The 56,874-nt window shown below is 66.4% G+C and carries 52 protein-coding genes and 4 tRNA genes (2 of these 56 cut by a window edge); 26 read left to right on the top strand and 30 right to left on the bottom strand.

Features of this window, described 5'->3' with window-relative positions; all coding sequences use genetic code 11:
* Both MXA07_RS11230 and MXA07_RS11225 read left to right on the top strand, forming a co-directional pair.
* A protein-coding gene (locus MXA07_RS11230) for a tRNA sulfurtransferase (protein WP_247728689.1) crosses the window boundary here: on the top strand, positions 1–668 show its 3' portion. Its footprint begins 511 nt before the window's first position; the window shows 668 of its 1,179 coding nt (coding positions 512–1,179); the start codon falls outside the window, past its left edge; it ends in the stop codon at positions 666–668.
* A 129-nt stretch (positions 669–797) separates the two neighbouring features.
* Positions 798–1,406 carry a DUF5804 family protein gene (locus MXA07_RS11225; RefSeq protein WP_247728688.1) on the top strand — a complete coding sequence of 203 codons (609 nt, stop codon included), beginning with the start codon at positions 798–800 and terminating at the stop codon, positions 1,404–1,406.
* 50 nt (positions 1,407–1,456) lie between these two features.
* Here the strand turns inward: MXA07_RS11225 and MXA07_RS11220 are convergent, their stop codons facing one another.
* Positions 1,457–3,124 (bottom strand): gamma-glutamyltransferase family protein, encoded by a 1,668-nt coding sequence (locus MXA07_RS11220; protein WP_247728687.1) that lies wholly within the window; start codon positions 3,122–3,124, stop codon positions 1,457–1,459.
* 125 nt (positions 3,125–3,249) lie between these two features.
* Here MXA07_RS11220 and dinB point away from each other — a divergent pair, with 125 nt between their 5' ends.
* Together dinB and MXA07_RS11210 are read left to right on the top strand one after the other, a co-directional pair.
* Complete coding sequence (gene dinB, locus MXA07_RS11215; protein WP_247728686.1) at positions 3,250–4,998, top strand: DNA polymerase IV; 1,749 nt, start codon at positions 3,250–3,252, stop codon at positions 4,996–4,998.
* Positions 4,999–5,136: 138 nt separating this feature from the next.
* Positions 5,137–6,333 carry a J domain-containing protein gene (locus tag MXA07_RS11210; protein ID WP_247728685.1) on the top strand — a complete coding sequence of 399 codons (1,197 nt, stop codon included), beginning with the start codon at positions 5,137–5,139 and terminating at the stop codon, positions 6,331–6,333.
* Here MXA07_RS11210 and MXA07_RS11205 read toward each other — a convergent pair whose 3' ends face one another.
* The 4 genes from MXA07_RS11205 to MXA07_RS11190 all read right to left on the bottom strand — a co-directional run bounded on the left by MXA07_RS11205 (position 6,334) and on the right by MXA07_RS11190 (position 10,117).
* Positions 6,334–6,966 carry a uracil-DNA glycosylase family protein gene (locus tag MXA07_RS11205; protein WP_247728684.1) on the bottom strand — a complete coding sequence of 211 codons (633 nt, stop codon included), beginning with the start codon at positions 6,964–6,966 and terminating at the stop codon, positions 6,334–6,336. It lies immediately after the preceding gene.
* A 48-nt stretch (positions 6,967–7,014) separates the two neighbouring features.
* Positions 7,015–7,599 carry an AsnC family transcriptional regulator gene (locus tag MXA07_RS11200; protein WP_247728683.1) on the bottom strand — a complete coding sequence of 195 codons (585 nt, stop codon included), beginning with the start codon at positions 7,597–7,599 and terminating at the stop codon, positions 7,015–7,017.
* A 335-nt stretch (positions 7,600–7,934) separates the two neighbouring features.
* Positions 7,935–8,786, bottom strand: coding sequence for a COX15/CtaA family protein (locus tag MXA07_RS11195; protein WP_247728682.1), 852 nt, complete (start codon positions 8,784–8,786; stop codon positions 7,935–7,937).
* Between the two features lie 248 nt (positions 8,787–9,034).
* The gene (locus MXA07_RS11190) at positions 9,035–10,117 is read right to left on the bottom strand and encodes a glutamate--cysteine ligase (RefSeq protein WP_247728681.1); all 1,083 of its coding nucleotides are present in this window, start codon (positions 10,115–10,117) and stop codon (positions 9,035–9,037) included.
* Between the two features lie 135 nt (positions 10,118–10,252).
* On the opposite strand from MXA07_RS11190, the gene MXA07_RS11185 reads away from it, so the two are divergent.
* On the top strand, positions 10,253–11,731 hold the full coding sequence (locus tag MXA07_RS11185) for a CoA-acylating methylmalonate-semialdehyde dehydrogenase (protein ID WP_247728680.1): 1,479 nt from the start codon (positions 10,253–10,255) through the stop codon (positions 11,729–11,731).
* Positions 11,732–11,830: 99 nt separating this feature from the next.
* Here MXA07_RS11185 and MXA07_RS11180 read toward each other — a convergent pair whose 3' ends face one another.
* The 3 genes from MXA07_RS11180 to MXA07_RS11170 all read right to left on the bottom strand — a co-directional run bounded on the left by MXA07_RS11180 (position 11,831) and on the right by MXA07_RS11170 (position 14,594).
* A complete protein-coding gene (locus MXA07_RS11180) occupies positions 11,831–12,469 on the bottom strand; it encodes a fibrillarin-like rRNA/tRNA 2'-O-methyltransferase (protein ID WP_247728679.1) in 639 nt (212 codons plus the stop codon).
* Complete coding sequence (locus MXA07_RS11175) at positions 12,462–13,361, bottom strand: NOP5/NOP56 family protein (protein WP_247728678.1); 900 nt, start codon at positions 13,359–13,361, stop codon at positions 12,462–12,464. The genes MXA07_RS11180 and MXA07_RS11175 overlap by 8 nt, the downstream gene beginning before the upstream one ends.
* A gap of 108 nt (positions 13,362–13,469) precedes the next feature.
* The gene (locus MXA07_RS11170) at positions 13,470–14,594 is read right to left on the bottom strand and encodes a DUF63 family protein (RefSeq protein ID WP_247728677.1); all 1,125 of its coding nucleotides are present in this window, start codon (positions 14,592–14,594) and stop codon (positions 13,470–13,472) included.
* 253 nt (positions 14,595–14,847) lie between these two features.
* Between MXA07_RS11170 and MXA07_RS11165 the strand changes: the two genes are divergently transcribed.
* Together MXA07_RS11165 and MXA07_RS11160 are read left to right on the top strand one after the other, a co-directional pair.
* Positions 14,848–16,218, top strand: a complete 1,371-nt coding sequence (locus tag MXA07_RS11165) for a hypothetical protein (protein WP_247728676.1) — start codon at positions 14,848–14,850, stop codon at positions 16,216–16,218.
* Positions 16,219–16,268: 50 nt separating this feature from the next.
* Entirely contained in the window at positions 16,269–17,552 is a 1,284-nt protein-coding gene (locus MXA07_RS11160; RefSeq protein ID WP_247728675.1) for a redoxin domain-containing protein, read from the top strand.
* Positions 17,553–17,724: 172 nt separating this feature from the next.
* Here the strand turns inward: MXA07_RS11160 and MXA07_RS11155 are convergent, their stop codons facing one another.
* Entirely contained in the window at positions 17,725–18,528 is an 804-nt protein-coding gene (locus MXA07_RS11155; RefSeq protein WP_247728674.1) for an inositol monophosphatase family protein, read from the bottom strand.
* Positions 18,529–18,747: 219 nt separating this feature from the next.
* Positions 18,748–18,830, bottom strand: a tRNA-Leu gene (locus tag MXA07_RS11150).
* A 386-nt stretch (positions 18,831–19,216) separates the two neighbouring features.
* Here MXA07_RS11150 and MXA07_RS11145 point away from each other — a divergent pair.
* The 3 genes from MXA07_RS11145 (at position 19,217) to MXA07_RS11135 (ending at position 22,693) form a co-directional block, all read left to right on the top strand.
* Positions 19,217–19,699, top strand: a complete 483-nt coding sequence (locus tag MXA07_RS11145) for a DUF309 domain-containing protein (protein WP_247728673.1) — start codon at positions 19,217–19,219, stop codon at positions 19,697–19,699.
* Between the two features lie 115 nt (positions 19,700–19,814).
* Positions 19,815–21,812 (top strand): AAA family ATPase, encoded by a 1,998-nt coding sequence (locus MXA07_RS11140; protein ID WP_247728672.1) that lies wholly within the window; start codon positions 19,815–19,817, stop codon positions 21,810–21,812.
* Between the two features lie 119 nt (positions 21,813–21,931).
* Complete coding sequence (locus MXA07_RS11135) at positions 21,932–22,693, top strand: ribonuclease H-like domain-containing protein (RefSeq protein WP_247728671.1); 762 nt, start codon at positions 21,932–21,934, stop codon at positions 22,691–22,693.
* 115 nt (positions 22,694–22,808) lie between these two features.
* Here MXA07_RS11135 and MXA07_RS11130 read toward each other — a convergent pair whose 3' ends face one another.
* Positions 22,809–23,087, bottom strand: a complete 279-nt coding sequence (locus tag MXA07_RS11130; RefSeq protein ID WP_247728670.1) for a HalOD1 output domain-containing protein — start codon at positions 23,085–23,087, stop codon at positions 22,809–22,811.
* Between the two features lie 413 nt (positions 23,088–23,500).
* Positions 23,501–23,881 (bottom strand): hypothetical protein, encoded by a 381-nt coding sequence (locus MXA07_RS11125; RefSeq protein ID WP_247728669.1) that lies wholly within the window; start codon positions 23,879–23,881, stop codon positions 23,501–23,503.
* Positions 23,882–24,052: 171 nt separating this feature from the next.
* Between MXA07_RS11125 and mct the strand changes: the two genes are divergently transcribed.
* The 7 genes from mct (at position 24,053) to MXA07_RS11090 (ending at position 29,158) form a co-directional block, all read left to right on the top strand.
* Positions 24,053–25,231 carry a succinyl-CoA:mesaconate CoA-transferase gene (gene mct / locus MXA07_RS11120; RefSeq protein WP_247728668.1) on the top strand — a complete coding sequence of 393 codons (1,179 nt, stop codon included), beginning with the start codon at positions 24,053–24,055 and terminating at the stop codon, positions 25,229–25,231.
* Between the two features lie 97 nt (positions 25,232–25,328).
* Positions 25,329–25,649: a DUF5785 family protein gene (locus MXA07_RS11115; RefSeq protein WP_247728667.1), complete on the top strand. Its 321-nt coding sequence runs from the start codon at positions 25,329–25,331 to the stop codon at positions 25,647–25,649.
* 123 nt (positions 25,650–25,772) lie between these two features.
* Entirely contained in the window at positions 25,773–26,543 is a 771-nt protein-coding gene (locus tag MXA07_RS11110) for a GTP cyclohydrolase III (protein ID WP_247728666.1), read from the top strand.
* Positions 26,544–26,671: 128 nt separating this feature from the next.
* Positions 26,672–27,244: a CBS domain-containing protein gene (locus tag MXA07_RS11105; protein WP_247728665.1), complete on the top strand. Its 573-nt coding sequence runs from the start codon at positions 26,672–26,674 to the stop codon at positions 27,242–27,244.
* Positions 27,245–27,377: 133 nt separating this feature from the next.
* Positions 27,378–28,589 (top strand): phosphoglycerate kinase, encoded by a 1,212-nt coding sequence (locus tag MXA07_RS11100; RefSeq protein ID WP_247728664.1) that lies wholly within the window; start codon positions 27,378–27,380, stop codon positions 28,587–28,589.
* Positions 28,564–29,070, top strand: a complete 507-nt coding sequence (locus tag MXA07_RS11095) for a GNAT family N-acetyltransferase (protein WP_247728663.1) — start codon at positions 28,564–28,566, stop codon at positions 29,068–29,070. The genes MXA07_RS11100 and MXA07_RS11095 overlap by 26 nt, the downstream gene beginning before the upstream one ends.
* Positions 29,071–29,084: 14 nt before the next feature.
* Positions 29,085–29,158 (top strand) — tRNA-Thr (locus tag MXA07_RS11090).
* A gap of 130 nt (positions 29,159–29,288) precedes the next feature.
* Here MXA07_RS11090 and MXA07_RS11085 read toward each other — a convergent pair.
* The 6 genes from MXA07_RS11085 to MXA07_RS11060 all read right to left on the bottom strand — a co-directional run bounded on the left by MXA07_RS11085 (position 29,289) and on the right by MXA07_RS11060 (position 34,397).
* The gene (locus tag MXA07_RS11085; RefSeq protein ID WP_247731746.1) at positions 29,289–29,969 is read right to left on the bottom strand and encodes a metal-dependent transcriptional regulator; all 681 of its coding nucleotides are present in this window, start codon (positions 29,967–29,969) and stop codon (positions 29,289–29,291) included.
* 83 nt (positions 29,970–30,052) lie between these two features.
* Positions 30,053–31,138, bottom strand: coding sequence for a metal ABC transporter permease (locus MXA07_RS11080; RefSeq protein WP_425492154.1), 1,086 nt, complete (start codon positions 31,136–31,138; stop codon positions 30,053–30,055).
* Positions 31,135–32,043: a metal ABC transporter ATP-binding protein gene (locus MXA07_RS11075; protein WP_247728662.1), complete on the bottom strand. Its 909-nt coding sequence runs from the start codon at positions 32,041–32,043 to the stop codon at positions 31,135–31,137. The genes MXA07_RS11080 and MXA07_RS11075 overlap by 4 nt, the downstream gene beginning before the upstream one ends.
* The gene (locus MXA07_RS11070) at positions 32,040–33,104 is read right to left on the bottom strand and encodes a metal ABC transporter substrate-binding protein (RefSeq protein WP_247728661.1); all 1,065 of its coding nucleotides are present in this window, start codon (positions 33,102–33,104) and stop codon (positions 32,040–32,042) included. Before MXA07_RS11070 ends, MXA07_RS11075 begins: the two co-directional genes overlap by 4 nt.
* 439 nt (positions 33,105–33,543) lie before the next feature.
* Positions 33,544–33,625, bottom strand: a tRNA-Ser gene (locus MXA07_RS11065).
* A 46-nt stretch (positions 33,626–33,671) separates the two neighbouring features.
* Positions 33,672–34,397 (bottom strand): hypothetical protein, encoded by a 726-nt coding sequence (locus MXA07_RS11060; RefSeq protein WP_247728660.1) that lies wholly within the window; start codon positions 34,395–34,397, stop codon positions 33,672–33,674.
* A gap of 114 nt (positions 34,398–34,511) precedes the next feature.
* Between MXA07_RS11060 and MXA07_RS11055 the strand changes: the two genes are divergently transcribed.
* Entirely contained in the window at positions 34,512–34,733 is a 222-nt protein-coding gene (locus MXA07_RS11055; RefSeq protein ID WP_247728659.1) for a hypothetical protein, read from the top strand.
* A 41-nt stretch (positions 34,734–34,774) separates the two neighbouring features.
* Here the strand turns inward: MXA07_RS11055 and MXA07_RS11050 are convergent, their stop codons facing one another.
* From MXA07_RS11050 to MXA07_RS11040, 3 genes are all read right to left on the bottom strand, one after another.
* Positions 34,775–35,401 carry a uracil-DNA glycosylase gene (locus MXA07_RS11050; RefSeq protein ID WP_247728658.1) on the bottom strand — a complete coding sequence of 209 codons (627 nt, stop codon included), beginning with the start codon at positions 35,399–35,401 and terminating at the stop codon, positions 34,775–34,777.
* A gap of 86 nt (positions 35,402–35,487) precedes the next feature.
* Positions 35,488–35,709: a DUF7976 family protein gene (locus tag MXA07_RS11045; protein ID WP_247728657.1), complete on the bottom strand. Its 222-nt coding sequence runs from the start codon at positions 35,707–35,709 to the stop codon at positions 35,488–35,490.
* 2 nt (positions 35,710–35,711) lie between these two features.
* Positions 35,712–36,788 carry an Mrp/NBP35 family ATP-binding protein gene (locus MXA07_RS11040; RefSeq protein ID WP_247728656.1) on the bottom strand — a complete coding sequence of 359 codons (1,077 nt, stop codon included), beginning with the start codon at positions 36,786–36,788 and terminating at the stop codon, positions 35,712–35,714.
* 153 nt (positions 36,789–36,941) lie between these two features.
* Between MXA07_RS11040 and MXA07_RS11035 the strand changes: the two genes are divergently transcribed.
* The 3 genes from MXA07_RS11035 (at position 36,942) to MXA07_RS11025 (ending at position 40,840) form a co-directional block, all read left to right on the top strand.
* Entirely contained in the window at positions 36,942–37,802 is an 861-nt protein-coding gene (locus MXA07_RS11035) for an eIF2B alpha/beta/delta subunit family protein (protein ID WP_247728655.1), read from the top strand.
* 179 nt (positions 37,803–37,981) lie between these two features.
* Complete coding sequence (locus tag MXA07_RS11030) at positions 37,982–39,355, top strand: TIGR00341 family protein (protein ID WP_247728654.1); 1,374 nt, start codon at positions 37,982–37,984, stop codon at positions 39,353–39,355.
* Between the two features lie 342 nt (positions 39,356–39,697).
* Positions 39,698–40,840, top strand: a complete 1,143-nt coding sequence (locus tag MXA07_RS11025; protein ID WP_282102519.1) for a Gfo/Idh/MocA family protein — start codon at positions 39,698–39,700, stop codon at positions 40,838–40,840.
* Positions 40,841–41,275: 435 nt separating this feature from the next.
* Here MXA07_RS11025 and psmB read toward each other — a convergent pair whose 3' ends face one another.
* Positions 41,276–42,001: an archaeal proteasome endopeptidase complex subunit beta gene (gene psmB / locus MXA07_RS11020; protein ID WP_247728653.1), complete on the bottom strand. Its 726-nt coding sequence runs from the start codon at positions 41,999–42,001 to the stop codon at positions 41,276–41,278.
* 308 nt (positions 42,002–42,309) lie between these two features.
* Positions 42,310–42,477: a hypothetical protein gene (locus tag MXA07_RS11015; RefSeq protein WP_247728652.1), complete on the bottom strand. Its 168-nt coding sequence runs from the start codon at positions 42,475–42,477 to the stop codon at positions 42,310–42,312.
* Between the two features lie 374 nt (positions 42,478–42,851).
* Here MXA07_RS11015 and MXA07_RS11010 point away from each other — a divergent pair, with 374 nt between their 5' ends.
* Positions 42,852–43,208, top strand: coding sequence for a DUF555 domain-containing protein (locus tag MXA07_RS11010; protein ID WP_247731743.1), 357 nt, complete (start codon positions 42,852–42,854; stop codon positions 43,206–43,208).
* Positions 43,209–43,473: 265 nt separating this feature from the next.
* The gene (locus MXA07_RS11005; RefSeq protein WP_247728651.1) at positions 43,474–44,013 is read left to right on the top strand and encodes a CBS domain-containing protein; all 540 of its coding nucleotides are present in this window, start codon (positions 43,474–43,476) and stop codon (positions 44,011–44,013) included.
* A 484-nt stretch (positions 44,014–44,497) separates the two neighbouring features.
* Here MXA07_RS11005 and MXA07_RS11000 read toward each other — a convergent pair whose 3' ends face one another.
* From MXA07_RS11000 to MXA07_RS10990, 3 genes are all read right to left on the bottom strand, one after another.
* Complete coding sequence (locus MXA07_RS11000; RefSeq protein WP_247728650.1) at positions 44,498–44,920, bottom strand: CBS domain-containing protein; 423 nt, start codon at positions 44,918–44,920, stop codon at positions 44,498–44,500.
* 91 nt (positions 44,921–45,011) lie between these two features.
* On the bottom strand, positions 45,012–45,566 hold the full coding sequence (locus MXA07_RS10995; protein WP_247728649.1) for a DoxX family protein: 555 nt from the start codon (positions 45,564–45,566) through the stop codon (positions 45,012–45,014).
* A 132-nt stretch (positions 45,567–45,698) separates the two neighbouring features.
* The gene (locus MXA07_RS10990; protein WP_425492217.1) at positions 45,699–46,499 is read right to left on the bottom strand and encodes a formate/nitrite transporter family protein; all 801 of its coding nucleotides are present in this window, start codon (positions 46,497–46,499) and stop codon (positions 45,699–45,701) included.
* A gap of 305 nt (positions 46,500–46,804) precedes the next feature.
* On the opposite strand from MXA07_RS10990, the gene gltB reads away from it, so the two are divergent.
* Positions 46,805–51,493 carry a glutamate synthase large subunit gene (gltB, locus tag MXA07_RS10985; RefSeq protein ID WP_247728647.1) on the top strand — a complete coding sequence of 1,563 codons (4,689 nt, stop codon included), beginning with the start codon at positions 46,805–46,807 and terminating at the stop codon, positions 51,491–51,493.
* 181 nt (positions 51,494–51,674) lie between these two features.
* Here gltB and MXA07_RS18350 read toward each other — a convergent pair whose 3' ends face one another.
* Positions 51,675–51,971: a DUF7964 domain-containing protein gene (locus tag MXA07_RS18350; RefSeq protein WP_484496856.1), complete on the bottom strand. Its 297-nt coding sequence runs from the start codon at positions 51,969–51,971 to the stop codon at positions 51,675–51,677.
* Positions 51,972–52,349: 378 nt separating this feature from the next.
* Between MXA07_RS18350 and MXA07_RS10975 the strand changes: the two genes are divergently transcribed.
* Entirely contained in the window at positions 52,350–55,352 is a 3,003-nt protein-coding gene (locus MXA07_RS10975; RefSeq protein WP_247728645.1) for a PAS domain S-box protein, read from the top strand.
* Between the two features lie 222 nt (positions 55,353–55,574).
* Here the strand turns inward: MXA07_RS10975 and MXA07_RS10970 are convergent.
* From MXA07_RS10970 to MXA07_RS10960, 3 genes are all read right to left on the bottom strand, one after another.
* A tRNA-Val gene (locus MXA07_RS10970) sits at positions 55,575–55,649 on the bottom strand.
* A 57-nt stretch (positions 55,650–55,706) separates the two neighbouring features.
* Complete coding sequence (locus MXA07_RS10965; RefSeq protein WP_247728644.1) at positions 55,707–56,243, bottom strand: cob(I)yrinic acid a,c-diamide adenosyltransferase; 537 nt, start codon at positions 56,241–56,243, stop codon at positions 55,707–55,709.
* A 66-nt stretch (positions 56,244–56,309) separates the two neighbouring features.
* Entirely contained in the window at positions 56,310–56,513 is a 204-nt protein-coding gene (locus MXA07_RS10960; RefSeq protein ID WP_247728643.1) for a winged helix-turn-helix transcriptional regulator, read from the bottom strand.
* Between the two features lie 263 nt (positions 56,514–56,776).
* On the opposite strand from MXA07_RS10960, the gene MXA07_RS10955 reads away from it, so the two are divergent.
* Positions 56,777–56,874, top strand: partial view of a DUF7838 family putative zinc beta-ribbon protein gene (locus tag MXA07_RS10955; protein ID WP_247728642.1) — the 5' portion only. Its footprint extends 67 nt past the window's final position; 98 of the gene's 165 nt are visible here — the first part of the coding sequence; it begins with the start codon at positions 56,777–56,779; its stop codon lies beyond the right edge, outside the window.

Raw genomic sequence — 56,874 nt, 5'->3', positions numbered from 1 at the left:
ACTCGGTGTCTGGACCCGGCGGACTCCCGTACGGCTCCCAGGCGCCGATGGTCGCGCTGGTCAGCGGCGGGATCGACTCGCCCGTCGCCGCCTACGAGATCATGCGACGCGGGAGTCCGATCGTCCCGGTGTACGTGGATCTGGGCGACTTCGGCGGCCCCGATCACGAGGCGCGCGCGTTCGAAACGCTACGCTCCCTGTGGCGCTACGCTCCGGACGCCGAGCGCGCGGTGTATCGCGTCCCCGGCGGCGAGACGGTTTCACTGCTGGCCGAGACGATGGAGGAAGGGCGAATGCTCTCGCTCCGGCGCTTCTTCTACCGGGTGGCCGAGCACCTCGCGGAGCGCGTCGACGCGGCGGGCATCGTCACCGGCGAAGCGCTCGGCCAGAAGTCGAGTCAGACCGCGCGGAACCTCGCCGTTACCTCGCGCGCGACGACGCTGCCGATCCACCGGCCGCTGCTCTCGTGGGACAAACAGGACATCGTGGCCCGAGCGCGCGAGATCGACACCTTCGACGATTCGACGATCCCCGCCGGTTGCAACCGGATCGCCCCCGATCGCGTCGAGACGAACGGGCGCATCGAGCGCCTGCGCGAGGTCGAACCCGACGACCTCTTCGAGCGCGCGGCAGACGCCGCCGCGAACGCGGAGCAACTTTCGCTCTGATCGACCCGTAGCCGGGCCCGTCCGCCCGCTCTCATGGGCCGACGGCGATCCGTCGAGCACTCGACTGCCGCCGTATCCGGCCCGGCGACAGTCGAAACGGCCAATAGTCCGAGGCACCAAGTCGAGGTCGTGACCCGGGTGTGCCTCGTCGGCGACGAGGACGTCACGCTTCGCTACGAACTCCTCTCCCGGGAGACCTCGCGCGAGGCGCTCTCGACGTACGACCTCAGCCAGCCGTTCGAGAACTCGATCGCGCTGGAGACGGTTAGCCTGGGCGCCGCGATGGCGCTGTGTAACGACCTGCAGTGGTACGTCGTACGGTTCGTCGAGAGCGTCCTGGTCCGGGAGCCGAGCGTCAGCGAGCGCGAGTGGCTCTCGCATCGACTCGCGCAGGCGATCCGGTCCGACGAACTCCATCCCGACGAGACGGACGAGTATCTCAAGATCTACGGCCTCGAGACCGCAGAGGATCGCGCGACGGCGAACGAACCGCCCGCCGGGGTGGACCCGGCCCTGGCAGCCGCGTCCGGGTCGGGATCGGCGGAGGCGACCGGCGACGGCGACCGAGCCGAATCACAGGGCGCCACGGCGGATTCAGCGCCGACCCGGGAGGGGCCGCCTCGCCTCGTCGAACCGCTCTACGTCCGGCGGACTGACGGCGAGATTCCGGAGTACGATCTGCGCGACGTCTCCGACACGGTGGTCGTGCGCCTCACCGAGGACGAGTACGCGCCCTGAGGCGTGGCGGATACGGAGATGTATCGGTTCGAAATAGAACGTGGACTATCTCAGTAGCCCTGGGCCTGACCGTCCTTGCGCGGCTCCGAGGCGCCCGCGAGCGATCCGTCCGCCCGACGGACGAGCTGTGCGCCGCCGAACTGGACCGGCGGGAGGACGCGCACGTCGTGGCCGCGCCGGGCGAGGGCCGCCGCGTTGGGCAGGCGTTCCTCGACGCCCAGCGAGCCGTCTTCGCGCACGCGCCATCGCGGCGCGTCGAGTGCCTCCTGTAGCCCCATCCCGTAATCAATCACGTTCGAGAGCACCTGGACGTGACCCTGCGGTTGCATGTAGCCGCCCATGACGCCGAACGCGGCCCAGTCGTCCTCGTCGAACTTCGCCATGGCCGGGACGAGCGTGTGGAACGGGCGCTTGCCCGGTTCGAGGCTGTTGGGGTGGTTCGGATCGAGCGAGAACGACGCGCCGCGGTTCTGCAGGGCGATCCCCGTCTCGCCGGCGACGAGGCCGCTGCCGAAGCCGGCGAAGCGGGAGTTGATGAACGAGACGAGGTTGCCGGCCTCGTCGCCGACGGTGAGCAACACCGTGTCCGCGTCCTCGGCGTTGGCGTTCGGGACGCCGATGGCCGGATCGGCGATCGGCGCCTCGCCGATTTCCCGTGCGCGCTCGCGGGCGTAGGACTTCGACCCGAGCGGCGGAATCTCCTCGTAGTCGGGGTCGGTGACGTAGTGGTGGCCGTCGACGAATGCGAGTTTCGTCGCCTCCGCGAAGGCGTGGACTCGGTCGGCCGACTCGTAGGGGTGCTCGCCAGCCCCGATCTCCTCGGCGATGTTGAGCGCTTCGAGCGCGATCAACCCCTGGTTGTTGGGCGGCAGTTCGAACACCTCCGCGCCGTTGTACGTCGTGCTGATCGGTTCGAGGAACTCCGGTTGGAACGACGCGAGGTCCTCGACCGCCAGGTGGCCACCCTTCGACTGCACCTCGTCGGCGATCGCCTCGGCGATCTCGCCCTCGTAGACGACATCGGCACCCCGTTCTGCGATCGCCTCGAGGGAGGCGCCGAGCCGATCGAGCGCGACCGTCTGGCCGGGATCGGGCGCCTCGCCGTCGAAGAGGTACGCCTCGCGGGCGTGCTCGTCCGTGAACAGCGACTCGGCCGATCGCCAGTACGCGGAGACGACCTCGGAGACCGGGTAGCCCTCGGTCGCGTACTCGATCGCGGGCTGGAGGACGTCCGCGAGCGTCAGTCGGCCCAGTTTCCGAACCGTCGCCTCCCAGCCCCGCGCGGTTCCGGGGACGGTGACGGCGTGGGGGCCGAGAAACGGCATCTCGAGCGAATCGGGATCGGCCGCCGCGTCGACGGCGTATCCGCGATTGGCCGGGTAGTACGACGACCGCTCGTCGGGATCGGCCCGCTCGAGCCCGTCGCGAACGGCGTCGATCGTGGCGTCCGCGGGCGCGCCGCCGCAGGATCGTATGGCGCCGACCTCGCCGTCGGCGGTTCGGTACAGCGCGAAGACGTCCCCCCCGAGGCCCGTGGACGTCGGTTCGACGACGTTGAGCGCGGCGGCCGTCGCGACCGCGGCGTCGAACGCGTTGCCGCCGTCTCGAAGGATTTCGATCCCGGCCTCGGCGGCGAGCGGTTGGCTCGTCGCGACGAGTCCGCGGTTCGCCCTGACGGTCGATCGGCGAGAGGTGAATCGATCCAGGTCGTACTCCATTGCACGTCCGTCGCGTTCGGATCGTCAAAAGTGTGGGTATCACGGCCAGATGCACGGGTTTCCAAACTCGACCTGACCGATCGCCGGACACAACGTTTTCGGTCGTCGATACCAATCGATCGACAATGGGTACGGATCCGCAGTTGCCGGGCGTCGACCCCGACCCGGAAGCGGTGGATCCGATCGTCCTGCACGTCGACGCGGACTGTTTCTACGCCGCCTGCGAACGCCTTCGCGATCCGGAGCTCCGTGGCGAGCCTCTCGTCGTCGGGATGGGCTACGAAGCCGGCGAGGACGTCGGCGCCGTCGCGACGGCGAGCTACGAGGCCCGAGAGTACGGGGTCGAGAGCGCGATGGCCATCTCGCAGGCCCTCGAGGCGCTCCCGCGACGGGCAGCGGCCGAAGCGGCCGGCGAATCGACCGAGGGGACGGGCTACTACCGGCCGGTCGACATGTCGTACTACGAATCTGTGAGCGAGGACGTCCGCGAAATCCTCCACGATTCGGCCGACGTGGTGAGGGAGGTGAGTATCGACGAAGCGTACCTGGACGTCACCGAGCGGACCGACTGGTCGGTCGTGGCGGGCTTCGCCAGGCACGTCAAACAGCGCATCCGCCGCGAGGTCGGCATTCCGGTGAGCATCGGCGTCGCGCCGACGATGAGCGCCGCCAAGATCGCCAGCGACTTCGACAAGCCCGACGGTCTCACCGTCGTCGAACCGGCCGAGGTCCGGACGTTCCTCGCACCGCTCGACGTCTCCGAAATCCACGGCGTCGGCCCGGTGACCGCCCGGGAGCTTCGCGAGATGGGCCTCGAAACGGCCGGCGACGTCGCGGCGGCGGACGTCGACGACCTGATCGAGGCGTTCGGGGAGCGCGGCCGCGAGTTCTACGAGTACGCGCGCGGCGAGGACGACCGGCGGGTCACCCCGCGCGGACTGCCCAAGAGCTTCTCGCGCGAGTCGGCCGTCGGCGACCCCGTCACCGACTGGGAGCGAAAGCGCGACCTGCTCGTCCCGCTCGCCGAATCCGTCGCGGATCGGGCGACCCGCGAAGGCGCCCTCTATCGCACCGTCGGCGTGAAGGCGGTCACGCCGCCGTACGACGTGAACACGCGCGAACGGTCGCTCCCGGGACCGGTCGACGATCCGGACCTCGTCGTCGAGATCGCCCTCGACCTCTTCGAGGAGTTCGAAGAGGAGCGCGTCCGCAAACTCGGCGTCCGCCTGGCCAACCTCGAGTTTACCGGCAACGAACAGACGGACCTGGGCGGCTGGGACGCGCCGGACGAAGACGCAACGGATCTGGGAACTCCCTCTGCCGACGGTGCCTCCGGGCCGTCGGACGGAACCGAACCCCCGGGGCGACCGAACGCCCGTTCGAGCGACGAGCGGCAGGCGACGGTGAACACCCTGACGGACTACGGCGAGCAGACCGGCGATACGGCCGGATCCGACGATCGAACCGGGGACGAGGATCGTTCCGTGCCCCTCACCGACTGGGCGGCGGCCGGTTCGCCCGGCGGATCGAACGGTGTGACCGTCGAGACGGCCAGCGGCCCGGAATCGGTCGACCCGGCGTCAGACCCGGAACCCGTCGATTCGGCCACCGACCCGGCAGCCGTCGGCCGGTCGACGAACCGACCGTCGGAGCCGGCGGAGACGCCGTCGCTCGAGGCGTTCGTCCCGTCGGACCGGACGGATGGCGAGGGCTCGGCGAACGGGACCGGCGGGACCGATTGCGCCGACCCGACCGCCGACGATCCGATCGTCGAGACGACCGACTCGACCGCCGCCGGGACGACCGACGGGTCCGGACCGCCGCCCGGATTCACCGGCCAGGCGACCCTCTCGCAGTTCGCCGGTCGCGACTGAGACCGTCCGGTCCGTCGGCCGAAACGCTCTTTCGGGTACCGTCCGGAGTGTCAAGCGACCGTCCACTCCGAACAGCAGAATTATACGCCCCCCAACTAGAGTGCCTGACGAAGAACGCCCACGAATCGATCGCCTACCATGACCGAGGACTTCTACGATCTTCTCGACGTATCGCCCGACGCCAGCCAGGACGAGATCAAGGCCGCGTTCCGCGAACAGGTCCGCATCTACCACCCGGATCTGAACGACGACGAGCGCGCACAGGCCCAGTTCACTGCGCTCAAGACGGCCTACGACGTACTCGGCGACCCGGTCGAGCGCCGGGCGTACGATCGGCTGGGCCACACCGATTACGTCGCCAAACGCACGTCCGGATTGCCGTCGCCGGAGAAGTGGATGACGGACGACGATCGCGCCGAGCGCGACGGTGACGATCGCGAACCCCGCATCAGCGACGATCACTCGGGCGTCAGCACGGCGACCGACTCCTGGAGCTCCGTCTCGACGTCGAAGAGCGGGTCGTCGACGGGGCGCGGCTCGGCCCGCACTCGATCGACCGTCGCCGGTTCGACCGGCTCCGGGACCAGCGGCGGCGTTGCCCCCGGGTCCCGTGCCGAGCGCACCGCGGGCGCACCCGGCGGCCTCGGGGCTCGCCTCCGGTCGAGCGCGCTCGTCCAGTGGTGGCGCTCGCAGAACTTCGCCCTGCCGCTGCTCTGGCTCGCGACGATCGTCTACCTGGTCGGTCTCGCACAGTACACGCGAAGCAATCTCGACGTCTTTCGCGGGCTGTTCGAGTCGATTACGAGCGCCGGCGGCGACCTCGCCGCGCTACAGGATGCGGTGACGGCCCAGTCGAGTGCGCTGGTCTCGGGCTTTGCGACCGTCAATTCGGCCGCGGTTCTGTCACCCCCGGTCGAGACCGGCACGTGGTACGCCGTCATCGCCGGCGCGAACGCGCTCGTCGTCTTCGCGTTGCTCGCCGTTCGCGTCGTCGTCCGCGAAACTCTCTTCGGACCGGTGTCGATCAACGAGACGATCGCGCTGGCCCTCTCGCTGGGGGGCTCGGCGCTGCTCGTCGGCGGCCCGCTGCTCGCCGGTGCGCTCTTGCTCCCCCTCCTGTACGGCGTCGTGATCCATCGCTCGCACCACATTCCCGGCTGGTCGCCGTCGTACGCGTACCTGCTCGCCGTCGCGACGCCGATCGGCGCGCTGCTGGCCGGCTGGGTCGGGTCGACGTCGCTCCCGATGGAACTGCTCGCGATCGTCGTCCTCCCGGTCATCGGCGCCCTCGGGCTTCCGATCCGCTTCGCCGTGAGACGGCGATTCGGTGTCTGATCAGCCGACCCGCGTCGCGACCCCTTTCGTCTGGCGGTAGTCGCGACCGAGGATCGCCTCGAGTCGGTCGACGGCCTGCTCGAAGGCCGCGTCGTCCCACGCGGCCGGATCCGAGAGCGGAACGACCAGAAAGCCGCGACCGCGCACCTCGGTCGCGTGGCGGGCTGCCGGATCGCTCGGCAGGCGGTCGCGGCGGGTGGTGTATGAGCGAAGCACGCGATCGATCGCTCGCTCGCCGACGGGGAGCAGGACGTGGGCGTTGACCGCGCGGAGTTCGGCGTCGAAGAACCGTTCTAACCGGTCGTAGTTCGCCGGTGCCGGCGACTCGTTCCGTGGCGGCGTGACCATGTGGATGTAGCTCAGAAAGCAGTCGTTCACGGTGGGTCGGTCGGCCGGTCCGCCGAGCAGGTCCACGGATCGAAGCAGTCGTCCGACGGCGCGGCCCGCGCCGGTTTCGGTGAAGGGAACGCCGGTTCCGGTGCCGCCGTGGATCCCGGGATGGTCCCCGATCACGTGGAAATCGCCGCTCGGGTCGCCGTATCCCGGAACGGCCGGGAGGTCGCCATCGTCGCTTTCGTCGAACGGCGGACGCATCCCGAACGGGTTACTCGTTCGGTCTAAAACGGATTGCACAGCGGATGCAGGTACTCGGCGAACAAAATCGTCGCGATCGACGGCGACTCAGGACGGCGTCGCCAGCTGACGCTCTTCGAACCGGTCCCGACAGGATTCGTCGCAGAAGTGATGGAGGTCGCCGTCGATTCGAACGGAGAGCCCGTCCTCCGTGACGTCGTCGGCGCACATCTCGCACTTGAGCGTGAGCGCGCCCTCCGAGATGGCCGGATCCCAGGCGCGATCCTGGAGGAGGTGGACGCGGTAGCTCTCGATCTGTTCCGCGTCGAGCGCTTCGAGGAGGGCGGGGCCGACGCGTTCGCTGCGGAGCGAGCCGACCGCGAGGACGCGGGCGTCCGTCGTCGTAAAGACGTGTTCGATCCCGTCGACGGCGACCAGTCGTTCGGTCAGCGAGTCGACCGGCGTCGCACACAGTTCGATGTCGATGAGCAGTTCGACACCGTCGGTGAAACTGGATCGATCGAGATCGATCGTGAAGCGTTCGATGACGTCGAGTTCCGTCAGTCGGTTGATTCGATCGGAGACCGTCGGAGCGGAGACGTCGACCTGTTCTGCGATGTCGTTGTAAGGGCGGCGGGCATCCTCGAGGAGGAGGCTGAGGATTGCGAGGTCCGTTTCGTCCAGTGTACGCATGATCGTATCTTCTCCCGCCACTACTTTAGATTTTACGATAAACGTTATAACAGTAAAAGACGTTTTCAGCATCTCTCCCGTCTGAATTTGGCTGTTTCCGACGGAAAGCTCTCCTGGTGGGTACGAGACGACACAGTGCGCGGTCGCCGGGTTCGGTGCGACACAAGCCGCGGATACCGCGGGTCGCGGCTCGCAGGATGGTTGGCTCCTCCGGGGTCCTCTGTACCGATCACCTTCTCGAGTTCGCGACGACCGTGGCCCCGACAGCGTCGGCGCTCGTCGAATCCGTACCGCCGGAACGGCGACCACCGCCGGGAGGGAACGGAAAGTGTCGGTCAGCTATCCGGCTTCGCAATCACCGACCGCGCGTCGAAGACGGCTGCTGCGAGGAGGAGTGAAACGCCGACGGAGGTAAGCAGGTAGAGGAGATCGATCCGGGGATCGAACGCCATCACCGTCTCTCGGCTCAGGTAGACGACCAGCAGTGCCAGGACGGGCGCCAGCGAGAGGGCTCGTGCCCGCGCGCCCGAGAGCCGCGCCACCCCGAGGATGCCGGCCAGCAGGCTGGCGAAGACGAGGCCCAGCGAGACGGCGTCGCGGACGGTGTGCATCACGGGCGTGTAGGACTCGATGACGATCGGACTGAAGACGATCTGGACGGGAACGAGTATGGCGGCGAGAACGAGCGATATCGGGAGCAGTCGGGCGTCGAGCCGATCGAGCCAGCTGTAGATCGTCGCGACGGCGAAACAGACGAAGATGACGATCGCCGTCCAGAAGTGAAGGTTGAGGACCGTCATGTCGTAACTGAGGACCGTCTCCCGGCCGAGTAGCACCTGGATCGGCGTCAGGACCATCCCGAGGATCGCCGCCCAGGCGATTCGTCGGGGATACCGGCCGATCCAGGCCAGGAGCGCCGAGCCGACGATGAAGAACCCGGCGACGCCCGCGACGAGGCGGTGGAACCACTCGAAGAAGCTCGGGAATCCAGCCGGGAACAGGTTCAGCAGGCCGCCGTCGCAGAGCGGCCAGTTGGCGTCACAGGCCAGGCCGGCACCGGCGGCACGCGTCGCGACGCCCAGGAGGATGGTTCCGGTGACGAGCACGAGCGTGGTCGCGAGCAGGTGTGGGACGCTGATCCGAGACCGAACCCGTCGCAACGACTGGTGAGCGGTGGAAGACGACACGGGTATGGTTCGGGGTTGGCCGCCGGCGCATTTGAATGGTCCGAGTCATCCCCAGCCCGTGGGAAGCGGCGTGAAGGAGTGGAGAGTCGTCGCCGAGCCGACCACGGTGGATCGACCACGGACCTGGTCCGCCACCGAAATCACGCGGGTGGACGTCGTGGGGTTCGTCCGGGCGGTCAGCAGTTGCGGTTTGGTTCGAACCGGTCGCCCGTCAGGTCGCGTCCGTCGCAGGGGCGAACCGTCGGCGGTCACTCGAGTCGCAACGCGTCACAGAGCGCGTCGGGCCCCGCATCGTCGAGGAGTCGGCGCTGACGCGCCGCGCCACTCTCTCGTTCGTACACCGACCGGATGCCGTCGATCCCGAATCGATCGGACTCCCGGCGGACGATCTCGCCGAGGTCGACCGTCCCCTCGCCGGATCGATCGATGAACGAGGCCTCGTGGCCGTGGCGGATCGCGCGCCACTTGTTCTCGTCGAGCAGTTCCCGACGGAGGTCGCCAGCCGTCGCGGATTCGCCGTCATCGTAGCGCTCGGCCAGGTCGGTGACGAGGGCCTCGGTGTACTCGACGAACGCGTCGACGACGACCGGGTCCGCCTGGCCGTCCGGCGCCCGAATCTCGACGCTGCCGTGGCCCGTGTGGGGTCGCACGTCGTACCAGAGCTCGCCGCGGTCGTCGATCGCACCACTCTCGACCATTCGGCGTTCGAACCGGTCGAAGGCCGCAAAATCGTCGAAGGCGGTGGGCATCCCGGTGTTGGGCAGCCCCTCGAAGATCTTCGCTCGCGCGGAGGCGAGGCCGGTGTCGAACCCGTTCCAGAACGGCGAGTTCGCCGACAGCGCGAGCATCACCGGGACGTACCAGCGAAGCTCGTTCGCGATCCAGATCGCTTTGTCGGCGTCGTCGACGCCGACGTGGACGTGCAGCCCCGCCGTCGTGTTTCGGTGCTGTGGATACTGGATGCGATCGAGCTGTGACCGATACCGGGGTTTCTCGGCGTGTTCGAGTTCGCGCCAGCGCGCCAGCGGGTGCAGGCCGGCGCCGGCGATCCCGAACCCGTGCTCCCGAGCGTACGAGACGAGCGCCTCGCGGACGTCGCGCAGGACGTCGCTCGCGCGCCCGGGACGGTCGATCAGCGGCGTCTGCGTCTCGACGACGCACTTGAACAGCTCGTGATCGAGCCGGCCCTCGAGGAGGTCGGGGGGCGTCGATTCGTACACCAGTTCGTCCGACCCGGCCGTCGGGTGGCCCGACTCGTCGACGACGTAGAACTCCTCTTCGATACCGAGCGTCCCCTGCCGATCGAACGCCGAAGCCGACCCACGATCCATTGGCGGTACATTGCCGGTGGGTCCCTATATAGGGTTTGGACTCGGCAGTCTCGGCGCCGTCGCACTTCAATTTATCGCGGCCGGAACGGCGTCCATCCAGAATCGTTATTGAGCCACGCTGTGTCCTGCGTACACGTGACAGACCACGAAACGATCGCCGGCGACACCGTCACCCACTACGTCGACGGCGAGTGGACGGACGGCGCCGGCGGCGACGGGATGGACGTCGTCGATCCCGCGACCGGCGAGACGCTGGCAGCCGTCGAGTTCGCGACGGCGGACGACGTCGACGAGGCGGTCCGAAACGGCCGGGAGGCGTTCGAGTCGTGGCGCCGCCGGCCGATCGAAGACCGCATCCAGCCGCTGTTCGAACTCAAGGGACTGCTCGAGGATCGGATCGACGAAATCGCTCGCACGCTCGTCCGCGAGCACGGCAAGACGATGGACGAGGCGCGGGGTGAACTCCGGCGGGGAATCGAGAACGTCGAAGTGGCCTGCGGCATGCCGTCGCTCATGCAGGCGGGTCACGTCGAGCACGCGGCCCCGGGGATCGACGAAACCGCCGTGCGAAAGCCGCTCGGGGTCTTCGCGGCGGTCACGCCGTTTAACTTCCCGGGCATGATTCCGCTGTGGTTCCTGCCCTACGCGGTCGCCTCCGGCAACGCCTTCATCCTCAAACCGAGCGAGCGAGATCCGCTCACCGCCGCGACACTGTTCGAACTGATCGACGAGGCGGGCTTCCCGGACGGCGTCGTCCAGCTGGTCAACGGGAGCGTCGACACCGTCGACGCGATGCTCGACCACGACGGAATCGAGGGGATCTCCTTCGTTGGGAGCACCCCGGTCGCGAAGACGATCTACGAGCGCGCCGCCGCCAACGGCAAGCGCGTCCAGGCCCAGGGCGGCGCGAAGAACCACGTGATCGTCTCGGAGACGGCGGATCTCGACTTCGCGGCCGAGAAGACGGTCTCCTCGGCGATGGCCTGCAGCGGCGAACGCTGTCTCGCGAACGACGTCGTCTGCGTCGAATCGAGCGTCTACGAGGAGTTCGTCGAGCGCGTCGTCGACGTCGCCTCGGCCCAGACCGTCGGCTCCGGTCTCGAACCGGGGACCGACATCGGCCCGCTCATCACCGGAGAGCACGAACAGCGGGTCCGCAACTACGTCGAAACCGGCGTTCAGGAGGGCGCCGAACTCGTCCTCGACGGGCGCGACGTCACCGTGGACGGCTACGCGGACGGCAACTTCCTTGGGCCGTGTATCTTCAGAGACGTCACCGCCGACATGGTGATCGCGAGGGAGGAGATCTTCGGCCCGGTTCTCGGAGTAATGCCCGTTTCCGACGTCGAGGAAGGGATCGAGGTCATGAACGGAAGCCGGTTCGGCAACGCCGCGAGCCTCTTTACCGGGAGCGGGGCGGAAGCCCAGCAGTTCCGACGCGAGGGCGAACCGGGAAACCTCGCGGTCAACGCGGGGACGGCGGCGCCGATGGCCTTCTTCCACTTCGGCGGCCGAAACGACTCGTTCTTCGGCGACCTCCACGCCCAGGCCGAGGACGTGGTCCGGTTCTACACCGACGAAACGGTCTACATCGAGCGGTGGCCGGACGCCTGACGGATCGGTGGGAAAGCTCCGACTCGCCACGAACGCTCTCGACAGGAAATCTGGATTCGACGAACGTGCGATTAGACCGTCGTCGTATCGCCGTGGCGCTCACTTCCGCGTCGCCACGACGCCCAGGTGATCCGTGTGGTACTCGTCGAGCCGGCCGGTTTCGAGCACGTCGTAGGCGCTCGCCAGTTCGTCGAGGACGTCGTCGAACACGGACTCCGGATCCGCGGTGACGTCCTCGCTGCGGGCTTTCACCGACAGGAGGAGCCTGCCGTCGTCCGCGAGAAACCGACGGTTCTCGACGGCGACGCGCGCCTGGCCCCGGGTCGCGACGTCCTGGACGAGCAGGTCGAGGTCGGACTCGACGACGTGGGCGTACGTCGCCGGTTTGCGGGCGTCCGCGAGGATGGGGAAGAGCCGCGGTCTGCTCTCGGCGACGTCGAGCAGGTCGCGGGCGGGTCGCGGGGCGAACTCGATCGCGTACGTCGGCCCAGCGACGTCGGCGACGTGGCTCACCGTCGTGCCGCTGGCCGCGCCGAGATAGAGCACCCGGTCGGATTCACCGCCCGAGAACCCGGTGTCGAACCCGAGTTCGAGCATCGCGGCGAGTTTCGACCGGTCGGGATCCCACGCTCGCCACGAGCCGTCGGTCGGTTCGTCGCCGACCGGCTCGCCCTCGGTCGCGAGCCAGTCGCGACCGTCGATCGATCGGCGTTCGACCCCGACAGGTAGCTCATCCATCGGTCTCACCCTGGCTGGATGATTCGGCGGCACCTGCTCCGTCGTCGGTCGCGTCGGTACGCGCCTGGATCGTCTCGATTCGTTCGGCGAGTTCCGCTTCCAGCTCGGGACGGCGGTCGCCGCTGTAGTGGTCGATCCGGGCGGCGATCGAGAGCTTGCCGGCGAGCGCGCGGGCAGCGGAGCCCCGTTCGGCGGGATCAGTACCGCGTACCGCCTCGTGGGTGTAGATGACGCCGTGTTTCGGTGAGGTCGCCCGGCCCCGGAGGTGCGCGAAGAGGGCGTCCTCGGCGCCGAGCACCTGGACGGTTCCGCTGGGTTTCTTCGCGAGCGATTCCAGGCCGCCGGCCAGCGAGACGAGTCGCGCGGCGAGGACGGGTCCGGCCAGCGCGGACAGGTTCGGCGCGACCGCGGGCGCGGTTCGTTCGATCGTCGTTTCGAGCGCGTCGGCCTCGTCGTCGAGGTCGACGACGCGCTCGGCCAGCGATCGGATCGAGCGGTCGGAAACGTCGGTTTCGTCGGCGACGATCTTGCGGGCGTATCCGACGCCAGCTCCAGCGTCCGGGTCGACCGTCCCCGCCCACTCGGCGAGTCGCTCGGCCAGCTCGTTCGCCGTGCGTCGGCAGTCGTCCATCGCCCGAACGGCGTGGGTGAGTTGGGTATCGCCCGCGCGCTCGCGCTCGTCGACGGCGCGACGCGTCGCCTCGATCGTCGACTCGGACAGCCAGTCGTAGTAGGCGTCCTCGTCGGCGACGATCCCAGATTCGACGGCGAGCGCGGGCCACCGATCGGGTTGGTCGGCTCGACCGTCCCTGATCGCCTCGACGGCTGCGTCCGGATCGTCCGGGTCGACGTCGGCGAACCAGCCGCCGGACGACGGCCTCTCTGCTGTCATGCGAGGCCGTTCACAGTCCGTTCCTAAAGGGTTCGCGGTGAGCGTCGGCGATCGGATCGGCGATACGTCCGTCGCCCCGGAATTGCGCGCAGATCGCCGTGCGGGGCGTCACACGCCGAAGGTCGCACGGAGCATGTCGCGCGTGCCGGGACCCAGGCCGACGGCCACGACGGTCAGCATGAGCAGGATTGTAAATCGCGGGCTCTCCTCGAACACCTCGTCGTTGAACGCCCAGATGATGAAGACCGCCGCCCCGACCTTCAGGAGGAGGAACGGCCAGGTGTCGCCGGTCGTCGCTTCGATCGACTGGGGGAGTAGTTCGCCCGTATAGCGCTGGACGGCGGCGTTGATCGGGTGCTTCGGTACGAGGTTAGTGGGGAGGCCGAATGCCGTCGCCCAGTCCAGACCCAGGACGTTGGCGACGCCGTCGACGCTGTGGGCCCAGAGAACGGCGATGCCCATCTTCCGTGTTCCCGCGTTCAACTCGGGGGCAAACCGCTGGATGGCCAGCCAGACCGCGGCCGTGATCGCGCTCGCGAGTCCGAGCGTGACGACGGCGAAGGAGGGGTAAAAGCCGTGTCCGCCGACGGCGGCCCAGGACGCGAGGATCGCGATCGACCCGAGGAGTAACGCCGTTCCCATCCCGGCGAGCGGGTACTCGTAGCGCGAGACGATTCCTCGCCGGTCGAGCCAGACCGCGATCACGACCGCACAGAGGGCGATGAACGCGACCGTGACGTAGATGAACGGGCTAATGATCAGCGCCTGCCAGGGCAGCGAGAGCGCGGCGTCGCCCGTCGCCTCGTTGACGGCCACGTTGGCGTCTTCGACGGCCCGGAACGCGCCGCCGAAGAGCATGAACGGGAACAGTCCCCAGAATCCGGCGCGATAGCGGTCGATATCGAGGCGGTCGATGACGAAGATGAACCCGGTCAACAGGAGTAATAGCGTCGGAATGTACCCCGCGTAGGAGATCGCGGTGTAGCCCGGGCTGGCCGTCGGCCCGGAATCGGGTCCGGCGACCGAGCACGATAGCTGCTCGCCGCCGGCCCACGCCACGCAGTTCATGCCGTTCGCGTCGGCGACCACGGGCCCCCAGAAGTACTGCCACAGGACGTCCACGCCAACCCGTTGCGGGAAGATGGCCACGAGGGCGGCGACGACGGCGACGACGGCGATCACGATCGCCGCCCAGACCCGTTCGGGCCCGTAGCGGTCGACGTACTCGTTCATACGTTTCAGCCGGGAGGCCGCTATGTTATTGATTCCGGTTTCGGACACGAAGGTTCGAACACGGTCCTCGCGCTGCTCGGACGCCGTTCGTCGAGCACAGCCGTCGAGTTCGCCCTGTCTTTACGGTTCTCCAGTCGATCTCGAACGGAATGGACGGGTTATCGCATGGTGAACGGACCTGGCCGGTCTCGGATCACAGGGTTTCTACTATTGTACCAATACAGTATTAATATTGCGTACATCCGTCTGGAATATGCAACGGAGACGGTTCCTCGGTTCGATTGCAGGTGTTGGCGCTGCGGGAATGTTCGGTGGTTGCCTCGGGTTCACCCGTACAGATCCGAAAACGGAGGCTGGGACGACGGAGACGCTTGGAATAAGTGATCCAGCGCAGATAACGTCCGCCACATCATCATTGCCGAAAGCCGTTCACGACTCCGCATCGGAAACGACGTATCTGACGTACGTCGAGCCTGCCGAAGGCGGGGGCAAGGACCTGTTTCTGAAGCGGTCCTCAGACGGTGGCGAGACGTGGAGTGAAGCGACGCGCGTCAACGAGACGGACGGATTTGTCGATTCATCTAAATCGGCGCCCCAGCAATTGGATGTAGCTACTGACGGCACGCTTTGCGTCTCCTGGGATTCGCATTATCCGGAGGCTGAGGAGTACGAATACGGTAAAAGCTCTATCCGATTCGCCCGGTCGACGGACGGTGGCCGAAGTTTCGAGGTTACTACGGTCGGCCCGAAGGTGGATGAGACGCCAGCAACGCGGGACTACCACAATCTGGCCGTCGCACCCGATGGAAAACTGTACGTGGCGACGCTACAGTCTGCCAGTGCAACCAGTTCCGGGCGATCAATACGCGTGATGTGGTCGACGGACGGAGGCCGGTCGTGGACGTCGAGCGCGGGCGATCTTGGTGTCAACGTCGATCCCGATAGTCCTGCCTGTCCGTGTTGCCGACCGGCGTTGGCAGCTGGGTCGGACGGGACGGTGTACGTAAGCTGGCGGAAGGTCTACCCGTCCGATGAGATGGATATTCGAGACCACGTGGTCGCGTATTCCACCGATGGGGGCCGGACGTGGGGAACGCCTGTGAAATTCTACGATCACAACTGGCACTACGATGGGTGTCCCCATTCCGGCCCGGACATCGGATTGGACGGGGACGGGCGTTTGCACGCTACCTGGTTCAGCGGAAGCACGGATGATTACGGCGTTTACTACGGAGTCTCCACGGATCACGGCCGATCATGGCCTGACGATCCGGTGTCCATTTTCACGCCGGAGTACGCGCCGATAACCCAACCAGCGCTGCACGTTGCTCCCAACGGGGATGCCTGGGTCGCATATGAGGGTCTGCTCGGCGAGAATTCTGACAGCCATATGGGTCACACCGGTACAACGAACGAGTCCACGGACCGGGACAATTCGTCCACGAGCCACGGGAGTGGCGGTGGTACAATAGTGCAACTGACCAAAGTGACGTCCGACGGGGGAATAGTCGAGTTCAGTGACGTCGATCTCCACGGTCACAACCCTCACCTCACTTCGGTAACCGATGGAACTGGCATCGTATGGCGTGGGAATGACAAGCGCGGATATTTTTCTACGTTCTAACTCGCTGACCGAAAATCAACTTACTGATCAACAACTCATACGGACGCCATATGAAAAATTTAAAACCAATACTTGGTGTCGTACTGGTCGTAGCGATCGTCGCGAGCGGAATTGGGTTCTATCTCCAGACCTCCGGGACTGATCTGAACAGTAGCGGAGTTGCGATCGGTGAGCCGGCGCCCGACTATAGCGCAGAAACGCTCGACGGTGAAACTGTGCGTCTCTCTCAGTTTGAAGGGGAGAAGGTGGTTATGCTCAATATCTGGGCGACCTGGTGTGACCCATGCCGCGAGGAAATGCCGAAATTACAGCAACTCTATGAACAGTATTCGGATGACGGGCTCGTCGTCGTCGGTGCGAGCATAGACGATACAGGCAGCTCACAGGAAATTAAACAGTTCGTCGATGATACCGGCGTAACGTTCACGACCCTGCACGATCCAAACAGGCGGGTTGTTCGGACGTTCCAGACCATTGGAACGCCGTCAACTGTGCTGATTGACGAAGATGGTACCGTGGTACATCGCTGGATGGGGCAGTTCGACCCGCAGTCCGATCAGGCACAGTCAACTGTCAAGCACGCCCTCGATAGCACGTCTGGGTCGGAAAATACACAAACCAGCAGCGTCTTTCTGATTACCGCGTTCAGCGCCGGAATCCTCGCTGCCTTCTCACCGTGCTTTTTCCCATTGATTCCGCTCTTTCTCTCGTTCATCGGGGGCGTCAGTCACCAGGAAGTGGGGCAGAACGGAACCAATAAGAGAACCGGAAAAGACAGAGTACGCCTCTTTATCAACGCTGTGCTCTTTTGTGTTGGGTTCTCAACTGTATTTGTCTCCCTCGGCCTCGGCGCTAGTGTACTGGGTAACGCGTTCTCGGCATTTAGTGTCTGGCTGGCACGAATCGGCGGGGTAGTCATCATTCTGTTTGGCTTGAACGTGGCTGGTGTGTTGGAAATACAGAAATTACACTCCGAGTGGAAGTTGTTCAACCCTGATTCCGACCAGTCGCAAAGTTACAGCAGATCGTTGCTCGTGGGCGCTGGCTTTGGTGCCGGTTGGACTCCGTGTATCGGGCCGGTACTGGCGGCGATTCTGACGTTGGCTGCCACAGTTTCCGTCGCGGAGGGTGCGTTACTGCTGGTTGTATTCTCGTTCGGATTATCCATTCCGTTCTTGCTCTCAGCAGCACTGGCCGACAGAGTTTCGCTTAGCTCCGAATTGAAGAAAAAGTGGCTGCCGGTGGCCATGAAACTCAACGGAATTTTCCTCATTGCTATCGGCATCTTGCTTCTCACCGGATGGATTGGAAAGATAACAGCCGTGCTCGCGTAACGTGCCGTCTCGACAGTGGTTTTCCGAGATCAACGTATTCGTACAGACGGTTCCGCCAGCGGGCCGCTGTGTTATTGGTTCCGTTTCGGACACGAACGGTGATCACTGACCGCCTCGACGACCGTCGAATGGGCGGGCGCCCCGCTTCTACTCGGACGCTGAGAGTCGGCCGTCAATCTTCGATTGCGCTGGCGGCTGCGAGCGCCGTGCCGTGGATGCGACCGTTCGACGCGACGAGGCCCTCGCTGTCGACCGTCCACGGTTCTCCTTCGAGGTCCGTCACGGTGCCGCCGGCGGTCCGGACGAGTTCGACGCCGGCGACCGTGTCCCAGGGCGCGGCGGCCACGTTGGCGATCATCGCGTCGAGCGCGCCGGTCGCGACCATCGCGAGCTCCGCCTGCGCACAGCCGACGCGACGCATGTCGCCGAATCGGTGGACGATCTCGTCGCAGGCGCGTGCGTACTCGTCGCGGCGGTCCCGGTCCCACCACAGCCCCGGACTGACGGTACAGATCTTCGGATCCGCTCGCTCGCTCACCGTGATGGGATCGCCGTTCAGGCGCGGTTCCTCGCCGCTGACGACGTAGGTATCGTCGAGTACGGGAAAGACGGTGGCGCCCGCAAGCGTCTCATCGCCCGCCACGGCGGCCACGGCCGTGGCGAAGGTCGGCACGCCGCGCACGTAGTTGGCCGTGCCGTCGATCGGGTCGACGATCCAGGTCCGGCCGCTCGCCGGAATCGAGCTCGGAGTGCCGTCCTCCTCGCCGACGATCGCGTCGTCAGGGGCCGCTTCGCGTATCCGACCGACGACGGCGTCCTGGGCCTCCCGGTCGGCCTGCGTCACGACGTCCATCTGGTTCGCCTTCGTTTCGACGGACAACTCCTGGCGGAACGATTCCCGGGCGACGGCGGCCCCGGCCCGCGCCGCCTCGAGGGCAAGGCCTTCGACATCGATGTCATCGCGTGACTCGTCCATGCGTTCCCTGCGTCGCCCGCCGGGTAAGGTGTGGCGGTCGGCAGTACCGTCCCGGATCAATCCGCCGTTGGGGCTATCCATGTCAGACTCGTCCCCCAACGAAACGCCGATAGCACTGTCGTATCGATCGACCGCTTCGTCGAGAGGAATTTGCGAGGGAAGATCGCTTCGTGCCGATCTTCCGCATCTCGCGCGCCGCGGCGGTGCGGCGCACTGCGATGCGAGGGGAGGGGATCGAACCCACGAACGTCTACACGAGCGGATCTTGAGTCCGCCGCCGTTGGCCGCTTGGCTACCCTCGCACGCGGTCCGGACTACGTCGGGTTCGTTTGAATACCCTGCGATTCCGGTCGCGGGCGAGGGAACGAGGCGACTGGCCAGGGGTCCGGACCCAGTAGGCGTTCGATGGGTATCGCGCTACGGGTGACGGAATCGATTCGTTCGCCCTCGGGATCGCCGGACCGTTCGGTCGCAGTTCGGACAGCGAACGCCGCCCCGAATCTGTGCGTACATGCGCCCCCCACAGCGGTCACACCGGCCGCGTGGATACTGCATGCCTCCCGATACGGCACCAGCCCGGGTAAACGACCGGGCACGGATACGCAGGCACCGATTGACCGACGGATTCTGCACGCGGTCGAGCCGCCGCGGCCGCGCCTTTTTCGGTACGCTCACCCTACTTGGGTCCATGGACGAACACACCCGGGCCCCGTCGGAACCGCCCCCGCTGGGCAACCCGACGGGGTGGGATCTTGCCGCACGCCGGTGGGAGCACGCGACGTTGCGGCGGGCGTTGCGCCACGGCGTCGGCCTCTTCAACGACGGCGCGTACCACGAATCGCACGACTGTTTCGAGGACGAGTGGTACAACTACGGCGCCGGAACGACCGAGAGCGCGTTCTGCCACGGGATGGTCCAGATCGCCGCCGGCGTGTACAAGCGGGTGGACTTCGGGTCGGACGCTGGATTGTTCCGACTCTTCGAAACCGCACTTCGGTACCTGGCCGACGTCCCGCCCGATTTCTACGGGCTCGACGTCGACGACGTGCGGACGACCGCCGAGCGGGCGCTGTCGGAGCCGGCCGTCGTCGACGACTGGCGACTCACGCTCGACGGCCATCGCCCGAGGGCGACCGAGGCGGGGTACGTCTACGCCGAATCGCTCGAGTGAGAACCGATCGTCGGCGAGCCGAGGCGCCTTCGAAGGCCACCTCGACCGTCGATTCGAGCGCTGAAACGGGACGAACCTCTATATGTCGAACCTTCGACCTCCGTACCTAGTACCTATGGAAGTCGACGTGCAGATCCTCGGCGGCGTGGCCGTCACCGTATTGCTCGCGCTCCTGTTTTTCGCGACGGTCGTTCTCTGGGATATCTCCCTGGCGCTGCGCGGCGTCGGTGACAAGATCGACAAACTCGAGGACACCCTCGACGACGACATCACGGACCTCACCCACACGGTCGACGGAACGGCGGGCGGCGGGACGCAACTACACCTGAACGGGGGCGGGACGACGATCGGGTCCGGGCCCGATGCCGGCCAGGTTGCGACGGCCGCCGGCCCGCACACGGCGGCGACCGGAGCCGGCGCGACGCGGACGGAACCGTCCACCGCAAGCGACCACCCCGCGGGTGGTCACGCCGCCGACGCCGCCACCGAACCCGCCGATTCCGCTACCGACGGGGTCGAATCAAGCGACGAGACGGCGGCTGATCCAGCGGAGACGCAGGTGGAGGAGGGCGAATCGGATGCACCGCCACAGCCCTCGCGCGCCTCGCTCGGGGCCGACCCGACCCCCGTCCGCGGCCCGAACGCCCCCGACCGACGGCCCGACGAGTCCGGCGCGACCACCGCCGACGAAGCGTCGGCAGCCGACCCGGCCGAAGCCCCGAACCGAGGCCGATTCGTCACGTCGCCGGATCGGACCCCGTGGTACGCGACCCCGCTCGACCGGGAGACGATCGCGGCGAACCAGTCCGTGATCGCCGGTGCCCTCGAATCCGGATCGCCCGATGCGTCGGCGGAGGAAGACGGAGACGATTCAACGGTGACGGCCGAACAGGAACCGATCGTCCTCGGGGGAACGACGACGCCAGCGGCCGACGATGCTGACGACCCGGACACAGACGACGGGGTCGTCACCACGGATCCAGTCGGGGATGCCGACTCGGTCGCGCAGGCAGATGCAGCCGAAGGGGCTGGCGCCGGGGACGCGGACGCCGACGAGGAAGGAACCACCGCCGAGGAGGCAGACTCGTCGGCGGACGCGGGCGACTCGCTCCTCGATCGCGGCTCGCTCTCCACGGACGTCGACGAGGAGGCGGCGTCCATCTTCGACGTGGTGACCGAAGACGAACTCGAAGCGGTGGCACGGACGACCGACGGCGAGGAGCCGGTCGACGATCGAACGGCGGCCGAACTGTTCGAAGCGCTCCTCGAGGATCTCGGACTGCTGGAATTGCGCACGCGCCTCGACGAGGAGCGCCAGACGCGGACGGACGAAGCCGACGCGGCAACCGCGAACGCATCCGCCGCCGACGAAGACGATACCGATCGTGACGCGCCCGCCGCGTCGACCGCCGAGCCGAGTGGGCCGAATTCGTCGGACAGCGAACTGACCGCAGGCGATCCGGATCGTGATGCTGACGAGTCGGACGTTCAGGCAGAGCCGTCGGCCGAGTCGACGGACGCGACGGAGCGGGCGGACGGATCGGAACTCGATCACGAGTCAGACGACCCAGACCGCGAATCGACCGACGACCCCGATTCCGACCCAGTCGACGAACGGGACGCGGATGGCGAGGGTGACGCGTCCGCCCTCGAGACGGCGAACGACGAGGTCGATCCGGACGCCGACGTCACCGAGGCGTCGGTCGACGGATCGACGGAGGGGATCGAGTACACGTTCGAGGAGTTCTCGCCGGAGGATACGCGATCGGCCGAGATATCCGTCGACGACGCCGTCGAACGGGTCAACGACGAGGCGCCGTCGCTCTCTCGTTCGACCCGCAGACTCACCGCGAAGGCGACCGCGGACGACGACGGCGTGACGCTCACGTACGAACTCGACGACGAGGCCACCGATTCGACGAATCGGTTGCTCCGATACCAGCTCGAGCAGTTCGCCGACCAGGCCGCCGGCGAGGTCGACGTCTCCGTCTCCGGGAATCGGGTGGTCGTCGACATTCCGGACGCCGACGGGTCGACCGTCTCGCAGTGGCGTCGAGCCATCGTCGAGGTGATCGACCGCACGTACTACCTCTCGGACAACACCGAGGAGTGACGGAGACGGATACCTCTCGGACAACACCGAGGAGTACCGGAGCGGATCGCCGAGCCAGTATCGGAAGTATCGGAACCCGAACCCGAGCGCTTTTCTCGATTCGGCGCCCCTGAGCACCCGTGCGAATCGAGAACAGTTTCATTCCCGTCTACGGGGTCGGGGAAGCCACGGAACGGCAACTCTGGACGGACGGCATCACGCACTGGGACGAGTTCAGCGCCGACGCCGTCGGTCCGAAGACGGCCGCGCGCATCGAATCGTTCATCGACGATGCGCGGAAGCACCTCTCGCGGAACGAGTTCGAATTTTTCGCGGAGGAGGTGCCGCCTCGCTACCAGTGGCGGCTCTTCGAAAACGCCGGCGACGAGGCTTGCTATCTGGATATCGAAACCACGGGGCTCTCGCGGGATCGCCACGACGTCACGACGGTCACGATCCACCGGGCCGGCGAAACGACGACGCTGGTCCGTGGGACGGATCTGGACGCGGCGACGCTCCGGGCCGAACTCGACGACGTTCCGCTGCTCGTGACGTTCAACGGTCGGCGATTCGACGTTCCGTTTCTGGAGTCGTCGTTCGACGTCGAACTATCCGCGCCGCACCTCGATCTGTACTACCCCTGCCGGTCGCTCGACCTCACGGGCGGCCTCGACGGCGTCGAGTCGGCGCTCGGGATCGAGCGCGACCTCCCGGACCTCTCCGGACGGGATGCGGTCAGGTTATGGCGCGCGTACGAGGCCGGTGACGACGAGGCGCTCGAGACGTTGATCCGCTACAATCGGGCCGACACGGAGAACCTGGCCACGATCGCCTCCCACGTGACTTCGCGCATGCACCGGACGGTCTTCGAAGCCGTGTGTGCCGGCGAGGAAACCGACTGACCGGGCCGATCACACGGTCGAACGGCCCGATGTCTCGCTACGCCCGGCTACAGCGTGTCGTCCAGACGCGAGTCCGGTCGCTGTCGACGTGCCGATGATCGGTCGCCGTCTCCGGTTACCGCGACTCCGAGACGGTCACGTCGTCGGGTCCGGTGACGGTGAGCTCGTATCCGCAAAAGACGAGTGAAACCGCGATATCGGCCGCCGCATCCCCGGTCGGTCGATCCCGAAAGAGTGCGTCGAGCGCTTCTGGATCGCAGACGTCGAACAGCGCCTCGTACTCCGGTGGGTTGAGGTCAACCGGGTCGACGTCTTCGCGTGCCGCGACGGCCTCGATTATCGCCAGACTGACCGATTCGTCCGTCGGAATCGATCGATCCCCTTCGAGCAACATTGCGTTGACGAAGTCAACAATCACTCATAAAACCACCGAGTTTCTGCCTGAATATCACCAGTTTATAGGTTTCGATGCTTGAATGTCTACATAACTTGGGAGCCGTGCTCCGTGATCGACGGCCGGGTCTCATCGTCCGCCCGCGCGAGGTCGCCGCCGTGGATCCGAACTGTCGGCCCGCCGTGGCGTCGCTCCACGTCGTCCTCGCCGACCGTGCTCCATCGTTCCCGCGTGGACTTGCCTCGTACGTCCGCGTGGACTGGGCTCGCTCCCGCGTGGACTCGTCTGGCACGTGATTCCGCGGACCGACACTCACCGTTCTGAGTTCTACGACGTTTTCCGGCGCGTCGCGAGCCCGTCGATGCGTCCGTCCCCGATTGGGTTTTCACCGGGTCGGTGCCCCCGGTACCGAGTTATCGGAATTCGGCGGCCGCCGGGGTGGTCGATGGAGGCACCGACTCGCACGAAACGAGCGCGTCGAAGTGTTCGTCACACAGGAGAAGCGACGTCTCCGCGCGATCGTACGTCACGGTTGACTCGATGACGCCGTCCGAGACGGTGGTCTCGGGGAGCCATCGCGGAAACGAAACGTGTGGATCGCGATTACAGCCGCGACAGTGGCAGGCGGATATCGATCGCTCTCGAGCCGACTCGGTCCAGTCGGAGAGGTGATCGAGTTCGCAGTTCCGACAGAGTGAGCCCACGATGGTGTCGGCGACGAGATCGAGAACGACGCGGTTGTAGCCTGCGGCGGCGTCGCAGCGGAGGCATCGCCGCTCGGGTTCGGACGGCATGTGTGATACTCAACTCGAACCGTCGTTCTCGGCTACTCGTTGTAAATCTATCGACTCCTAGTTGACCGGAAATTACCGGGCCGCTCGCGGACCGCCGGAACAGCGTGCCGCGCCCGTTCCCGTCCGCCCGGGTAGTAAGGATTAACCCGGTTATACCGCAAGGGCACTCGTATGGGCGCACTCTCGGACCTCCGCGTGCTCGATCTCACGCAGGTGCTGGCCGGTCCGTACTGTACGATGCTTCTCGCAGATATGGGGGCCGACGTCGTGAAAGTCGAACGTCCCGGCGGCGACCTGATCCGCTCGAGCCCGCCCCACCTCGAGAATCCGGACGCCGAACCGTACGGGGGTTACTTTCAGAGCGTCAATCGCGGCAAGCGGAGCATCGAACTAGATCTGAGCGGGGCGGCCGACCGCGAGACGTTCCTCGACCTGGTCGAGACCGCCGACGTCGTCGTCGAGAACTACCGCGCGGGGACGATGGAGTCGTTCGACCTGGGCTACGAGACGCTCAGAGCGCGCAATCCCGAGCTGATCTACGCGTCAATCCGGGGCTTCGGCGACCCGCGGACCGGCGAGACGGACCGGCAGGGCAACCCGGCCTTCGACATCATCGCCCAGGCCCTGGGCGGAGTGATGGAGATCACCGGTGCCGCGGACGGCCCGCCGATGAAGGTCGGGCCCGGCATCGGCGACCTCTTCACGGGGACGCTCAACTGCATCGGCATCCTCGGCGCGATCCACCACCGAGAGCGGACCGGCGAGGGGCAGTTCGTCGACACGGCCATGTACGACTCGATGATCAGCATGACCGAGCGGGCCATCTACCTCCAGTCCTACGAGGGCGAACCGCCCTCGAGGCGGGGCAACTCCCACCCGACGCTCTTTCCGTACAACGCCTTCGCCGTCGCGGACGGCTACGTCGTCGTCGCCGCCTTCGGGACGAACCACTGGCGGGCACTCTGTGCTGCCATCGACCGACCGGATCTGGCCGAGGCCTATCCCCAACCCGCGGACCGCGTGGCGAATCGAGAGTCCCTCCGCGCCGTCGTCGCCGACTGGATGGCCGACCGCACGATCGACGAAGTTCTGGATCGACTGGAGGGCGAGGTCCCCGTCGCTCCGGTCCACGACACCGAGGACATCTTCGCCGACGAGCACGTCCACCGGCGGGAGATGCTCTACGACGTCGACCAACCGGGGACCGACGAGACCGTCGAGATCGCCGGGAGCGCGATCAAGATGACCGAGACGAACCCGCAACCGCGCGGACGGGCCCCGTTGCTCGACGAACACCGCGCGGAACTCCTCGCGGAACTCGCCGCACAGGAGGAAGCCCTCGACGAGTGAGAGACCACCGGGTGAGCGGTGATCGACGAGCGGGGACGCTGGCCGATCGGCCCGCGCGGAAGACAACGTTTTTGCGATCGCCGCCGAGAATCCCGGTATGGACTGGCCGCACGATCCCGACGGCGAGGAGGGAAGCGAGGGGCGTCGAAAGTACGACATGGCCGTCATCGCGAAGAAGGTCGACGAGGACGAGGATTTCCCGCTCGAACGCGACGCGTTCGTCGACGAGTACGGTGACGACCCGATTCGCATCAATCACCGACGCGTCGTCTCGCTCGCGGACATCTTCGAGTACGTCGAACCGGCGGAGTTCGAAACGATCGTCGACCTCCACAAGGCGGTCGGCGACGCCATGCGGGCCGGTGACTTCTGGGAGTACCACCCGGCCGGTTCGAATCCCGAGCGAAAGTCTGCCTGAGCTGACCCCACGCTATTCGAGTGGCCTTCGGGTTCTCTCCGTCCCCTCGCCCGTCAGTGTCGCTCCGTAACGAAATTGGATTGCGTATCACTTATACGAACCCAGTGGATCTGTTCAGCTATCGTGACGAACACGCAGGTTTCGCTCCTCCAGATCGACAACTACGGCCCGTGGACGGTCACGCCGGAACCCCGGCGGGAAGCAGACCTCCAGACGTTACAATCGCGCCTCTACGCGGACGTCTCGCAGTTCGTCGGCGCGAGGGACGGCTACGTCTTCTTCACGCGATTCGACAACATGATCGCGGTGACGAACGGCCTCGACATCGCGGACCACCGACTCCTGCAGGAGTCGGTCGCGAATCGCTACCCCGTCACGCTCAGTCTCGGCGTGGCGACCGGGACGACGCCCGTCCTCGCGCTCGAAGACGCGACGGAGTTACTCCAGGACGCCGGCAGCGCGCAGGACGATAGCCGACGAGAGATCCTCGGCGGCCGTCCCATCGAGGCCCAGCACGCGACGGCCGACGACGTCCAGATCGCTCACTTCGACGTCGTCGACGCGACGTCCGAGTACACGGACGCGCTCAACGCCTACGACAGCTTCGTCGAGATCGAACAGACCTACGCCGCGTTAATGAGCCACATGCGCTCGCGCCACGACAGCCTCTCGTTCTTCGTCGGTGGCGACAACATCATCGCGGTCTGTCCCTCCCTCGATCGGGGGGCCTACTCCGAGGCGATCGACCACGTCGAAACGAGCGTCGACGTCGACGTTCGCGTCGGCGTCGGCCGCGGTGAGAGCGCACACGCCGCGGGGATGGACGCCAAACACGCGCTCGAACGCTGTCGAGCGGACGGGCACCGCGTCGATCTCGCCTGGGAATCGACCTGATCGACCTGCGACGCGACTCGCTAATCGGCTCCAGTTCCGACCGACGGAGGAGTCCGAAAATCTACACAGCGCGCGGGCAAAAACGTACCGGAGGTAGGTTTTAGGGCGCCTGTGTGTTAGAAACTTGCATGGAACCGGACCTGTCGGTCAGGGACGTCCTGACGAAGGACTACGTCGGCGTGAGCGAGTCCGACAGTGTACTCGGCGCCGTCGAACTGATGCGAGACGAACGAACCGGCTCGGTCCTGGTCGTTCGCGGCCGAGAGCCCGTTGGGATCATGACCGAGTGGGACGTACTCGGGGTCGTGGCCGGGCAACGAGAGCCGGCCGAGGTCACGATCGAGGAGGTCATGTCGGCTCCCGTCATCTCGATCGAGCCGGATCGGTCGCTCTCGGACGCCGCGGACATCATGGCCAGGGACAACATCCGCAACCTGGTCGTCGAGGACGCGGACGGCGTCGTCGGCATCCTCACCCAGCGCGACGTGATCGCCGCGGCCGGCGCCTTCCCCGGCACGACGACGTCCGAGCGCGAGGACTTCGAGCTCGCCTCGAGCGCCCCGATCGACGCGGAGCAACCCCGGACGAACGGCGGCTCCGAGTACGCCGAGCAGAGCATCTGCGAGGTCTGTGGCACGCTCGCGGACACGCTCGCCGAATCCAACGGACAGCTCGTCTGCGCCGACTGCCGATCGATGTGACGGCCGCCGTCCGATCTGTCGATCGACGTGACGGGGCCGGACCGACGATCGACCCACGTACCGACGACGCCGCGTTGCACCAGCGTCGAACCGATGGAAAGACCTTTCGGGGTCGCCAGTGGACTCTCGCCTGATGATCGAGACGCTCGACGATCTGGACGCACGCGGGACCGTCGTCGGGGTGCGCGTCGACGTCAACAGTCCCGTCGAGGACGAGACCCTGCTCGACGACTCCCGTCTCCAGGCGCACGTGCCCACGCTCGAAACCCTGCTTGACCGCGGGGCCCGGGTCGCCGTGCTCGCCCACCAGGGCCGACCCGGTGGTGACGACTTCGCGACGCTGTCGGCCCACGCGGACTGGTACGACGACGCGCTCTCCTTTCCCGTCTCCTACGTCGACGAAACCCACGGACGGACCGCTCGCGAGGCGATCGAAGCCCTCGCGGACGGCGAGTGTCTCTTCCTCGAAAACACCCGCTTCTACAGCGAGGAGTACATGGAGTTCGACCCCGAGCGCGCGGCGGAGACCCACCTCGTCTCGCGACTCGCGCCGGTCCTCGACGTCTACGTCAACGACGCCTTCGCCGCTTCCCATCGGTCCCAGCCCTCGCTCGTCGGCTTTCCCGCCGTCCTTCCGAGTTACGCCGGGCACGTCCTGGAACGCGAGCTGGCGGCGCTGGGCGACGTCGAATCGACGGCCCGGCCGCGAACGTACGCGCTCGGCGGGGCCAAAGTCTCCGGCGCGCTCGACGTCGCCGAACGGGTCCTCGAGGACGGTCTGGCCGATACGGTGCTCGCGAGCGGGCTCGTCGGCAACGTCTTCCTGAGTGCCAGCGGCGTCAACCTCGGCGACGCGAGTTCGAACGTCATCTACGAGCGCGGGTTCTTCGACGAGATCGATCGCGCGGCCGACCTGCTGGAGGCCTACGGCGACCGCATCGAATTCCCCCGAGACGTCGCCGTCGAACGCGACGGCGAGCGGGTCGAGCTCGACCGATCGGACCTGCCGGCCGACGACGATCTCGCGATGGACGTCGGCTCGCGGACGATCGAGGCCTACACCGACGTCTTCGCCGACTCGGAGACGGTCATCCTCAACGGGCCGGCAGGCGTCTACGAGAACGCCGCCTTCGAACGGGGAACGCGCGAACTCTTCGAGGCGGCGACGGCCGTCCCGACGAGCATCGTCGGCGGCGGCGACACCGCCTCGGCGCTTCGCCAACTCGGCGTCGACGGCTTCTCCCACGTCAGTACCGGCGGCGGAGCGGCGCTGACCCTCCTGACCGGCGATCCACTACCCGCCGTCGAGGCCCTCGAGGATGCCCCCGTCAGATCTACGCATTGAGCCCGCGACGGGCGCCGATCTCGATCGCCTCGTCGAGTGCTGGCTCTCGCTCGCGGCCGAGCAGCGCGACCACGGCTCGCACCTCGACGTCGAGTCGAACCGATCGACGATCCGCGACGTCATCGCCGCCCACCAGGTCGCGGACTGCCTCCTCGTCGCCAGGTTGGACGACGAGATAGTCGGCTTCGCGAGTTTCGCAGTCGAATCCGGGACCTTCGAACTGTCGGTCACCCGCGGCACGCTCTCGAATCTCTGGGTCGAACCCGCCCATCGCGACCGCGGCATCGGAACGACGCTGCTCTCGGCCGTCGAATCGGAACTGGCCGACCGCGGCGTCGAGATCTGCCAGATCGACGTCATGGCGTCGAACGATTCGGCCCGGCGGTTTTACCGACGCGCGGGCTACGACCCGCACCGCCTGACGGTGACCCGGCGCCTCGACGAACCGGGTGAAAACGAAACACAGTCAAGGGTCGACTGACAACCGAACACTGCGCCAGGGGAGCATGGGCGGTTCATGCACTCGACTTGTAATCGAGACTTCGTGGGTTCAAATCCCACCCCTGGCTTGCGAGATTCGAACGGAGTGAGAATCTCGGCAATCCGAACGGTGAGCGGAGCGAACCACGAGGCACGGTGGCCCGAACAATTCGCGATCGGCGCGAGTCACGGGTGGCCTTCTCGGAAGCGTGATCGAACTTACGTCTCGGTTCCGTCCGCGGCGGCCGCCGGCACGACTTCGATCAACCGGGCGATCTCCGTCGGGAGGCTCTGCTCACCCGCCGGCGTCTCGACGGTTATCATCCCGAACGGCGCGACGCGGACGACCGCGAGTTCGACCGCCGGACGAATGCCGACATCGGCGAGGTATCGAAGGTCCGCGTCGTCCTGGTCGTGGATTCGGTGGACGGTCACGTGTTCGTCCTCCTCGGCCTCAGCGAGGCGGATGGTTTCACGCCCTTCGGGAACGGACAGGTCGGCGTCGGGGATCGGGTCGCCGTGGGGATCGACCGGCGGGTTTCCCAGCGTTTCGGCGATGCGGTCGGTCAGTTCCTCGGACACGTAGTGTTCGAGTCTGTCGGCCTCGCGGTGGACGTCGGCCCAGTCGTAATCGAACCGTTCGGTCAAAAATGTCTCGAGGATGCGGTGGTGTCGGAGGACCTCGAGGGCGACGAGTTCGCCCTCCTCGGTGAGCGTCACCCCTTTGTACTCCTTGCGGTCGATGAGATCCCGCTCTTCGAGCGTTTTCAGCGTGGCGGAGACGGTCGGCGCGGTGACCTCGAGGTCGTCGGCGAGGGCCGAGGTCGATACCCGTCCGTCGCCGTCCTCCTCGTGGACGTAGATCGCCTTGATATAGTCCTCCATGACCGCGCTCAGCATTCGTGTCGATTCGTCCGACTTGCGTTCCCCGTCGTTTCTGGCGGGGTCGCCGTCCGGCGAGTCGCCATCGCTGGCTGCGACCATCAGTCGTCACCCCGTCCCGCGCTCGCATCCGCGCTCTCGGTCTCGATGCTACCCATGCTGGGCGTGACCTGTTCACCGCGGGCGGACTGCACTTTGCCCAGCCCGACGGCGCAGATGTAGATTCCGACGGCCACGAGGACGATGACGCCGCCGGCCGTGACGCCGCCGTAGAAGGCGACGCCGATGCCCAGCAACACCGCCAGTTCGGCGAGTACGACCGAGAGAACGAGCGACTCGGAGAAACTTCGGGACACCTGCGTCGCACCCGCGACCGGAACGACGAGCATCGCCGCGACGAGGATGACGCCCATGATCTGCATCGCTCCGACGACGACCATCGCCGTCAACACGACCATCACCCGATTGTACCAGTTGACGGGGATGCCGGAGACTGCGGCTGCCGTTTCGTCGAACGTAACGTACAGGAGCTGGTTGCGTGTCAGGGCCACGGTCCCGACGATGACGGCAAACAGCACCAGGAGGATCGCGGCGCTCTGAGGCGAGACCGTCGACAGGTTCCCGAAGAGAAACTGGTTGACGCCGACGGCGAGCCCGCCCGCGTTGAGGCTGATGAGCGTCGTCCCCAGCGCGAATCCCGTCGAGAGAACGATGGCCATCGAGACGTCGTTGTAGGCGTCCGTGACCTCGGAGATGAGTTCGATGAATAGCGCGGCGATCATCGCCACGACGACGGCGGTGAGATACGGCGAGACCCCGAGGTCGAGGACGGCGTTCAGGAACAGGCCGACGGCCACCCCCGCGAACGCGGTGTGTGCGAGCGCGTCGCCGATGAGCGCGAGCTGTCGGTGGACGAGGAACGTCCCGATGAGCGGGGCCATCACGCCGACGCAGAGCCCGACGAGTATCGCCCGGTGCATGAACCGGTAGCGCGGGTTCAGCATCTCCAGGCCCGTGACGTAGTACACCCAGTCCATCAGCCAGTACCACTGCGCCAGGACCCACATGAGAAACTCGAAGACGAAGTCGCCGATTGCGCCGAGACCGCCCAGTAGCGAGAGGAGCAGCGACGGGTCCACCGAGGTGATCCCGCCTCCCGCGAGGACGACTGCCGGACCCACGCTCATCCGCCCACCCCCGTGAGAAATCGCGCCTCCGTCCCGAACGCCCGGGCCAGCGCGTCGCTCTCCACGAACTCGTCGGTCGGTCCGTCGAAATAGATCTCGCGGTTCAGACAGACGACGCGGTCGGCGTGCTCGACGACCGCCCCGAGGTCGTGCTCGATGAGGACGACGGTGATGCCATCGGCGTTGAGCGCCGCAAGCAGGTCGTAGAAGGCGTCGACCGATTCGGCGTCGACCCCCACGGTCGGCTCGTCCAGCACGAGCAGGTCGGCCTCGCTCGCCAGCGCCCGCGCGATGAACGCGCGCTGGCGTTGCCCACCCGAGAGCTGCGTGACGCGCCGGTCGGCGAACGCACTCATCCCGACGGTCGCGAGTGCGTCGTCGACGATCGCCCAGTCCGACGCGGAAAGTCGTCCGAAGACGGCATCGAGGGCGCCGCTGGAGGTCCCGAGCGGGTCCTCGCGCACTGCGTCGACGAGCGTCTGGTCTTCGTCGATCAGTCGATCGAATCCGACGTGGGCGAACCGACCCATCTTCACCACCTCGCGGACGGTGATGGGCATCGCTTTCGCGGCGCTGGCCTGCTGGGCGACGTGGCCGATCCGCTCGCCGTCGTCGAACCGGTCGGCACGTTCGTCGAACAGGCGAGCCCTGCCCGTATCGGGCTCGAGCAGGCCGAGCATCAGCTGCATCAGTGTCGACTTCCCCGAACCGTTCGGCCCCACGATGGCGACGTACTCACCCGGATCGATGGTCAGCGAGACGTCCTCGACGACGGGCGTCGCCGTGTAGCCGAACGTGACGTCCGCGAGGTCGATGACCGGTTCGTTCGTCGTGGCGTCCGTCTCGGTTGCCGGCCGCTCGTCTGTGCCACCCGCCGTCGCGGAATCGGTGTCCTGTGTGCTCATATCGGTTCGAAGTTGCGCCACTGTTCGACCCAGCCCTCCGACGGAGCCGCGTCCTCTGGCGTCTCGTTGCCGAGGACGATCTCGAACGTGGGCATGTTGATGTTGTACGCGATCTCCTCGTAGCCCCAGTTCTCCTCGACCCACTCCTCGCGAACGCCGGCGTACGGCGTCACGGGGAAGTACGCGTCCACGGCCGTCTCGCGGACGAGCTGCTGAGCCGGTCGTTGGGACTCGAAGACGCCGTTCGCGATGTACCGGATGTCGTTCTCGCGGATAACCCGTTCCGCTTCGCGGATGTCCGCGGGCTTGACGTCGCCGCTCGCCGCCAGGTTCGTCACGAGCGGCCGCATCTGCACGCCGTATCGGACGCCGATGTACTGGAAGGCGTTGTGCGCGGCCAGCTGGACGATGTCGCGCTGCGCCCGGTCGAAGATGGCCCGATACTCCGCGTGGATACGTTCGAGGACCTCGGATTTGTACGTCTCGGCGTTCTCGCGAAACGCGTCGGCGTATTCGGGGGCTATTTCGACGAACCCCTCGGCGATGTTGTCGACGGACCGCATCGCGCGAAGCGGATCCAGCCAGAAGTGCGGATCCTTCCCTCGCTCGGCGCCGACGCCCTCCTCCTCGCGGTCGAGTGACGCAGCGAGGTCCTCTAGTTCGATTCCCTCCCTGACGTTGATGAGTGCCGTCTCGATGCCGTCGCCGGTGATCGTCTGGATGGCGCGGTCGGCCCAGGGCTGGAAGTCTTCTCCGACGTGGATGAAGGCGTCCGCCTCGGTGATGTCCTGGATGATACTGGCGTTTGGCTCCCAGCCGTGGCCGTGGAGGCCCGTCGGGACGAGGTTGCGCACCGTCAGCGGCGTCCCGTCGGCGATCTTCCGGCCGAAGTCGAAGAAGCTGAAGAACGAGGCCACAGCAACCGGATCGCCGCCGTTTCCGTCGCTCTCTGCTCGCCCGGGTGCGCTCGGCAGCGCAGTGCATCCCGCCAGTCCCGCAAGCATCGCCGCACCGCTGAGCCGTAGCGTGTTCCGCCGCGAAACCGACCCTTCGTCGGCCATATCACGTATCATAGCTGTTGTCGAATATTTATATTAGCCGCGTCTAATCCTAGGTTTGCGACACTCACACCTATAGCTTGTGGTTTCTAAACCGGCGGTTGGCGGGACGTGCATTCCACAGGAAGATGAATTGTACTGCGCGGTTACGCGCCAATCGATCGGTTTCACGCTGCAGTCCGTTCGTCGCAGAAGCGGTGGGGATGGGATTTGAACTACTCCCGAGAACCTGATCGCTCCGCTCACAGAACCTCGGTATAATTCAAATCCCACCGTGTCCGCTTCGCTCCTCACGTCCGTTCGTCGCAGAAGCGGTGGGGATGGGATTTGAACCACGCCCAGACGGTCTTGCTCGCTCCCTTCGGTCGCTGCGCGAGCTGCGACTGGTCTACTTCAAACCCACCGCACCTCGCAGTCGCTCACGAATTGTTCGCGACAGCAACGGTGGGGATGGGATTTGAACCCATGAGGCTGACGCCACCTGCTTTCAAGGCAGGCGCAATGGGCCGCTCTGCCACCCCACCGCGACCGTCGGTTTTCCCTCCCGGCAAAAAGCGTTGTCGGTCCGATTCAATCGCGCGTTACGGTCCGACCATCAGCGGTCCGCAACCCGAGATCCTCGATCGCCTCCGACGTCGACACGGGGATCGGTTTTCCGGCCGCGGCTCGCGCCTCGATGGTCGCAACGGTCGCTGCCAGTCCGGCTTCAGTCTCGATCGTCGGAATCGTCGGCGCGAATCCCACCGCGAGACCTTCGACGCTGGCTCGTTCCGTGACCGTCGCGAGCGTCGGCGGCTCGTAGGCGTCCGTGAAATCGATCGGCTGGCTGTACGCGCTGAGATAGACGTCGCCCGCCGCGTTCGATCCGAGGACGACCTCGTTTCGGCGGACCGACATCATCACGCCGTCGATCTCGGTTCGTCGCACGAGCGGGACGGTGGGTTCGAGGAGGGCGACGCTCACCTCGTCCTCGCGTTCGAGCAGGTGGGTGACGGTATTGCCGACGCGGGCCGACCGCGACGAGCCGACCTGGCGTTCGAATCGGACGTCGTCCGGGTCGTCGATCACCGTCGAGACCAGCGAGCGCACGCGATCCTCCGGGTCCGAGACGCCGTCCGGTTCGCGGTAGTTGACGAGCACCGCGGCGCTGCTGTCCCGAGCCGCGCGGAGGACGTCGGTGACCGCGCTCTCGTACAGCGTGCGCGCCTCCGGCGGATCGACCACGTCCGCGTCGAGCAGCGCCTCTACGTACCGACGGCCCGTCTCCGGCGGGTCGACGAACACGACGACGATCATACCGGATTTCGGGCCCCTCGCGTCTTGAACGCGGCGGTTCGAACACCGTCCTGTCCCCGACGGCATCGGGTCGTAGCCGGTCGTATTAAGGGGATCCCGAACCCGTCTTCGGGTATGCGAACCCGGACACTGGTCGGCGCGCTCGGGACGCTCACGATTCTCGGCGCCGTCGCCCTCGGCGCGTACACGCTCCTGGTCGAGTACGGATTCGACGCGGCGGGGAACGACTGGCGGATGCAGGGACTCGCAACGCTGCTTCTGGCCGCCCTCGTCGTCGCCAGCCTGTCCTTCGTCGGGTCCCGCGGCGGCGGGCGACTCGACACGCCCTACTGGTGAGTTGATTCGCCGTTCGGCGCGTATCCCGCTGTGGGTCCGCTCTACCGTTCGCGTCGGCCCTTCGTCTGGCGGTAATCCGACGCCATAACGTCGGCGAACGCGTGAACCCACTCGTCTCGCCGGGACTCGGTCGCCTCCCGCGGATCGCACATCGGGACGAGTTCGAACCCGCGCCCCCTGATCGTCGTCGCGTGGAGGTCCTCGATCCGGAGGTCGTCGGCCGATCGCGTGGTGTACTCCGCGCCCAATCGCCAGAGCGCTCGCTGGCCGACCGGGATCAGCAGTTCGGGGTTGATCATCCGGATCTCGGCGTCGAGGTACGGTTCGCAAGTGTCGACTTCCTCGTCGGTCGGGACGCGATCCGGGTGCCGACAGCGCGTCAGGTACGTGAGATACGCGCCCTCGAGGTGCGGGCGCGCGGGGTCGCTGGTGAGATCGCAGAGCCCGAGGCGACCGAGCGTGCGAGTGAGCGGATGGAACTCCTCGTCCCCAGCGAAGGGCACGCCCGTTCGGTCGGCGGTCTCGCCCGGTCGCTCGCCGACGAACAGGAAGTCCGCCGCCACGTCGCCGTAGCCGTGCACCACCGACTCGCGGGTGTCACACAGGGCCGGGCAGTTCCGGCAATCTTCGTCCATTCCGAACGGGTTCGACCGCGTCTCGACGTCCATCGCCCGTTCGTCGGTCGCGCGGACAAAAAAGCACTCGGGACCGCTCGCGGGGCCACGCCGCTACGGATCGGCCAGCGCGGTCGCGCTCAGCGGTCGAGCCCGCCGCGCTCCTTGACCTCGAGGATGAACTTCACGTTGCGAATAACCTCCTCCGGCGTCGTCGATTCGTCGGGGTCGTAGACGTCGCTGGTCCGGTAGAGTACGTTCGCCAGCTGTTTGCGCTCGCTTGACTCGCCGCGGATCTCCTCGGCCACGTCGCGGAGCAGCCGCGCGCGGTCCGGGTCGTCGGCGATCGAATCCTCGGGCATGGTCAATCGTCGTCCGGCGTCGGCGCCGCGGCGTCGTCCGCCTCGGAGACGGCGCGTCGGTGGACGACCCCGACGTTGTCCGCGACGGCGTTCGTCACGTCGCGAAACGCCTCGCCCGTCTCGCTCTCGGCCAGGACCGTCGGTTCACCTGCGTCGCCGCCAGCCCGCACGGCGGGGTCGAGCGGGATCGAGCCGAGAAACGGCATGTCGTGGATCTCGGCGAACTCCGACCCGCCGCCGGCGCCGAAGATGTCGTGTTGACTCCCGCAGTCGGGACAGGCGAACGTGGCCATGTTCTCGACGATGCCAAGGACGACCGTCTCGTGTTTGGCGAACATCTCGAGTCCCTTCCGTGCGTCGTCGAGCGCCACGTCCTGGGGGGTCGTGACGATCACGGCGCCGGTCACCGGCATCGTCTGCAGCATCGTCAGCTGCGTATCGCCCGTCCCGGGCGGGAGGTCGACGACGAGGTAGTCGAGGTGGCCCCACTCGACGTCCTCGGTGAGTTGCGTGATCACCTTGTGGACCATCGGGCCGCGCCAGATGACGGGGTCGTCCTCGCCGGTGAGGAAGGCCATGCTCATCAGTTTCACGCCGTACTTCTCGGGCGGGACGAGCGTCTCGTCCTCGGTCGCCATCGGCGGTTCGTCGGCGTCGACCATCCGCGGGACGTTCGGGCCGTAGACGTCCGCGTCGAAGAGGCCGACGCGGGCGCCGCGGCTGGCCAGGCCCGCCGCGACGTTCACGGCCACGGTCGACTTCCCGACGCCGCCTTTCCCGGAAGCAACGGCGATGACGTTCTTGACGTTCGGGAGCACGGCCTCCTCGGGGCGAGCGTCGTCCCGGCCGGGGACGCTCGCCGAGAGGTCGACCGCGTACTCGGTGTCCTCGAACGCCTCCTGGATCGTGCCCGCCAGCTCCGTCTCGGCCGGCGAGTACGGCGCGCCGAGCGCGAGATCGATCGACACCGTCTCGGCGTCGACGGTGACGTCGTTGACGAGCCCGAGCGAGACGAGGTCGTCCCCGAGCATCGGGTCGTCGATCTCGCTGAGCCGGTCGCGTACCGCTTCCTCGTCCATGTGAACCCTGCGGGTATCTGGCTCGAAAAGCGTTGTGTTCGCCCGTGCGCTGGGATATTGGCGAAGGGAGTCGACGGCGTGCCTTTCGATCGTGGGTGCCAGGACCGTCTGGTACCCGAAACGGCTTTGAGTCGGTCGGTTGAGGGGTGTGGTATGATCGACGAGACGGCAGAGGAGATCCGTCGGATGCAGACTCACAGTTCGTCTGCGGTCGCGATCCGGGCGACGCGCGCGCTCGAATCGCTGCTCGATCGCGAGTACGCGACCGTCGAAGCGTTCCACACGACCCTCGAGCAGAACGCGAACGTGCTCAAGCGGGCGAACCCGTCCCACGCCTCGCTCCAGAACGCCCTCCGGAAGGTCGTCGACGAGGTGACCGAGAGCGACCCCGCCGACGTCGAGGAGGCGACCTCGGTCGCGCGCGCCGTCATCGAGGACGTCGCGGCTCGAATCGAGTCGGGGAAGCACCGGGCCGCGGCGAACGCCGCGTCGATCCTCGCGAACGACGACGTCCTCCTGACCCACGATTACTCGACGACGGTGCTCGAGGCGGTCGAGCTCGCGACCGACCAGGGCGCGACGTTCGACCTCTACGTGACCGAGGCGCGGCCGCGCTACATCGGGCGCAGGGCGGCTCGCGAGTTCGCGACGATCGAGGGGGTCGACGTGACCCTCATCACGGACGCCGCCGGCGGCTACCACCTCGCAGAGTGCGATCGGGTCGTCGTCGGCATGGACTGCATCGTCGACGACGTGCTGTACAACCGGGTGGGGACGTTCCCGCTCGCAGCCGCCGCGGCACAACTCGACGTTCCGGTCACGGTCCTGGGCGCGGCGTCGAAGCTGATCACGCAGGGATTCGTCTTCGAGAACGAGTTCCGCGACGGCAACGAGGTGCTCCTCGAGCCGGCGACCGAGTTCGACGTCTCGAACCCGGCCTACGACGCCACGCCCGTGTCGCTCATCGAGAGCGTCGTTACCGACGAGGGGCGGCGAACGTTCGACGAGGAGTGACGTCCCTGTCGGCTCACGACGCTTCAGGTGGATCACGCCGTCACCGAACGCCCCGCTCCCCCGACGATCTGGGGCCACGTGTGCCAGCTGGACACGCCGCCTGAAGCGGTCGCGTTTCGACTATCGGATCGTATCTGGACGGTCGTCGTTCTTTCCCGGAGGTCGTGGTACGGGCCCGCATGCGAGTCGTGCAGTTGTACGTCCCACGCGGTGAGCGATCGTCGATCCTTGCAACGCTCGAAAGCGAGGCGGTCGAGTACGGCCTAACGGAGGAAACCAGCGACAGCGCCTTCGAAGCGATCGTCTCGGTCCCGGTACCGGTCGACGGCGTCGATTCGCTCCTTTCGCGCTTGCACGCCGATGGACTCCACGACGACGTCAGGATCGTCGTGATGGGCGTGGAAGCGTCCGTCTCCGGCGATCCGGACGCCGATCGGTCCAGGTACGCTCCCACCCAACTGTCGCGAGCGGAGATCCGGGCACAAGCGATATCGCTGGCCCCGGCGGCCTCGACGTTCTTCGCGTTGCTCGTCCTCTCGAGTATCATCGCGACCGCGGGGTTGCTGACCGACTCGACCGCGACGATCATCGGCGCGATGGTCGTCGCCCCGTTGATGGGGCCGGCGCTGGCGGCGAGCGTCGGCGTCGTCGTGCACGACGAATCGCTCGCATCGCGCGGGATCGCGCTCCAGGCGGGCGGGCTTTTCGTCACCGTACTGACCGCCGCGCTCGTCGGGTGGGCGCTCCGCGGGACGGTCTTGCTGCCCCCTGGGCTCGACATTACGACTATCCCAGCCGTCGAAGAGCGCATCACGCCGACGCTCCTGTCGCTGTTTCTCGCCCTGGGATCCGGCGCCGCCGCGGTCGTCAGCCTCACGCGGGACGTCGGCTCCGTGCTGGTCGGCGTCGCCATCGCCGTCGCGCTGGTGCCGCCGGCGGCGACGGCGGGCCTCGGGATCGCGTGGTGGCATCCGACCGTCGTCCTCACGGCGGGAACGCTCGTGCTGGTCAACCTGCTGGCGATCAACCTCACGGCGCTCGTGATGCTGTGGCTGCTCGGCTACCGGCCCTACGAGGTCGAACGGGTGGACCGGGCCGTTAGTCGACTTCGTGCGCGGGTGGCCATATTTATCGTCGCGATCGCCGTGCTCACCGTGATTCTGGCGGTCGTGACCTACGGCACGTACCAGGTCGCCGCGCTCACCCACGACGTCGACCGGGAACTCGCCGCGATGAGCGACGATCCGGCGTTCGAGGAGGTTACCTTTCACGAGGTCGCCGTCGAGTACGAGGTTCACGACGTCGTGGCCGATCGACCGGCCGCCGTGACGGTGCTCGTCGAACGACCGCCCGGCGAAGCCGAACCGCCGGATTTCGCCGAGCGCGTTCGAACGCGGCTGGCCGCCGTCGTGGACGCCGAGCTCGACGTCACGGTCGAACTGATCGATACGCAGCGCAGTCGTCCCGAACGGACGGCCGCACCAACGTCGAACCCGATCCGAGTCACTCGGATCGACGCGACCCCGCTACGAGGCGGCGTCCGTCCACAGTGACTGGAAGAGCGGTGGTGTAAACGTGGGTCCTCAGTCGGTAATTCCACGGGAGAGGCGACGGTGGACGGCCATCACACCGCTCTATCGTGTCCCGGGGGACCGTCAGGAATCGTAGGTGACTACCGGAACCAGCGGCGCGGTAATTTTCGTTTAAAAATTCTAGAATTTAAATACGGGAGCGTGACTGTTCAATAGAATTGACGATTATTAGGGCACAATGTTTATTTTGTCCCCACCCCTCCTGTCTCCAATGATCGACCGGTACCGACCAATTTCCTCCGAGAAAGCCCCGATTACCTCCCCGACAATCGTCGGTTCACTGCTCGGACGGGGTGGTGGATCGTGAGCGAGGCGAACGCGGGCGAGCGAACCCGCGTCGGGGTGGTCGGTCTCGGCGGAATGGGTCGCCTGCACGCCTCGACGTTCGAGGAAGCGGGTGCGACGATCGTCGCCGGGGTCGACATCACCGAGGACGCGCGCGAGGAGTTCGCCGAATCGTTCGACGCCGCGGTCTACGAGCACCACGAGGCGTTACTGGCCGACGGACCGGTCGACGCCATCGTCGTGACGACACCCAACCGGTTTCACGAATCGATTGCCGTCGCCGCGCTCGAGGCGGACGTTTCGGTCCTCGTCGAGAAGCCGCTCGCCCACTCCCTCGAGAGCGCTCAGCGGATCGCCGACGCCGCCGCCGAATCCCGAGCCACGTGCATGGTCGGATTTCACAACCGTCACGCCGCCGCGACCCAATTGTTCGACGCACAGCGCGCCCGGGACCGGTTCGGCACGATTCGCCACGTCGAGGCGAACTACATCCGTCGCCGCGGAATCCCTGGCACTGGATCGTGGTTCACCGATCCCTCGCTCTCGGGCGGCGGCGCGCTCATCGACATCGGCGTGCACGCGCTCGACCTCGCGCTCTACACGATGGGCTTTCCCGACATCGTCGAGGTGTCGGGCACGACGCGCGCGGGCATCGGCGGTCGGGACGAGTACGCCGATCCCGACGGGTTCAGCGGCGGTTGGGACGCTACAGAGGGATCGTACGACGTCGAAGAATCGGTCTCGGCCTTCCTACGGAGCGCGGACGGACGGACGATATCGCTGGAAGCGGCGTGGGCGACGAACCGCGACCCGTCGATGGACTTCTACGTCCGCGGCGACGAAGCCGGCGCCCACTACGAGATCGGCGACTCGGAGTGTCGCGTCCTGGATACGGGCGTCTCGGGCGTCGACCACTACGAAGACGTCGTCCTCTCGGGTGACTCCTCCGTCGCCGGCTACCGCGCCCAAGACGAACGCTTCCTCGCGAGCGTCCGCTCGGGCCGTCCGATCTCTTCGAACACGATATCCGAGGCGCTACAGGTCCAGCGAATCATCGACGCGATCTACGAATCGGCCGCACAGAACCGGGCCGTGCGCCTCGACCCGATCGAACGGCCGGTGACCAGTTCCCAACCGGTATCACACCCGAACGTCCAGTAACGAACCCGGCCCAGCCTCCGCTTCATCCGGACGCCATCGGTCGGCTCGCTGCTCGTCCGTCGCAGGGTCGCCCGCCGCCTGCCAGGCGTCGCGACATCGGAGCGACCCCTACGTGCCGTCCGTCGTCCCGCTTCGGTTTTCGGACGGTACTCTCTGTGTTCGGCCCCACGTGCAGCCGCGATCGCTGGCGCGTTCGGTACGTCGGTGATCGTGCTGACCCAGCGACGGTCGACCGTCGACGCGAGGGAGCCGGTTCCGGAGGCGGAAGCAGGAACGGTCGCCAGGAGCAGGAAGCCGCGGCTACCGAGGAAGCGTCACTCGAGAGCGGCGGTCTGTCGTTCGCGGAACCGACGGCGGAGTCGTTTCGATAATTGTGCAAGGCCGCGGCGGGCGGAACTGGCGGCTGTGGAGGGACGAACGGCCGACTGTCGTCGCCTACAGAACTTCCTCGAAGTCGTGGTGGCCGTGAATGTCGACGCCCTCGTCGGTGATCTCACAGAGGTAGACGCCGTTGCCGGAGCCAGTGTCGCGTTCGGCGGCGGATTTGATCCCCTGGGCGGCGATCGTCATCGCCTCGTCGTTCGACAGGCCCTCCTCGTAGGTCTGTTCGAGGTGACCGTAGGCCAGTTGCATCCCGGAGCCGGTGACGGTGTAGTCGTCTTCCATGACGCCTCCCGCGGGGTCGATGCTGTAGACGTGGCTCCCCTCGTCGTCGACGCCGCCCAGGATCGGGTGGATCGCGAAGAAGGGACCGCCGCGGGCGAAGTTGCCGGCCAGCGTCGCAAGCGCGTCGATGCTCATGTCGGCGCCGCGGCGCGCTTCGTAGAGGTTCACCTCCGCGCGGAGACTGGAGATGAACGACTGGGCGCCGCCGACGCTCCCGACCATCGTGAGAGCGGCCGTGGGATGGATCTGTTCGACCTTCTGGACGTTCTTGTTCGAGACGAAGCGGCCGCCCAGGCTCGCGCGCATGTCGGTCGCGATCACGACGCCGTCGGCGGTGGAGATGCCGATCGTCGTCGTCCCCGTCTTGTTCACGTTGTCGAGGTCGCTCGCGTCGACGTCGTTGTCGGGGAGCGAGCCGAGTTCGGGGCTGTACGGGTCGGTGTTGGCGGAACGGCCGTCCGACGGATCCGAGAAGTCAGCTGTGGGCGTACGCATTGTGCGTGACTAACGACCGGGACGGTATAAAACACCGGCGGTAACGAATCCGCCTCACCGCGGCACCGATTCGTCCCAGCGGGGATACGGCCCGACACACCCGCCGAGCCGACGGACACTCGTCACTCCGTGCGACCGGCGACCGCGCCAGGGCGGCCGAAGGGGCCGCTCAGACGGCTCTCGTGAGGGTGACGTCGAGAGAACGCGGTCGTGGGCCCCGGAGTGGTCGTCGCTTCAGCGTTTTCAAGGTGGAGCCTCCGGCCTCAAGGACCGAGGCGCGTAGCGCCGAGGGAGTAGGGTGGGGTAGTTTACACGGCGTTTTCGTACGCGGTTTCGACGCGTCCGAGCAGTCGGTGAAGAGGAACCGTGATCCCCAGTTGCTTCGAGGCGAGTGCTACTGGCATCAGCATGATGCCGAGCATGATGGCACTCTGGTACAGCGCGAACAGCGTCGATCGGTAGACGCGATCTTTCATCGGCGTAGTCGGCTCAGAGCAGCAGGGAGTATATAAGCATTGTTGCTCGGATCGATCCCGCCCGATTCTTCATTCGGAATCCGCCCCGGCGCAGTCCGGCGATTCAACTACGGTTGTGTTCGGTCCAACTAAACCAGTCCGGTCACCGATGTCGGTCTATGCAGGTGAGGGCGTACCCGCTCAATTTCTGTAACGTATGGGCATCGTTTCGCTCACGTCCGCATCGGTCGACCCCGTACCGCCGGGCGCGGCAGCGGGCGCCGGTGCGGAACGGATCGGAGAGTGCGGCCAGGTCGGTCGGTTCCGGGATCTCTCGGCCACACTGGGCGATGGAAACCGCAAAGAACGTCACCCGCCGGCCCGATTTCGCGTACATGAGCAACTACCTCGTGGCGATGGAAGCCGCCTGGCTCGTTCGGGACGTAGCGGGTGTCGACGACGCCATCGGCGTCGCAGTCAGCGAAGCCGGTCGACGGCTGAATGAGGAAGGAATGGAGTACGTGGAGGTGGAGGTCGGCGCGACGGGGTGTCCGGCGTGTGGCGAACCGTTCGATTCGGCGTTCATCGCGGCCGAGACCGCGCTCGTCGGGCTCGCGCTCGAGATGGACGTCTTCAACGCCGACAGCGAGGAACACGCCTCCCGCATCGCAAAGAGCGAGGTCGGCGGTGCGCTCAGGGACGTTCCGCTCGACGTCGTCGAGGTGTTCGAAGAGCCGGAAGACGAGGCCTGATCGAACCGCCACTCCGTAACGGGTCCACTGGTTATCCTGTGGGACAACGTCGCGGTCGATCGATGCCAGCATCGACCCGATCACCTGCCCGTCGGCCGGCCGAGCCACCGATGCTCCAGCGAGTCCGACCGGCGGATGGGGTGGCAGTGATCGCGCGGTTTCCGCCCGACGACCCGCGAGTGGTCGCACCGCGACTTCCGTTCAGGCGGTCCTGCCGTCGCAGCCGACCCAAACACCTTTCTATAACCCGTGGTTATCTCCCCGTATGGAGCTACCTACGCCCGCCGACCTCCGGCAGCGACGGACGGACCTCGAGTTGACCCAGAGCGAACTCGCCGAGCGAGCGAACGTCTCCCAGCCGTTGATCGCCCGCATCGAGGGCGGCGACGTCGACCCGCGCCTCTCGACGCTGCGCCGAATCGTTACCGCGCTCGACGAGGCCGCAGGCGACATCATTCGAGCGGCGGACCTCATGAACGAAGACGTCGTAAGTGTCGACCCGGACGATACGGTCGGGGAGGCGGCGCAGACGATGGAACAGGAAGCCTACTCCCAGCTCGCAGTGATTCGGGACGGCGTCCCGGTGGGGTCGATCAGCCAGAGCGAACTCGTCCACCTCGACGCCGATTCACGCGACGAACCGGTCTCCGAGCACATGGCCGAGAGCTTCCCGACGGTTTCGAAAGACGCGACGCTCGACGAGGTGAGCAACCTCCTGGATCACTACAAGGCGGTCATGATCACGGACGCCGGCGAGACGGTCGGCATCATCACCGAAGCCGACCTGGCTGCCCGACTTTCCTGAACCCGTTCGCGACCGGTGCGCACGGATCGCTCCGATCGATGAACCGTCGCTTCCCGTTCGGTGGGGTCGTTGCGAACGCCGTACCGAGAACTCGGAATAATTACGTGGAAGATTGCGATGATTTTATATGCGCTGACCCCACATCCTCGGAGAGGGTCGCCATCTCTGGCAGGTGGCACCCACAGTTGGCGGTGGTCGACCCGGGTCCGACTCGTCCGGTGTCGATCACGCGGCTATCTCGCCGATCGATACGCGGTACCCCACTACCACTCCGTCGTCGTCACCGGGTCGTTCGTCAGGCAGGCTCTTTCGTAAATCGTCTATCCATCCGACGGGACTTTCCGATGAACACGGACACGAGGGCGCCGCGTTCTTGGGAATGGACCGTCCGTTCCGTTCGGGCGATCGACGGCGAGTCCCGGGAGGATCCGACCGAATCGCGGGATCGGTGGGCGAAGCCGATACGGGGGATCGAACGATCGGTTCAGTATTCGGGTCGCTGCGCCTGGATGATCGTCGACAGCTGGGCCTGTTCGTCGGCGAGTAGCTCGGTGAAGTCGTCGGCCGTGATGATCCCCGCGAGATCGCCGCCGTCTCGGGTGACCGGCAACCGCCTGACGCCCGCGTCGGCCATCCGTTCCGCCGCGGTGTAGAACCCCTCGGACTCCTGGACCGTCGTCAGGTCGTCGGACATGACGTCCTCGGCCGTCAGCTCGGACGGGTCCGAACCCTCGCCGACGACGCGGATCGCCAGGTCGCGATCGGTGACGATCCCGGTCGGTTCGTCGCCGTCCGTGATGACGACGCTACCGACGCCCTCGTCGTCCATCCGACTGGCAATATCCGTGACGTCGGCGCTCGTCTCGGCCGTTACGACCTCACTACGCGCGAGATTTTCGACTGGCATAGCCACCAACATCGGCCACGAGCGGCCGTAAAAACCCCGGCCACACCGGTCGGGGGGCAAACAGGTTCGATCGACGAGACGGTCGGTCCGCTCACCCGAGCAGGTACCGCGACCACGGATATCGCTCGACGAGCGGCCGGCCGTCGATGTCGTACTGTTCGACGTAGGTGTCCAGTCCGAAGATGCGACCCGCACCGAAGGCTGCGACGGAAAGGAAGACGAGCATGTAGGCGAAGTCGCCGTTGATGTAGCCGTGACCGACGTCCCAGTTGCCGAGATAGAACATGAGCATCATGAACGCGCCCCAGAACGCCGCGAGGCGAGTCAGCGCGCCGACGAGGAGGCCGAGGCCGATGAGCACCTCGCCCCAGGGGACGGCGACGTTGACGAACGAGACGAACCACGCCGTCTCCCCCATCGCGACGAACAGGTCCGCGACCGGACTCCCGTTCGCGACCGTCGCACCGGTCAGGTATCCCCCGGCGGAGAATCCGCCCCCGACGACCTTCTCGAATCCGCTCTGGAAGAAGGCGATCCCCATCATCAACCGCAGCGCCAGGATGAACCAGACGCTGAGTGTGTGTAGTTTGCCGCTGGCGGTGAGGCCGCCGATCGTGCTCGGTAACGTGACTTCGTTGTTCGTCATACTGTAACGATGCCTAGAATACCATCCACATAAACGTACGTCACGCTATCGCGGACCGGGATTCGGCCCGAATTCGACGCGTGACGTCGTCTCGCCGCGGAGCGACGCACACGGGTCGACGCGAGTCGGCGACTACTTTCCGCCGCGAACCACGTGGCCGTACTTGAGCGAGGCGACGAAGACGGCGCCGCCGACGGCGTTTCCGATCGTCGCCAGGCTGAGGAACCAGAGATAGTCCGCGATCGTAATTCCGTCCGAGACGAGCAAGCCGAACAGCACTTCGACGTTTCCGGCGATGGAGTGAGGCAGGTGCAGGAGACCGATCGTCGCCGTGACGACCCAGATGAGGAGGAGTCGACTCGTCGTCTCCTGAGCGGCCGTGATCAGCCACGCGAGCAACCCCATCAGCCATCCGGCGAACATGCCGGCGATCAGGAGCCAGAGTAGCTCGTGGGTGACGAGTTTGAGCGCGATCGCTTCGAACGCGGCGGGCGTCACGACGCCGAGCCCGGGCATGAGTAACACGGCGAGAACGGTAAAGAACATGCCGCCGACGAGATTGCCGACGTAGACGAGTCCCCAGAGTCTGGCCAGCTGTCGGGGCGACGCCTGTCCGTCGAGCACTGGAATCACCGCCAGGGTCGTGTGTTCGGTGAACAGTTCCGAGCGCCCGAGGATGACGAACATGAAACCGACGGAGTACGCGCTAGCGAGGAGCAGTTCCGTCGTCAGGTCGCCGAACCCGCCGGTCGAGAGCGTGAGCAGGACCGCCATCAACAACGGCCCGAACCCGATGTCGAGGCCGGCGGACAACCCGGAGAGCAACAGTCCCGTCCGTTCCCGATTCATCTCGTGGACGCCGCTCTCGATCAACGAATCGAGGACGTCGCGCGTCGGCCGTTGCTCGGTGGATTGCGCGGCTGAGGCGTTCACCTGGACGTCACTGTCGGATGGTTGATCGACCGTCTCGCTCGACGATTCCGGTTCGCGATCGGACACGAACGGGCCTCTCGTAGACCGAGCACCAGCGTCCATGCAAAGCTTTTGGTCTTCGCATCGCCCCCGTCGACACCCCTCACACAAATTCCGGTGCTGGGAGGGCGTTCGACACCGGAACGCCCGGCCGCGACGATCGGGTCCGTCGGGACGCCAATTACATAATATATCCTAGTAGGGATTTATATAACACTTAGTCATTATAGCATATCCTCTTATTCCTCCTCCCGAAACGGCGGGGTATGACACTCAATGGCACCGACGACGATCCGACGTCGCTGGGCGACCGTACCGGTCGGGCGAGCTGCGGCGTCGGCGTCGTCGCCGATCTCGGCGGGGAGGGCTCGCACGAAATCGTCGCCGACGCGCTCGAACTGCTCTCGAACCTCGAACACCGGGGGACGACGGGTGCCGAGGAGAACACGGGCGACGGCGCCGGCATCCTCGTCCGACGACCGGATCGGTTCTTCGGGGATACCCTCGACGAAGAGCTACCAGAGGTGTACGCGGTGGGGACATGCTTCGTACCCAAGGACGACGCCCGCGGCGCGTTCGAGGATCTCGTGGAGCGCGTCCTGAACGCGTACGACCTGGATATCCGCGCCTGGCGAGACGTGCCGACGAACAACGACGGGCTCGGCGAGACGGCGGTGGCGTCGGAGCCGGACGTGCGACAGTGTTTCGTGACGCCGTCCGCGGATGCCCCGGACGATCGCGACGAATTCGACCGACGGCTCTACGTCGCTCGGCGGGCCATCGAATCGGAACTCGAGGCGACGGCCGACGCCCCGGTCGACCGGGCTTACGTTTGCTCGCTGGACCGACGAACGGTGGTGTACAAGGGATTACTCACGGGGACGCAACTGGCGTCGTACTATCCCGATCTCTCCGACGAGCGGTTCGAGTCGACCATCGCGATGGTCCACGAGCGGTTCTCGACGAACACGCTAGGCGCCTGGCACCTCGCCCACCCGTTCCGTCGCACGCTCCACAACGGCGAGTTCAACACGCTCCGGGGGAACGAGAACTGGATGCGCGCACGCGAGCCCGACCTGGCGAGCGATCGAATTCCCGATCTCGACGCGGTCACGCCGGTCGTCGCGAGCGAGACGCAGTCCGACACCGCCACGTTCGACAACGTGCTCGAACTCCTCCTCGAAGGCGGCCGCGACCTTCCCCACTGCCTCCGCCTGTTGATCCCGGAAGCCTGGCGAGCGGACGAGACGATGTCGGACGCGAGGCGCGACTGGTACGACTTTCACGCCTCGCTCGTCGAACCCTGGGACGGCCCGGCGCTGGTCGCTGCGACCGACGGGGAGCGAGTCGGCGCCGTCCTGGATCGGAACGGCCTCCGGCCCTGCCGATACGACGTGACGACCGACGACCGCGTCGTGATGGCCAGCGAGACGGGCGCGCTCGAACTGTCGCCTGAGGAAATCGTGGAACGCGGCCGGCTCGAACCCGGCGAACTGCTCCTCGTCGATCCCGACGCCGGCGAGGTACTGAGCGACGACGAACTCTTCGACGGTCTCGTGGACGATCGCTACGGAGAGTGGACCGACGCCGAACAGGTCCGGCTCGACGAACTCGATACGTCGGCCCGTCAGTCACCGGCGTCTCGTCCGTCGGCGGAACGGACCGACGCGGGGCTCGGTCCCGACGACCTGCGCGCCCGACAAGCTGCGTACGGATACACGCACGACGAACTGGAAACGCTCCTCGAACCGATGGCCGAGACTGGTACCGACCCGGTCGGGTCGATGGGCGACGACACTCCGCTCTCCGTCCTCTCGTCCGCGAACCGACCGCTCTTCGCGTACTTCCGGCAGCTGTTCGCCCAGGTCACGAACCCCCCGATCGATTACGTCCGCGAGGACCTCGTCACCAGCCTCGAGAGCCGGCTGGGTCGCCAGCGAAATCTGCTCGACGAATCGCCGGCTCACGCCCGGCAGCTCGTCCTCGATTCGCCGATTCTCACCCGGGCTGAACTCGCCGCCGTTCGCGAGACCGACTCGGACGGCGTCTCCGCGACGACGGTCGATACGACGTTCGAGGTTGGAGCCGACGAAGGGGGGCAGCCGACCGACGAGCGAGGCGACTCGCTCGGGGCGGCACTCGATCGCCTGCAGGCCGACGCGGTCGCCGCCGTCGAGGCCGGCCACGACGTGCTCGTCCTCTCGGACGTCGCGGTCGGTCCCGACCGAGCGCCGATCCCGAGTCTCCTCGCGGTCAGCGCCGTCCACCAACACCTGATCGAGGCGGGAGTGCGCACCCGCGCCGGACTCGTGGTGGAATCGGGTGCTCCGCGGACCGTCCACCAGGTCGCCACGCTGATCGGGTACGGCGCCGGCGCAGTGTGTCCCACGCTCGCGTACGATACCATCCGGGATCTTACCGCCGGCCACGACGGGGCCGACGCCGCGGCGGCTGTCGGCGCCTACGTCGAGGCCCTGGAGGACGGCCTCTCGAAGACGATGGCGAAGATGGGCATCTCGACCGTCGAAAGCTATCGCGGCGCCCAGATCTTCGAGGCGCTCGGACTCGACGACGGACTCGTCGAGACGTACTTCCCCGGCACCGAGACGACGATCGGCGGCATCGGACTGGCCGACCTCGAAACCGACGTGTTCGCCCGTCACCGCGCGGCCTACGACGCCGACGAGGCGGCGCTCGACCGGACCGGCGAGTTCGAAAACCGGACGGACGGCGTCCACCACCAGTGGAACCCGCGGACGGTCGGCGCGCTCCAGGACGCAGTTCGCTCCGGCGACTACGAACGGTACCGCGAGTTCGCCGAGCTGGTCACCGACGGGAACGAGCAACGCGGGACGCTGCGCGGACTACTCGCGTTCGAGTCCGGTCGCGAGCCGATCCCGCTCGCGGACGTCGAACCCGTCGCCGACATCGTCGAGCGGTTCTCCACGGCCGCGATGTCGCTCGGAAGCCTCTCGCCGGAAGCCCACGAGACGAACGCGATCGCGGCGAACCGCCTCGGCGCGAAGGCCAACACCGGCGAGGGCGGCGAACCGCCCGAACGGTTCGGGACCGAGCGCGAGTGCGCCGTCAAACAGGTCGCGTCCGCGCGCTTCGGCGTCACGGCCACCTACCTCGCCGCGGCGGACGAACTCCAGATCAAGATGGCCCAGGGCTCGAAGCCGGGCGAGGGCGGCCACCTGCCCGGCGCGAAGGTCGGCGAGGAGATCGCCGCGATCCGCAAGTCCACGCCCGGGGTCGGCCTCATCTCGCCGCCGCCCCAGCACGACATCTACTCCATCGAGGACCTGAAACAGCTGATATTCGACCTCAAAGCCGCCAACGAGGGTGCCGATATCAACGTCAAACTCGTCAGCGAGGCCGGCATCGGGACGATCGCCGCCGGCGTCGCGAAAGCCAACGCGGACGTCGTTCACATCTCCGGGCACTCGGGCGGGACGGGCGCGTCGCCGCGCACGTCGATCAAACACGCCGGCAGACCGTGGGAACTCGGCCTCGCCGAGGCCAATCAACTCCTGTGCGAGACAGGCCTCAGGGACCGCATCCAAATCTCGGTCGACGGCGGCCTGAAGACGGGGCGAGACGTCGCCGTCGCGGCGTTGCTCGGCGCCGAGGAGTACGTCTTCGGCACGGCCTCGCTGGTTTCCGAGGGCTGCGTCATGGCGCGACAGTGTCACGAGAACACCTGTCCGGTCGGCATCGCCACGCAGCGGGGCGACCTTCGCGAGCGCTTCCCCGGCGAACCCGAGTATGTCATCAACTACCTGACGTTCGTCGCCACCGAACTGCGCGAGTACATGGCGGAACTGGGCTTCGCGACCGTCGAGGAGATGGTCGGCCGCGTCGACGCGCTCACCCAGCGCGAGGGTGGCGAGCGCGCCCCGTCTGCTCACGATGCGCCCGAGCGATCTTCGGCGGAACCGGGAGCGGACTCATCAGCCCCGTCCGCGTCGGGCGACTCGGACGACGCTGACCGCACTGGCCCCGTGGACCTCTCCGCGATGCTCGCCGAGCCGGCCGGCGCGGTCCGGACGAAGGTTCGCGAGCAAGACCACGAGCTCGAGGACCACCTCGATCGCGCGCTGCTCGAGGATGCCCGATCGGCGCTGACCGACCGCGAACCGGTCTCGCTCTCGACCGATATAACGACGCGGGACCGGGCGGTGGGGACGATGCTCTCGAACCGCGTGGCATCTCGGTACGGCGAGGCGGGACTGGCGAACGGAACGATTGCGGTCACCTGCGACGGCACGGCGGGCCAGAGCTTCGGCGCGTTTCTCGCGAGCGGCATCTCGCTGCACCTCGCCGGCGTCGCGAACGATTACGTCGGCAAGGGACTGTCCGGCGGCATCGTCTCCGTCGCGGCCCCGGGAGGCGTCCACGACGATCCGGGCGAGCCGGTCGCCGTGGGGAACGTCGCCCTCTACGGCGCGACCGACGGCGAGTGTTACGTCGAGGGCGCGGCGGGCGAGCGATTCGCCGTCCGGAATTCGGGGGCGACCGCGGTCGTCGAGGGCGTGGGCGATCACGGCTGCGAGTACATGACCGGCGGCGTCGTCGCCGTCCTCGGCGAAGTCGGCCGGAACTTCGCGGCGGGGATGTCCGGCGGCGTCGGCTACCTCCACGATCCCGAAGGCGATCGGTCCGACCGGATCAACCGAGCGTCCGTCACGGTCGAGTCCGAACTGGCGGCCCGCGACGAGGCACTCCTCCGCCGTCTGCTGGAGAACCACGCCGCATATACGGGATCCGAACGGGCGAGGGCGGTGCTGGAGGACTGGCCGGCCGCACTCGACGATTTCGTCCTCGTCATGCCGGAGGCCTACCGGGAGGCCATCGAAGCCGACGGTCGCGCGGACGTTCGAACGGACCTTCCCGGTCGACCGGTCTCGGCGGACGCGAACGCGAACCTCGGTCGCGTCGTAAGCGACGATTGAACCGACCGAATCGACGACCCAGCAGCCACCCGTCTCTCGTCGTCCGGATCGTCGGATTCGCGCGCCACCATCGGCTGGCAGTCCACTTCCGGTGTTCGCCCGCCGTCGGCGCGATGAGAACGAAGCGGTCGGTGCACCGGGCAGGCGGTGTTGGTCCGTCCGCTGGAATCGATCGGCGGTATCAGTCCGCCGTCTCCGCCGCCGCTCGTTCGACCGCATCGGCCAGTTCGGTACGCCCGCCATCGGTAGCGATAACGTCCCAGTGGCCGTTCACGAACCGGAGGCCGTGTGGCTCACCGTCGATGTCGATGACGAAGCCGTGGACGCACGTAGCCAGGCTATCTTCCGTCGTCACGATCGGCGTGAGTCCATCTAGCCAATCGTTTCGTTCACTGATACGGACGAGTACGGCTTCCGGAACCGGCCGATCGGGAAGCGACGAGATGAGTCCGCACACCGTTATCCGTCTCCCATCCATGACCGAAACTGAGACGAACCGAAGGAAAAGATTACCGGCCGATATGCGATCAATAAATCGTGATGGGTCGCCTGCGTGGCCGTCTCGGCAGCGTCGCCCCCCGTCGGGAGATCGACGTCGGTTCGTGCACGATCGCGGGACACAACTCCGGCGCCCGCTCGACGACGATTGTTGGCCTACCGGAGACAGTGTGGACGGACGGCCTCACTACGACAGCGATCGTCGACCCGGGTTTCTGCCGAAGGCGGTGCAGACTCTGTCGTCGGAATCGAAACCGTGGTACTCGGTCGGAACCGCCGGATCACTCCGTCGTGAGAACCTGAATTACCGACACGCTGAGGCGCCACCTTGAAATGGATCTCCCTCCTGACGTCAGCAATGACGCGGCTGTCGCTGGATCGGTCGACGATACTGGGCCGCTCCGGTCTCTTCGCGATCGGCGCGATCTATACCCTACTCGGGACGGGATACGCGGTCGTTCCCTGGACCGAGCACCCCCAATCCGTCGACATCATCATGCTCGTGCTGGTCACCGGACCAGGGATCCTCTTGCTCGCGGCGACCATCCGGCTCCCGCAATTCGACGTCTCTCCGACCGTCTATCCAGTTATCGCCAGATCGGTTCTCGGCGGGATCGGTGTGATGGCCGCGCTGGTCGGGTTCGTCGCACTCAGCGGGGAAATGGGGAATATGATTCAGAACCTCCTCATCCTCACCGCGCTCGGAAGCACCGCGGGGCTCGCAGCCGGGACGTACGACGCCCGGGCGCGATCGCGGACGATCACGCTCGAACGTCGGAACGAGGAACTACAGGAGACCAAGTCGGAACTGGAATCGACGCTCGAGCAGTTACGGGCCTCTGAGCAGCGGTATCGAACGCTGACGGAGAACTTCCCCAACGGCGCGGTCACGCTCGTCGACGAGGATCTCCGCTACCGAACCGTCGGCGGTAATCCCCTCGACGTGGCGGGCGTCACCGCCACGGAAGTCGAAGGGAAGCCGGTCGAGTCAGTCGTGCCGGAGCCCCTGGCCGACCAACTCGTTCCCAGCTACGAAGTCGCGTTCGACGGCGAGTCCAGCACCTTCGAAGTCGAACTCGACGGGCGGATCTTCCAGTTCCAGGTCGTGCCGGTCCGGGGCGACGACGGCGACGTCTTCACGGCGCTCGGGATGTCACAGGACGTCACCGAGCGCGAGGAGGCGAAACGCAAATTAGCCGATTCCGAGCGTCGCCACCGCACCCTCGTCGAGAACTTCCCCGGTGGGTCGGTGGGGCTGTTCGACGAGAGCTTCGAGTACACCGCCGTGGGTGGTCAGCTCGTGGATCGACTGGGCGTCGACCCCGACGACCGCATCGGACACAGCATCGCGGAGATCCACCCCGACGAGATGGTCGAACAGCTCGAACCGCACTTCGAGAACGCACTCGACGGCGAGGCCGATTCCTTCGAGATCGAGTACAGGGGTCGCCATCTAGACGCCCAGACGCTGCCGATACGAAACGCGACCGGCGAGGTCGACGCCGGAATGCTGGTGGTCCAGGACGTCACCGAGCGCCGGGAGTACGATCGGAAGCTCGAACGCTATCGGGAGTACACCAACCAAATCTTAAACGCCATCGACGACGTCTTCTACGTCCTGGACGCGGATGGGACCCTCGCGCGATGGAACGAAAGCGTCCGGGAGGTGACCGGGTACTCGGACGCCGAACTCGGCTCGATCCAGGCCCTCGAGCTGTTCGACGAGGACGAACACGAGACGATCGCGTCGGCCATCGCGGAGGTGTTCGAGACGGGAGGCTCGCAGGCCGAGGCGGAACTGCTCACGAAGGGCGGCGAGCGAATTCCGTACGAGTTCGTCGCCTCACGCCTCGAAGATCCCGACGGTAACCCGGTGCTCGCGGGCATCGGCCGGGACATTACCGAGCGCAAAGCGCGCGAACGAGCCCTCGAGGAGAGCGAGGCGAAGTTCCGGATGCTCGCGGAGAACTTGGACGAAATGGTCTGGATCTCCGACCCGGAGACGCGTGCGATCACGTACATCAATCCATCCTACGGGGAGATCTGGGGTCGCGATCGTCGTTCGCTGTACGACGATCCCACCGCGTTCCTCGAGTCGGTTCACCCTGACGACAGAGGTCGCGTGCGGCGGGCGTACGCTGACGTCCCCGACGAGGACTTCGACGACGAGTATCGGATCCGTCGGCCGGACGGGGAGGTTCGATGGCTCTCGGTCCGAGCCGGCCTCGTTTCGACCGAGGAACGCGACCGCGTCATCGGCATCGCCGAGGATATCACCGAACGCAAGGAACGCGAGCGGGCTCTGGAGGAGTCAGAACGACGCTACCGCACTCTCGTCGAGCACTTCCCCGACGGCGCGGTCGGGCTGTTCGACGAGAACCTCGAGTACACGGCCGTCGGCGGGCAACTCCTCGAGGAAACCGGCGTCTCGGCGGCGGACAGAATCGGCGATAGCGTCTACGACATCTATCCGGACGACCTCGTCGAGGAGATCGCGGATCACTTCCGGGCCGCGCTGGCGGGCGAGGCGCATTCGTTCGAGGTCGAGTACCACGACCGGTACCTCCACGCGTACACCCTCCCGGTCAGGAACGCCGACGACGAGGTCTTCGCCGGGATGCTGGTGGTCCAGGACGTCACCGAGCGCCGGGAGTACGAACGCAAACTCGAAGCGTCCAACGAGCGCTTAGAGCAGTTCGCCTACGCCGCCTCGCACGACCTCCAGGAACCGCTTCGGATGGTCTCCAGTTACCTGCAACTGATCGAGCAGCGCTACGGCGACGACCTCGACGAGGACGGGCAGGAGTTTCTCGCGTTCGCGGTCGACGGCGCCGACCGGATGCGCGACATGATCGACGGGTTGCTCACCTACTCGCGCGTCGATACAGACGCGGGCTCGTTCGAACCGATCGACCTCGAGGCCGTGGTCGCGGACGTCCGCCAGGATCTGGCGGTGAAGATCGAGGAGACCGACGCCGAGATCACCGCCGAGGATCTCCCGACGGTCTACGGCGACGGCGGACAACTCACCCAGGTGTTCCAGAACCTGCTCTCGAACGCGATGGAGTACAGCGGCGACGAACCCCCGCACGTTCACGTTTCGGCCGAACGGCGGGCCGACGAGTGGGTGATCTCGGTCGAAGACGACGGCGTCGGTATCGATCCCGAGGCCGCCGAGCGCGTCTTCGAGGTGTTCCAGCGCCTCCACACGCAGGACGAGCACAGCGGCACCGGCATCGGACTCGCACTCTGCGAGCGGATTGTCGAACGACACGGCGGCGACATCTGGGTCGAATCCGAGCGCGGCGACGGCGCGACGTTCTCGTTCACCCTCCCGGCAGTCGATTACCCGGACGAGTGAGACGCCCGCAGGCAGGCGCTGCGATTTCCAGGATTCGAGTCTCCCGTCACAATCTCTGGCAGACCGATCGACTCGCTTCGCTCGTCGACTGTTGTTCCGTCAGAAATGGGTTGGGGCGGATTCGAACCGAAGGTAGACGGTCGCCTCACTCCGTTCGGCGCTGGGACTTCCTGGGTTCAACTCCGGACCCATTTGCCGCTCACGAAATGTTCGCGGCAAAAGTGGGTTGGGGCGGAGTTGAACCGCCGACTTCCTCCGTGTGAAGGAGGTATCATAACCGGACTAGATCACCAACCCGGTACCAACTGCTACCGAACGGTCGCCCTTATACGTGTCGTTAGAACGCGACGACCCCTAGTACTCGGGTGCTTCCTCGACTTCCCCGTCTCGTTGATTCACCACCCGTGCGAACGTGAACAGGCCGTCGGAGAGTCGGTTCAGGTACTGGACGGCGTCCTCGTTCACGTCGGCGTCGGCGTTCCAGAGCGCGACGGCCCGTCGTTCCGCGCGCCGACAGACCGTCCGGGCGTGGTGCAGCCGCGAGCCGCTCTCGCTCCCCGTCGGCAGGATGAAGGAGGTCAGCGGTTCCAGTTCTTCGTCGTACGCGTCGATCCAGTCCTCGACCAGTTCCACGTGCTCGGCGTCGACCTGCGGGTCGTCGGCTTCGGGCTCGGGATTGGCGAAGTCCGCCTGGACCACGTGCAGGTGGTTTTGCGCCGCCGCCAGTTTCTCGTCGACGTCCTCGTGGCCCGTCGGTCGAATCGTCCCCAGGAGTGCGTTCAACTCGTCGACGGTTCCGTAGGCCTCGATGCGTTCGCTCGCCTTCGACACGCGAGACATGTCCCGAAGGTCCGTCTGGCCGTCGTCGCCGCGGCCGGTGTAGATGGACATACGCGAGCCAAGGCGTCGCCGGTCCTTAAGTTCGGGAGCCGATTCCCAGGCCGCCCAACTCCCGGCTCACCGCCTCGGCGCGACTATTCCGCGGCCCGGTGAGCAGTTCTCGGAGTCGACGATGCCGAAGACGTCGAGCGCGGCGTCGGCTTCGAGCTGCGAAATTCGGTTGCTGACGGTGCGCGGAGAGACGTCGACCGCCTCGGCGATATCCGTCGTCGTGTTGTTCCGCGCGTCCTTCTGGAGCAGGTGGATGATTCCCTTGTCCACCTCGTCGAGCCGGTCCGGGACATTTCCCTGCCGCTACGCCCGCGCTCACAAAGAGGGTTGGCGCGACGGGAGATTTGCCCGACTTGAGAGCCACAATCGCCCCGAGGCGGACCACCGCCACCCCGACGCTGGTCGTCGACAGCCCGCGAGGCGAACGTTCGACCACGAGGTCACTTCCGGATGGGGGCCGCGCGCCGCTCGAGCGCTCCGAAGGTGTCCGTGAAACCAACACACTCAATTTCGTCGGCTACCGAAGCCCACGCATGAGCCTCGAACTCGAACACGAGTGTCCCGACTGCGGCGGCGAGAAGGTCTTCTACCGCGCCGCGAGTACGGAGGTCCACCTCGGCGAGAAAGTCAA

The organism is Halovivax limisalsi, assembly GCF_023093535.1.
In the GTDB taxonomy this organism is placed as follows: Archaea; Halobacteriota; Halobacteria; order Halobacteriales; family Natrialbaceae; genus Halovivax; species Halovivax limisalsi.
This window is presented reverse-complemented; position numbering and strand designations above follow the sequence as displayed.

Coding starts and splice junctions, on each gene's coding strand:
- MXA07_RS11180 (WP_247728679.1), bottom strand. CDS start 12,469: ATGGATGAGCTACCTGTCGGGGTCGAACGCCGATCGATCGACGGTCGC.
- MXA07_RS11015 (WP_247728652.1), bottom strand. CDS start 42,477: ATGAAAGATCGCGTCTACCGATCGACGCTGTTCGCGCTGTACCAGAGT.
- MXA07_RS11105 (WP_247728665.1), top strand. CDS start 26,672: ATGGAACCGGACCTGTCGGTCAGGGACGTCCTGACGAAGGACTACGTC.
- MXA07_RS11005 (WP_247728651.1), top strand. CDS start 43,474: ATGGAGCTACCTACGCCCGCCGACCTCCGGCAGCGACGGACGGACCTC.
- MXA07_RS11125 (WP_247728669.1), bottom strand. CDS start 23,881: ATGCCGTCCGAACCCGAGCGGCGATGCCTCCGCTGCGACGCCGCCGCA.
- MXA07_RS18350 (WP_484496856.1), bottom strand. CDS start 51,971: ATGGATGGGAGACGGATAACGGTGTGCGGACTCATCTCGTCGCTTCCC.
- MXA07_RS11145 (WP_247728673.1), top strand. CDS start 19,217: ATGGACGAACACACCCGGGCCCCGTCGGAACCGCCCCCGCTGGGCAAC.
- psmB (WP_247728653.1), bottom strand. CDS start 42,001: ATGCGTACGCCCACAGCTGACTTCTCGGATCCGTCGGACGGCCGTTCC.
- MXA07_RS10965 (WP_247728644.1), bottom strand. CDS start 56,243: ATGTCCATCTACACCGGCCGCGGCGACGACGGCCAGACGGACCTTCGG.
- MXA07_RS11165 (WP_247728676.1), top strand. CDS start 14,848: ATGCAACGGAGACGGTTCCTCGGTTCGATTGCAGGTGTTGGCGCTGCG.
- MXA07_RS11070 (WP_247728661.1), bottom strand. CDS start 33,104: ATGGCCGACGAAGGGTCGGTTTCGCGGCGGAACACGCTACGGCTCAGC.
- MXA07_RS11190 (WP_247728681.1), bottom strand. CDS start 10,117: ATGGATCGTGGGTCGGCTTCGGCGTTCGATCGGCAGGGGACGCTCGGT.
- MXA07_RS11060 (WP_247728660.1), bottom strand. CDS start 34,397: ATGATCGTCGTCGTGTTCGTCGACCCGCCGGAGACGGGCCGTCGGTAC.
- MXA07_RS11210 (WP_247728685.1), top strand. CDS start 5,137: ATGACCGAGGACTTCTACGATCTTCTCGACGTATCGCCCGACGCCAGC.
- MXA07_RS11100 (WP_247728664.1), top strand. CDS start 27,378: ATGATCGAGACGCTCGACGATCTGGACGCACGCGGGACCGTCGTCGGG.
- MXA07_RS11035 (WP_247728655.1), top strand. CDS start 36,942: ATGATCGACGAGACGGCAGAGGAGATCCGTCGGATGCAGACTCACAGT.
- MXA07_RS11000 (WP_247728650.1), bottom strand. CDS start 44,920: ATGCCAGTCGAAAATCTCGCGCGTAGTGAGGTCGTAACGGCCGAGACG.
- MXA07_RS11155 (WP_247728674.1), bottom strand. CDS start 18,528: ATGGACGAGTCACGCGATGACATCGATGTCGAAGGCCTTGCCCTCGAG.
- MXA07_RS11175 (WP_247728678.1), bottom strand. CDS start 13,361: ATGACAGCAGAGAGGCCGTCGTCCGGCGGCTGGTTCGCCGACGTCGAC.
- MXA07_RS11170 (WP_247728677.1), bottom strand. CDS start 14,594: ATGAACGAGTACGTCGACCGCTACGGGCCCGAACGGGTCTGGGCGGCG.
- MXA07_RS11140 (WP_247728672.1), top strand. CDS start 19,815: ATGGAAGTCGACGTGCAGATCCTCGGCGGCGTGGCCGTCACCGTATTG.
- MXA07_RS10975 (WP_247728645.1), top strand. CDS start 52,350: ATGACGCGGCTGTCGCTGGATCGGTCGACGATACTGGGCCGCTCCGGT.
- MXA07_RS11045 (WP_247728657.1), bottom strand. CDS start 35,709: ATGCCCGAGGATTCGATCGCCGACGACCCGGACCGCGCGCGGCTGCTC.
- mct (WP_247728668.1), top strand. CDS start 24,053: ATGGGCGCACTCTCGGACCTCCGCGTGCTCGATCTCACGCAGGTGCTG.
- MXA07_RS11040 (WP_247728656.1), bottom strand. CDS start 36,788: ATGGACGAGGAAGCGGTACGCGACCGGCTCAGCGAGATCGACGACCCG.
- MXA07_RS11050 (WP_247728658.1), bottom strand. CDS start 35,401: ATGGACGTCGAGACGCGGTCGAACCCGTTCGGAATGGACGAAGATTGC.
- MXA07_RS11080 (WP_425492154.1), bottom strand. CDS start 31,138: ATGAGCGTGGGTCCGGCAGTCGTCCTCGCGGGAGGCGGGATCACCTCG.
- MXA07_RS10995 (WP_247728649.1), bottom strand. CDS start 45,566: ATGACGAACAACGAAGTCACGTTACCGAGCACGATCGGCGGCCTCACC.
- gltB (WP_247728647.1), top strand. CDS start 46,805: ATGACACTCAATGGCACCGACGACGATCCGACGTCGCTGGGCGACCGT.
- MXA07_RS11160 (WP_247728675.1), top strand. CDS start 16,269: ATGAAAAATTTAAAACCAATACTTGGTGTCGTACTGGTCGTAGCGATC.
- dinB (WP_247728686.1), top strand. CDS start 3,250: ATGGGTACGGATCCGCAGTTGCCGGGCGTCGACCCCGACCCGGAAGCG.
- MXA07_RS11095 (WP_247728663.1), top strand. CDS start 28,564: ATGCCCCCGTCAGATCTACGCATTGAGCCCGCGACGGGCGCCGATCTC.
- MXA07_RS11030 (WP_247728654.1), top strand. CDS start 37,982: ATGCGAGTCGTGCAGTTGTACGTCCCACGCGGTGAGCGATCGTCGATC.
- MXA07_RS11130 (WP_247728670.1), bottom strand. CDS start 23,087: ATGTTGCTCGAAGGGGATCGATCGATTCCGACGGACGAATCGGTCAGT.
- MXA07_RS11085 (WP_247731746.1), bottom strand. CDS start 29,969: ATGCTGAGCGCGGTCATGGAGGACTATATCAAGGCGATCTACGTCCAC.
- MXA07_RS11200 (WP_247728683.1), bottom strand. CDS start 7,599: ATGCGTACACTGGACGAAACGGACCTCGCAATCCTCAGCCTCCTCCTC.
- MXA07_RS11220 (WP_247728687.1), bottom strand. CDS start 3,124: ATGGAGTACGACCTGGATCGATTCACCTCTCGCCGATCGACCGTCAGG.
- MXA07_RS11115 (WP_247728667.1), top strand. CDS start 25,329: ATGGACTGGCCGCACGATCCCGACGGCGAGGAGGGAAGCGAGGGGCGT.
- MXA07_RS11075 (WP_247728662.1), bottom strand. CDS start 32,043: ATGAGCACACAGGACACCGATTCCGCGACGGCGGGTGGCACAGACGAG.
- MXA07_RS11010 (WP_247731743.1), top strand. CDS start 42,852: ATGAGCAACTACCTCGTGGCGATGGAAGCCGCCTGGCTCGTTCGGGAC.
- MXA07_RS11055 (WP_247728659.1), top strand. CDS start 34,512: ATGCGAACCCGGACACTGGTCGGCGCGCTCGGGACGCTCACGATTCTC.